General features: G+C 64.2%; 53 protein-coding genes and 4 pseudogenes (1 of these 57 running past the window's edge). 28 read left to right on the top strand and 29 right to left on the bottom strand.

Going from position 1 to position 55144, the window contains the following annotated elements:
* Window positions 1-84, top strand: partial view of a GrlR family regulatory protein gene (locus tag RAD10_RS14170; RefSeq protein ID WP_038950525.1) — the 3' portion only. 243 nt of this gene lie to the left of the window's left edge; the window shows 84 of its 327 coding nt (coding positions 244-327); the start codon falls outside the window, past its left edge; the stop codon is at window positions 82-84.
* A gap of 34 nt (window positions 85-118) precedes the next feature.
* Here the strand turns inward: RAD10_RS14170 and RAD10_RS14165 are convergent, their stop codons facing one another.
* Together RAD10_RS14165 and RAD10_RS14160 are read right to left on the bottom strand one after the other, a co-directional pair.
* Window positions 119-496: a hypothetical protein gene (locus RAD10_RS14165; RefSeq protein ID WP_461617977.1), complete on the bottom strand. Its 378-nt coding sequence runs from the start codon at window positions 494-496 to the stop codon at window positions 119-121.
* A 91-nt stretch (window positions 497-587) separates the two neighbouring features.
* Complete coding sequence (locus RAD10_RS14160; RefSeq protein ID WP_461617976.1) at window positions 588-1757, bottom strand: MFS transporter; 1170 nt, start codon at window positions 1755-1757, stop codon at window positions 588-590.
* A gap of 182 nt (window positions 1758-1939) precedes the next feature.
* On the opposite strand from RAD10_RS14160, the gene thrS reads away from it, so the two are divergent.
* The 3 genes from thrS (at window position 1940) to RAD10_RS14145 (ending at window position 5983) form a co-directional block, all read left to right on the top strand.
* Window positions 1940-3994 (top strand): threonine--tRNA ligase, encoded by a 2055-nt coding sequence (gene thrS / locus RAD10_RS14155; RefSeq protein WP_201759664.1) that lies wholly within the window; start codon window positions 1940-1942, stop codon window positions 3992-3994.
* A gap of 93 nt (window positions 3995-4087) precedes the next feature.
* On the top strand, window positions 4088-4651 hold the full coding sequence (locus tag RAD10_RS14150; RefSeq protein WP_461617975.1) for a nitroreductase family protein: 564 nt from the start codon (window positions 4088-4090) through the stop codon (window positions 4649-4651).
* A gap of 63 nt (window positions 4652-4714) precedes the next feature.
* Window positions 4715-5983, top strand: a complete 1269-nt coding sequence (locus RAD10_RS14145; RefSeq protein WP_461617974.1) for a serine hydrolase domain-containing protein — start codon at window positions 4715-4717, stop codon at window positions 5981-5983.
* Here the strand turns inward: RAD10_RS14145 and RAD10_RS14140 are convergent.
* Window positions 5969-8430: pseudogene (locus RAD10_RS14140) on the bottom strand (putative bifunctional diguanylate cyclase/phosphodiesterase). The gene RAD10_RS14145 and the pseudogene RAD10_RS14140 sit on opposite strands and share 15 nt — an antisense overlap.
* Window positions 8431-9680: 1250 nt before the next feature.
* Entirely contained in the window at window positions 9681-10541 is an 861-nt protein-coding gene (locus RAD10_RS14135; RefSeq protein ID WP_461617973.1) for a LysR family transcriptional regulator, read from the bottom strand.
* 102 nt (window positions 10542-10643) lie between these two features.
* On the opposite strand from RAD10_RS14135, the gene RAD10_RS14130 reads away from it, so the two are divergent.
* The gene (locus RAD10_RS14130) at window positions 10644-11636 is read left to right on the top strand and encodes a zinc-dependent alcohol dehydrogenase family protein (protein ID WP_461617972.1); all 993 of its coding nucleotides are present in this window, start codon (window positions 10644-10646) and stop codon (window positions 11634-11636) included.
* Between the two features lie 111 nt (window positions 11637-11747).
* On the opposite strand, the gene RAD10_RS14125 is transcribed toward RAD10_RS14130, so the two are convergent.
* Both RAD10_RS14125 and RAD10_RS14120 read right to left on the bottom strand, forming a co-directional pair.
* Complete coding sequence (locus tag RAD10_RS14125) at window positions 11748-11942, bottom strand: hypothetical protein (protein ID WP_018322145.1); 195 nt, start codon at window positions 11940-11942, stop codon at window positions 11748-11750.
* Between the two features lie 415 nt (window positions 11943-12357).
* Window positions 12358-13431: a hypothetical protein gene (locus RAD10_RS14120; protein ID WP_461617971.1), complete on the bottom strand. Its 1074-nt coding sequence runs from the start codon at window positions 13429-13431 to the stop codon at window positions 12358-12360.
* 244 nt (window positions 13432-13675) lie between these two features.
* Here RAD10_RS14120 and RAD10_RS14115 point away from each other — a divergent pair, with 244 nt between their 5' ends.
* Window positions 13676-14710 (top strand): patatin-like phospholipase family protein, encoded by a 1035-nt coding sequence (locus tag RAD10_RS14115; protein ID WP_461617970.1) that lies wholly within the window; start codon window positions 13676-13678, stop codon window positions 14708-14710.
* Here the strand turns inward: RAD10_RS14115 and RAD10_RS14110 are convergent, their stop codons facing one another.
* Window positions 14711-15139: a CBS domain-containing protein gene (locus tag RAD10_RS14110; protein WP_461617969.1), complete on the bottom strand. Its 429-nt coding sequence runs from the start codon at window positions 15137-15139 to the stop codon at window positions 14711-14713.
* Between the two features lie 190 nt (window positions 15140-15329).
* On the bottom strand, window positions 15330-16151 hold the full coding sequence (locus tag RAD10_RS14105) for a rhomboid family intramembrane serine protease (RefSeq protein WP_461617968.1): 822 nt from the start codon (window positions 16149-16151) through the stop codon (window positions 15330-15332).
* A gap of 265 nt (window positions 16152-16416) precedes the next feature.
* Between RAD10_RS14105 and RAD10_RS14100 the strand changes: the two genes are divergently transcribed.
* From RAD10_RS14100 to RAD10_RS14090, 3 genes are all read left to right on the top strand, one after another.
* Window positions 16417-16719, top strand: a complete 303-nt coding sequence (locus tag RAD10_RS14100) for a GIY-YIG nuclease family protein (protein ID WP_461617967.1) — start codon at window positions 16417-16419, stop codon at window positions 16717-16719.
* A 590-nt stretch (window positions 16720-17309) separates the two neighbouring features.
* Window positions 17310-17864 (top strand): PAS domain-containing protein, encoded by a 555-nt coding sequence (locus RAD10_RS14095; RefSeq protein WP_461617966.1) that lies wholly within the window; start codon window positions 17310-17312, stop codon window positions 17862-17864.
* A gap of 108 nt (window positions 17865-17972) precedes the next feature.
* Window positions 17973-19106 (top strand): DJ-1/PfpI family protein, encoded by a 1134-nt coding sequence (locus tag RAD10_RS14090; RefSeq protein ID WP_461617965.1) that lies wholly within the window; start codon window positions 17973-17975, stop codon window positions 19104-19106.
* Between the two features lie 8 nt (window positions 19107-19114).
* Here RAD10_RS14090 and RAD10_RS14085 read toward each other — a convergent pair whose 3' ends face one another.
* Entirely contained in the window at window positions 19115-19501 is a 387-nt protein-coding gene (locus tag RAD10_RS14085; RefSeq protein ID WP_461617964.1) for a COG4315 family predicted lipoprotein, read from the bottom strand.
* Window positions 19502-19647: 146 nt separating this feature from the next.
* Between RAD10_RS14085 and RAD10_RS14080 the strand changes: the two genes are divergently transcribed.
* Both RAD10_RS14080 and RAD10_RS14075 read left to right on the top strand, forming a co-directional pair.
* On the top strand, window positions 19648-20154 hold the full coding sequence (locus RAD10_RS14080) for a GNAT family N-acetyltransferase (RefSeq protein ID WP_461617963.1): 507 nt from the start codon (window positions 19648-19650) through the stop codon (window positions 20152-20154).
* A 126-nt stretch (window positions 20155-20280) separates the two neighbouring features.
* Window positions 20281-20583 carry a hypothetical protein gene (locus RAD10_RS14075; protein ID WP_461617962.1) on the top strand — a complete coding sequence of 101 codons (303 nt, stop codon included), beginning with the start codon at window positions 20281-20283 and terminating at the stop codon, window positions 20581-20583.
* 78 nt (window positions 20584-20661) lie between these two features.
* Here the strand turns inward: RAD10_RS14075 and RAD10_RS14070 are convergent, their stop codons facing one another.
* On the bottom strand, window positions 20662-22632 hold the full coding sequence (locus tag RAD10_RS14070; protein ID WP_461617961.1) for a DEAD/DEAH box helicase: 1971 nt from the start codon (window positions 22630-22632) through the stop codon (window positions 20662-20664).
* Window positions 22633-22914: 282 nt separating this feature from the next.
* Here RAD10_RS14070 and RAD10_RS14065 point away from each other — a divergent pair, with 282 nt between their 5' ends.
* Window positions 22915-23268, top strand: coding sequence for a cupin domain-containing protein (locus RAD10_RS14065; RefSeq protein WP_461617960.1), 354 nt, complete (start codon window positions 22915-22917; stop codon window positions 23266-23268).
* A gap of 20 nt (window positions 23269-23288) precedes the next feature.
* Here the strand turns inward: RAD10_RS14065 and RAD10_RS14060 are convergent, their stop codons facing one another.
* The 5 genes and pseudogenes from RAD10_RS14060 to RAD10_RS14040 all read right to left on the bottom strand — a co-directional run bounded on the left by RAD10_RS14060 (window position 23289) and on the right by RAD10_RS14040 (window position 26911).
* On the bottom strand, window positions 23289-23801 hold the full coding sequence (locus tag RAD10_RS14060) for a hypothetical protein (protein ID WP_461617959.1): 513 nt from the start codon (window positions 23799-23801) through the stop codon (window positions 23289-23291).
* 139 nt (window positions 23802-23940) lie between these two features.
* Window positions 23941-24051 (bottom strand): annotated as a pseudogene (locus tag RAD10_RS14055) (efflux RND transporter periplasmic adaptor subunit); the annotation flags it as partial.
* A gap of 27 nt (window positions 24052-24078) precedes the next feature.
* Window positions 24079-24954 carry a class I SAM-dependent methyltransferase gene (locus RAD10_RS14050; RefSeq protein WP_461617958.1) on the bottom strand — a complete coding sequence of 292 codons (876 nt, stop codon included), beginning with the start codon at window positions 24952-24954 and terminating at the stop codon, window positions 24079-24081.
* A 201-nt stretch (window positions 24955-25155) separates the two neighbouring features.
* Window positions 25156-25956, bottom strand: coding sequence for an SDR family NAD(P)-dependent oxidoreductase (locus tag RAD10_RS14045; RefSeq protein ID WP_461617957.1), 801 nt, complete (start codon window positions 25954-25956; stop codon window positions 25156-25158).
* A 61-nt stretch (window positions 25957-26017) separates the two neighbouring features.
* Complete coding sequence (locus RAD10_RS14040) at window positions 26018-26911, bottom strand: NAD(P)/FAD-dependent oxidoreductase (RefSeq protein ID WP_461618236.1); 894 nt, start codon at window positions 26909-26911, stop codon at window positions 26018-26020.
* Between the two features lie 211 nt (window positions 26912-27122).
* Here RAD10_RS14040 and RAD10_RS14035 point away from each other — a divergent pair, with 211 nt between their 5' ends.
* On the top strand, window positions 27123-27806 hold the full coding sequence (locus RAD10_RS14035) for a TetR/AcrR family transcriptional regulator (protein WP_461617956.1): 684 nt from the start codon (window positions 27123-27125) through the stop codon (window positions 27804-27806).
* Window positions 27807-27818: 12 nt separating this feature from the next.
* On the opposite strand, the pseudogene RAD10_RS14030 reads toward RAD10_RS14035, so the two are convergent.
* The 3 genes and pseudogenes from RAD10_RS14030 to RAD10_RS14020 form a co-directional block, all read right to left on the bottom strand.
* A pseudogene (locus RAD10_RS14030) lies at window positions 27819-28215 on the bottom strand (IS5 family transposase).
* Complete coding sequence (locus RAD10_RS14025; protein WP_461617955.1) at window positions 28199-28585, bottom strand: IS5 family transposase; 387 nt, start codon at window positions 28583-28585, stop codon at window positions 28199-28201. Before RAD10_RS14025 ends, RAD10_RS14030 begins: the two are co-directional and overlap by 17 nt.
* A 220-nt stretch (window positions 28586-28805) precedes the next feature.
* Entirely contained in the window at window positions 28806-29675 is an 870-nt protein-coding gene (locus RAD10_RS14020; protein WP_461617954.1) for a LysR family transcriptional regulator, read from the bottom strand.
* Between the two features lie 96 nt (window positions 29676-29771).
* Between RAD10_RS14020 and RAD10_RS14015 the strand changes: the two genes are divergently transcribed.
* The 4 genes and pseudogenes from RAD10_RS14015 (at window position 29772) to RAD10_RS14000 (ending at window position 33973) form a co-directional block, all read left to right on the top strand.
* Window positions 29772-30833: an alkene reductase gene (locus RAD10_RS14015; RefSeq protein WP_461617953.1), complete on the top strand. Its 1062-nt coding sequence runs from the start codon at window positions 29772-29774 to the stop codon at window positions 30831-30833.
* A 13-nt stretch (window positions 30834-30846) separates the two neighbouring features.
* Window positions 30847-31815, top strand: a complete 969-nt coding sequence (locus tag RAD10_RS14010) for an SDR family oxidoreductase (protein ID WP_461617952.1) — start codon at window positions 30847-30849, stop codon at window positions 31813-31815.
* 111 nt (window positions 31816-31926) lie between these two features.
* Window positions 31927-32904: an NADP-dependent oxidoreductase gene (locus RAD10_RS14005; protein WP_461617951.1), complete on the top strand. Its 978-nt coding sequence runs from the start codon at window positions 31927-31929 to the stop codon at window positions 32902-32904.
* 312 nt (window positions 32905-33216) lie between these two features.
* Window positions 33217-33973, top strand: a pseudogene (locus RAD10_RS14000) (IS5 family transposase).
* Here RAD10_RS14000 and RAD10_RS13995 read toward each other — a convergent pair.
* The 3 genes from RAD10_RS13995 to RAD10_RS13985 form a co-directional block, all read right to left on the bottom strand.
* A complete protein-coding gene (locus RAD10_RS13995) occupies window positions 33970-34398 on the bottom strand; it encodes a VOC family protein (RefSeq protein ID WP_461617950.1) in 429 nt (142 codons plus the stop codon). The pseudogene RAD10_RS14000 and the gene RAD10_RS13995 sit on opposite strands and share 4 nt — an antisense overlap.
* 110 nt (window positions 34399-34508) lie before the next feature.
* A complete protein-coding gene (locus tag RAD10_RS13990) occupies window positions 34509-34991 on the bottom strand; it encodes a DUF5680 domain-containing protein (protein ID WP_461617949.1) in 483 nt (160 codons plus the stop codon).
* Between the two features lie 3 nt (window positions 34992-34994).
* A complete protein-coding gene (locus tag RAD10_RS13985; protein ID WP_461617948.1) occupies window positions 34995-36146 on the bottom strand; it encodes a zinc-binding dehydrogenase in 1152 nt (383 codons plus the stop codon).
* 297 nt (window positions 36147-36443) lie between these two features.
* Here RAD10_RS13985 and RAD10_RS13980 point away from each other — a divergent pair, with 297 nt between their 5' ends.
* The 3 genes from RAD10_RS13980 (at window position 36444) to RAD10_RS13970 (ending at window position 39386) form a co-directional block, all read left to right on the top strand.
* Window positions 36444-37685 carry an MFS transporter gene (locus tag RAD10_RS13980; protein WP_461617947.1) on the top strand — a complete coding sequence of 414 codons (1242 nt, stop codon included), beginning with the start codon at window positions 36444-36446 and terminating at the stop codon, window positions 37683-37685.
* A 134-nt stretch (window positions 37686-37819) separates the two neighbouring features.
* On the top strand, window positions 37820-38431 hold the full coding sequence (locus tag RAD10_RS13975) for a PilZ domain-containing protein (protein ID WP_026202686.1): 612 nt from the start codon (window positions 37820-37822) through the stop codon (window positions 38429-38431).
* Window positions 38432-38762: 331 nt separating this feature from the next.
* A complete protein-coding gene (locus RAD10_RS13970; protein ID WP_461617946.1) occupies window positions 38763-39386 on the top strand; it encodes a transglutaminase-like cysteine peptidase in 624 nt (207 codons plus the stop codon).
* Window positions 39387-39503: 117 nt separating this feature from the next.
* On the opposite strand, the gene RAD10_RS13965 is transcribed toward RAD10_RS13970, so the two are convergent.
* The 4 genes from RAD10_RS13965 to RAD10_RS13950 form a co-directional block, all read right to left on the bottom strand.
* The gene (locus RAD10_RS13965) at window positions 39504-41261 is read right to left on the bottom strand and encodes a CYTH and CHAD domain-containing protein (protein ID WP_461617945.1); all 1758 of its coding nucleotides are present in this window, start codon (window positions 41259-41261) and stop codon (window positions 39504-39506) included.
* Window positions 41262-41734: 473 nt separating this feature from the next.
* Entirely contained in the window at window positions 41735-43093 is a 1359-nt protein-coding gene (locus RAD10_RS13960; protein WP_461617944.1) for a metal-dependent hydrolase family protein, read from the bottom strand.
* Between the two features lie 231 nt (window positions 43094-43324).
* On the bottom strand, window positions 43325-44872 hold the full coding sequence (locus tag RAD10_RS13955) for an FAD-dependent oxidoreductase (RefSeq protein ID WP_461617943.1): 1548 nt from the start codon (window positions 44870-44872) through the stop codon (window positions 43325-43327).
* 408 nt (window positions 44873-45280) lie between these two features.
* On the bottom strand, window positions 45281-45988 hold the full coding sequence (locus RAD10_RS13950; RefSeq protein WP_461617942.1) for a GntR family transcriptional regulator: 708 nt from the start codon (window positions 45986-45988) through the stop codon (window positions 45281-45283).
* Between the two features lie 270 nt (window positions 45989-46258).
* Between RAD10_RS13950 and RAD10_RS13945 the strand changes: the two genes are divergently transcribed.
* The 6 genes from RAD10_RS13945 (at window position 46259) to RAD10_RS13920 (ending at window position 51832) form a co-directional block, all read left to right on the top strand.
* Window positions 46259-47245 (top strand): ABC transporter ATP-binding protein, encoded by a 987-nt coding sequence (locus tag RAD10_RS13945; RefSeq protein WP_461617941.1) that lies wholly within the window; start codon window positions 46259-46261, stop codon window positions 47243-47245.
* 42 nt (window positions 47246-47287) lie between these two features.
* Window positions 47288-48577, top strand: coding sequence for an ABC transporter substrate-binding protein (locus RAD10_RS13940; protein WP_461617940.1), 1290 nt, complete (start codon window positions 47288-47290; stop codon window positions 48575-48577).
* Window positions 48578-48581: 4 nt separating this feature from the next.
* Complete coding sequence (locus RAD10_RS13935; RefSeq protein ID WP_461617939.1) at window positions 48582-49541, top strand: ABC transporter permease; 960 nt, start codon at window positions 48582-48584, stop codon at window positions 49539-49541.
* 3 nt (window positions 49542-49544) lie between these two features.
* A complete protein-coding gene (locus tag RAD10_RS13930; protein WP_183234702.1) occupies window positions 49545-50423 on the top strand; it encodes an ABC transporter permease in 879 nt (292 codons plus the stop codon).
* A gap of 4 nt (window positions 50424-50427) precedes the next feature.
* Window positions 50428-51159 carry an aspartate/glutamate racemase family protein gene (locus RAD10_RS13925; RefSeq protein WP_461617938.1) on the top strand — a complete coding sequence of 244 codons (732 nt, stop codon included), beginning with the start codon at window positions 50428-50430 and terminating at the stop codon, window positions 51157-51159.
* A gap of 178 nt (window positions 51160-51337) precedes the next feature.
* On the top strand, window positions 51338-51832 hold the full coding sequence (locus RAD10_RS13920; protein ID WP_461617937.1) for a hypothetical protein: 495 nt from the start codon (window positions 51338-51340) through the stop codon (window positions 51830-51832).
* A 174-nt stretch (window positions 51833-52006) separates the two neighbouring features.
* Here RAD10_RS13920 and RAD10_RS13915 read toward each other — a convergent pair whose 3' ends face one another.
* Both RAD10_RS13915 and RAD10_RS13910 read right to left on the bottom strand, forming a co-directional pair.
* A complete protein-coding gene (locus RAD10_RS13915) occupies window positions 52007-52384 on the bottom strand; it encodes a hypothetical protein (protein ID WP_461618235.1) in 378 nt (125 codons plus the stop codon).
* 103 nt (window positions 52385-52487) lie between these two features.
* Window positions 52488-52826, bottom strand: a complete 339-nt coding sequence (locus RAD10_RS13910) for a hypothetical protein (protein ID WP_091966286.1) — start codon at window positions 52824-52826, stop codon at window positions 52488-52490.
* 94 nt (window positions 52827-52920) lie between these two features.
* On the opposite strand from RAD10_RS13910, the gene RAD10_RS13905 reads away from it, so the two are divergent.
* On the top strand, window positions 52921-53085 hold the full coding sequence (locus RAD10_RS13905; protein ID WP_461617936.1) for a hypothetical protein: 165 nt from the start codon (window positions 52921-52923) through the stop codon (window positions 53083-53085).
* A gap of 3 nt (window positions 53086-53088) precedes the next feature.
* Here the strand turns inward: RAD10_RS13905 and RAD10_RS13900 are convergent, their stop codons facing one another.
* Together RAD10_RS13900 and RAD10_RS13895 are read right to left on the bottom strand one after the other, a co-directional pair.
* Window positions 53089-53619 carry a gamma carbonic anhydrase family protein gene (locus RAD10_RS13900; protein ID WP_461617935.1) on the bottom strand — a complete coding sequence of 177 codons (531 nt, stop codon included), beginning with the start codon at window positions 53617-53619 and terminating at the stop codon, window positions 53089-53091.
* An 89-nt stretch (window positions 53620-53708) separates the two neighbouring features.
* Complete coding sequence (locus tag RAD10_RS13895; protein WP_018322105.1) at window positions 53709-54038, bottom strand: DUF6949 family protein; 330 nt, start codon at window positions 54036-54038, stop codon at window positions 53709-53711.
* 223 nt (window positions 54039-54261) lie between these two features.
* On the opposite strand from RAD10_RS13895, the gene RAD10_RS13890 reads away from it, so the two are divergent.
* Entirely contained in the window at window positions 54262-54969 is a 708-nt protein-coding gene (locus RAD10_RS13890; RefSeq protein ID WP_461617934.1) for a hypothetical protein, read from the top strand.
* Window positions 54970-55144: the final 175 nt, after the last annotated feature.

Genomic DNA, 55144 nt, shown 5'->3' with positions numbered 1-55144 from the left:
GGCGACAACGCGGAATTCGAAGGCAACGCGCTGCAGGCGCCGGGCGTTGCCTTCCGGGCCGTGCTGAGCCGGATCAGCGACTGAGCATCAGCTCATCCGGTGTTAGCTCTTGTAAGTATTAGCTCTTGGGCAGCTTCGGAATGCTCTCGGCAAAGCCGTTGAAGCAGGCCAGCCGCTCGTCCTCTTCCTTGATGAAGCGGCAATCGGCGTAGCCCTTGGCCTTCGCCGGCTTCGGCTTCGGCGCCGGCGCGATCACCGCGTCGTAGCAGTTGAGGCGGTCCTTGGTGCCGTCGTCGAGCTCGAGGCAGGCCTGGAGCCGGGCCGCGATCGACTGCGGCTTGCCCTTCGGCGCTGCGGCCGGCTTGGCCGCCGCCTCTTTGGTCCCTTTGGGCTTGACCTGCACCAAGGGCTTGTCCCCCACCATCGGTGGCTTGTCGGCTTGCGCAAACGCGGAGGCTGAATAGAGCACCGCGGCAACCGCCAGAATCATCCTCATTTCAGTCAACTCTCTTTGGTCCCCATGACCGGCGTTCTAGCGCTCCCGCGCGCGGTTTGCCAAGCACATTGCGTAAACGAAGCCGCGGGATTCAGGCCGTTGCGGCAGCAGGCCGGGGCCGGGTCAGGACCACCAGGATCAGCGCCAGCACGACGAAACCGACCGCGACGAAGCCGAGCGGATGCAGGAGCTCGCGGGCGAACAGCAGCCCGCCGACGGCGGAGCCGACCGCCTGGCCGATGTAGAGGACGGACGTATTGAGTGCGACGGTCGCCGATGCCAGCGGCGGCGCGGCCGCGACCAGCCGCACCTGCTGCATCGAATTGGTCGAGGCAAAGCCGAGGCCCCAGACCGCGACTCCAACCGTCATGAAAGCAAGCGTGCCGGCGCCGAGCGCCCAGCCCGTGATGCCCGCAAGCAGCAGGCAGGTGAACAGCAGCGAGGTCCGATACGGTCCCGAGGTGTCGACGATGCGGGTGGCGATGACGACGCCGAGGAAGCCGCAGACGCCGTAAAGCGCGAACACCATGCCGATCGCATCGGGACCGGCGCCAGTGAGCTTCTTGAGCAGCGGGCCCATGAAGGTGAACACCACGAACTGCCCCGACATCTGCAGCATGGTGATCGCCAGCAGCAGCAGAATCGTGCTGTTGCGGGCGACCTCGCGCCAGGTCTTCAGATCCACCGGCGCGCCCTTCAGGCCTGCCGGCAACCGCAGCATCAACAAGAGGAAACTGATGCAACCGAGCACGCCGATCTCGCCATAGGCCGCGCGCCAGCCGTAGCGGCTGGCAATGAAGGTGATCAGCGGAAGGCCGACGGCGGCAGCCAGCGACCAGCCGAGGAAGATATAGGCGATGGTGCTGCCCCGCCGCTCCACCGGCACGATCAACGCCGCCGTGCCGGCGGCCTGCGGCGTGTAGAGCGCACCGACCGCGAGCATCACGAGACGGATGGCGAGGAGGCTGGTGTAATCGGGTGCAAAGGCGGAGGCGAGATTGCCGAAGGCGAGCACCGCCAGCGTCGTCGTGAGCAGCGTCCGCCGTTCGATGCGGCTCGTCAGCCAGGCCGTCAGCGGAGAGCCGATGCACAGCGTGATCGCGCCGAAGGTGATGAGGAGCCCGGCCGCGTGAATGCTGACGTCGAGCCCCGTCGCCAACTCCGGCAGCATGCCCGCCGGGGCCAGCACCGAGCAGCCGGTGACGAGATTGCCGAGCATCAAGGCGGTTGGCGCGAAACGCGGGGCGCGTGCATTTTCCATGCAACTGCATGTAGACCGGCCGCCGGGCCAGTTAAAGGGCCGGTGCGAAATAGTTCGTGCGCGACCGTTTTATGCGCCGATTTTCTTGGAATTGCCGGATTGCGCAGGCCGAATCGCCTGATATATCGCTCGTTCCCGCTTACCTGCGCTCGTTCGCAGGAGTGAGCCTCAGGAGAAAAGCAATGACCGACCAGTCCAAGGACCAGCCGAAGTCCGAATCCGGCTTCCAATATTCCCTCAGCAATCTGAAGCCCGTGACCCCCGCCGCCAAAGTTACCCTCACCTTCCCGGACGGCGCCCAGCGCCAATACGACCAGAGCATCACCGGCCTCGATATCGCCAAGGGCATCTCGCCGTCGCTGGCCAAGCGCACGGTCGCGATGGCGCTCGACGGCGTGGTCGCCGACCTCAACGATCCCATCGAGGCCGACGCCAAGCTCGAGCTGATCAGCCGCGACGATCCGCGCGCGCTCGAATTGATCCGCCACGACTGCGCCCACGTGCTGGCTGAGGCCGTGCAGACGCTGTGGCCGGGCACGCAGGTCACCATCGGTCCCGTGATCGAGAACGGCTTCTATTACGACTTCTTCCGCAACGAGCCGTTCACGCCGGAAGACTTTGCCGCGATCGAGAAGAAGATGCGCGAGATCATCGCGCGCGACAAACCTTTCACCAAGGAAGTCTGGGACCGCGAGAAGACCAAGCAGGTGTTCCGCGACAAGGGCGAGGCCTTCAAGGTCGAGCTGGTCGACGCCATTCCCGGCACCGAGCCGATCAAGATCTACTATCAGGGCGACTGGTTCGATCTGTGCCGCGGCCCGCACATGACCTCGACCGGCAAGGTCGGCAACGCCTTCAAGCTGATGAAGGTGGCCGGCGCCTATTGGCGCGGCGACAGCAACAACCCGATGCTGACCCGCATCTACGGCACCGCCTTCGCCAAGCAGGAGGACCTCGACGCCTACCTGAAGCAGATCGAGGAAGCCGAAAAGCGCGACCATCGCAAGCTCGGACGCGAGCTCGACCTCTTCCATTTCCAGGAGGAAGGTCCGGGCGTCGTGTTCTGGCACGCGAAGGGCTGGACCGTCTTCCAGCAGCTGATCGCCTATATGCGCCGCCGCCTGACCGGCGACTACAGCGAGGTCAACGCGCCGCAGATCCTCGACAAGTCGCTGTGGGAGACCTCGGGCCATTGGGGCTGGTACCGCGAGAACATGTTCGCGGCGCAGTCGGCCGGCGACGAGGCCGAGGACAAGCGCTGGTTTGCGCTCAAGCCGATGAACTGCCCTGGTCACGTGCAGATCTTCAAGCACGGCCTGAAGAGCTACCGCGACCTGCCCTTGCGCCTCGCCGAGTTCGGCGTGGTGCATCGCTATGAGCCGTCCGGCGCCATGCACGGCCTGATGCGCGTGCGCGGTTTCACCCAGGACGACGCGCACATCTTCTGCACCGAGGACCAGCTCGCCGAAGAGTGCCTGAAGATCAACGAGCTCATCCTGTCGACCTATGCCGATTTCGGCTTCACCGGCGATCTCACGGTGAAGCTGTCGACGCGGCCGGACAAGCGCGTCGGCACCGACGAGATGTGGGATCACGCCGAGCGCGTGATGGCGACGGTTTTGCGCGAGATCCAGTCGCAGAACAATCACATCAAGACCGAGATCAACCCGGGCGAAGGCGCCTTCTACGGGCCGAAGTTCGAATATGTCCTGCGCGATGCCATCGGCCGCGACTGGCAGTGCGGCACCACGCAGGTCGACTTCAACCTGCCGGAGCGGTTCGGCGCGTTCTACATCGACCATGACGGCGGCAAGAAACCGCCGGTCATGGTGCACCGTGCGATCTGCGGCTCGATGGAGCGCTATATCGGCATCCTGATCGAGCACTATGCCGGCAACTTCCCGCTCTGGCTCTCGCCGGTGCAGGCGGTGGTCACGACCATCACCTCGGAAGGCGACGAGTACGCCAAGGTGGTGATGGAGCAGGCACGCCGCGCCGGGCTTCGGGTCGAGATCGACCTGCGCAACGAAAAAATCAACTACAAGGTCCGCGAGCACTCGCTGGCCAAGATCCCGGCACTGCTCGTGGTCGGCAAGAAGGAGGCCGAAACGCATTCGGTCTCGGTCCGCCGGCTTGGCAGCGACGGCCAGAAGGTGATGACGACCGAGGAGGCGATCGCCGCCCTGGTCGACGAGGCGACCCCGCCTGACGTCAAGCGGGTGCGGGGCGCGGTCTGATCCCTGAAATCGATCTAAACTCGCTTCCGGTTGCGGGCGTGCATGCTTATCTCCGCATGGCACGCTCGACGACCAGTTGAAGAGGATCTCCCAGTGCCCGACGCCATCGAACTCCTGAAGACCCGCCGCTCGGTCAAGCCGCGCGAGATGACCGGGCCTGGCCCCTCCGCGGCCGAGCTCGAGACCATCCTTACCATCGGCGCGCGCGTGCCCGACCATGGCAAGCTCGCGCCCTGGCGCTTCATTATCTTCGAGGGCGATGCCCGCCAGCGCGCCGGCGAGGTGATCGCGAAGGTGTTTGCCCGGAAGAATCCCGGCGCGCCCGCCGCCGACGTCGAGATTGAGCGCAAGCGCCTCACCGACGCCCCGCTGGTGATCGGCATCGTCAGCTTCACCAAGCCGCATCCGAAGGTGCCGGCGTTCGAGCAGGAATTGTCGGCGGGCGCCAGCGCCATGAACATCGTCACGGCCGCGACCGCGCTCGGCTACGGCGCCTGCTGGCTGACCGGCTGGTTCTCGTTCGATCGCGACGTGCTCGACGGTCTCGGCCTCAAGCCGGATGAGAAACTCGCCGGCTTCATCCATATCGGCACCCCGACCAAGCCGAGCGAAGACCGTCCGCGACCGTTCCTTTCGGAAATCGTGACGCGTTTTTAATCGAAGGCTTGTTGACGCCTCTGGCGTCTTGCGGCTTTGATCCCGGCAAGGGAGGAAGCCGGTATGAGACGCCGTGAATTTCTGGTCGGGGCCGCGCTGCTGGCCGGCACGATGGCGCGAAGCCGGGCCGCCGACATCCCCGCCCCGTCGCCCGACGGGCTCGACCGCATTACGGCGTATTTCAACAACGAGGTGGGAAGCGGCCGGCTGCCGGGCGCCGTGATCCTGGTGCAGCAGCACGGCAAGCCGGTCTATCTGAAGACGTTTGGCGTGCGCGACGTCAGGACCAGTCTTGCGATGACGCCGGACACGATCTTCGCGATCCACTCGATGACCAAGCCGATCACCTGCCTTGGCGCGATGATGCTGATCGACGAGGGCAAGCTCGCCCTCACCGACCCCGTCTCGAAATACGTTCCCCTGTTTGCCGACACCAAGGTCGGCCTCGAGGTCACCCTGCCCGACGGCAAGCTGGAGCTCGATCTCGTGCCGCCGGTCCGCCCCGTCAACATCGAGGATTTGCTGCGGCACACCTCGGGCATCAGCTACGACTATATCGGCGGCAAATGGGTCGAGCAGGCCTACAAGGCCGCCAACATCTTCGAAGGTGCCTTCAACAACCGCGAGTTCGCCGACCGCATCGCAAAACTGCCGCTGGCGCGGCAGCCGGGAACGCTGTGGCGCTACGGCCATTCCACCGACGTGCTCGGCAGCGTCATCGAGATCATCTCGGGCCAGACGCTGTATCAGTTCCTGAAACAGCGCATCTTCGATCCGCTCGGCATGAGCAGCACCAAATTCACGCTGGCGACCGAGGACGAGCTGGCGCGGATGGCGCGGCCGCTGCCGAATGATTTCATCCTGCTCGCCGCCGAGCGTGACCGCCTCGATCATCCCGAATGGCAGTCCGGCGGCGGCGGCCTGCTCTCGACCATCACCGACTATCAGCGCTTCTCGCAGATGCTGCTGAACGGCGGCGAATTCGAGGGCAAGCGTTACCTGAGCCCTGCCGCGTTCAAGGCCATGACGACCGATCACATCGGACCCGGCTCCGGCGTCGGACGCGATTATTTCTATTTCCCGGGCGACGGCTTCGGCTATGGCTATGGCCTTGCGGTGCGGACCGATCCCGGCAACGCCAAACCGCCGCCGCCGGGCTCGCTCGGCGAGCTGAAATGGGACTCGGGCAGCGGCACCTATTTCGGCGTCGATCCCAAGCTCGACATGGTCTACCTCATGATGCAGCAGACCCAGAACGAGCGCAGCCGCATCACGCCCGCCTTCAAGGCGCTGGTCTACGACTGCTACCCCGAGGGGCTACGCCGCCCGTGAGGCGCGCTGACCGAAATCGGCGAGCAGCTTTGCGATCTCGGCCGCCGGCCGTGCCGCGCTGAACAGAAAGCCCTGCACCTCGTTGCAGCCCTCGGCGCGTAGCCAGTCGAGCTGATCCTCCGTCTCGACACCCTCCGCAGTCGTGGTGATGTTGAGGCTGCGGCCGAGCCCGGAGATCGCGCGCACGATCGCGCTGCAATCGGGCCGCTGCGCCAGATCCTTGACGAAGGAGCGGTCGATCTTGATCTTGTCGAACGGAAAGCTGCGCAAGTAGCTGAGGCTGGAATAGCCGGTGCCGAAATCATCCATGGAGATGCTGACGCCGAGCTCGCGGAGCTGGTGCAGGATGGCGAGATTGGCATCAGTCTCCGCCAGAAAGATCGACTCCGTGATTTCGAGCTCGAGCCGCCGCGGCGACAGGCCGGATTGCGCCAGCGCCGAGATCACGATTTGAACCAGGTTGCGGCTGCGGAATTGCGCCGGGGACAGATTGACCGCGACCTTGACGTCGGCAGGCCATTTGACGGCCTCGGCGCAGGCTTCGCGCAGGACCCATTCCCCTAGCTGCGTGATGAGGCCGATATCCTCGGCAACCGGAATGAACTCCGCCGGCGAGATCATGCCCTTGTCCGGATGACGCCAGCGCAGCAGCGACTCGAAGCCGGAGATGCGGTCGGAGGCGATCGACACCAGCGGCTGGTAGTGCAGCTCGAACTCGCCATTGGCGAACGCACGGCGCAGATCGACTCCATGTCGCGGCGCTTCTGCGCCTGCAGGTCCATCTCGCGCTCGAAGAAGTGGTGCACGCCGCCGCCGTCGGACTTCGCCCGGTACAGCGCCATGTCGGCATTGCGCATCAGCTCTTCCGGCGTCGTGCCGTCGCCCGGCGACAGCGCGATGCCGATGCTGGCACCGATCACCATCTCCTGGCCGTCGAGATCGTAGGGAGCCTTCAGCATGTCGATCAGCAGGCCAGCGCAGGCGCTGGCCTCGTTCGGCGAGACGTCGGCGGCAAGGATCACCGCGAATTCGTCGCCGCCGAGCCGGGCCGCCAGATTGCCGCCGCGGACAGCAAGGGTCAGGCGTTCGGCGACGTCCTTGAGCAGGCGGTCGCCGACGGGATGACCGAAGGAATCGTTGATGTTCTTGAACAGGTCGAGATCGATGTAGAGCACGCCGACCCGTTTTCCCGCCGCCTGCTCGAGCGCCTGCTTCAGGCGCTCCTGGAAATATTCGCGGTTCGGCAGGTCGGTGAGGCCGTCATGGTGGGCCATGTGCGCGATGCGCGCCTCCGCCTTGCGCCGTTCGGTGATGTCGACCACCGCGACGAGATAGCCGTCGCGATCGTCGAAGGCGACGCGGCGGCCGAAGGTGAGCACCTCGATCTCGCTGCCGTCGGCGCGCAGGTGCCGCCAATTGCGCGAGGAGTGGTAGGCCTCCCCCACGCGCTCCAGCGCCTCGGCGTGGCTGTCCCACTCGTCCTCCGGCCAGATCTCGTGCAGCTTCATGCGCAGGAAGGTGGCGCGGCTGTAGCCGTAGTGCTGGACCGCGGCGTCGTTGACGCCAAGGAACTCCTTGGTCTGCGCGTCGAACACCCACATCGGCATCGGGTTGCTGTCGAACAGCAGGCGGAACGAGGCGTCGCGCCGCTTCAACGCCGTGACATCGGAGATCGTCAGCGATACCACGTCGGCGAAGGCCGTTGCGCTGAGCCGGAGGTGACGTCCGTCGCTTTCGATCTCGAGCTGCTCGCCGCGGCCGCCCGCGACGGCCTTGAGCAGAAAGTCCATGATCTCGGGCGAGGCCAGCAGCGTGTTGCCCTCGCCGATCCGCCGCCACAACAGGTTCCCGGTCGCGACATTCAGCAGCGCGCTTGCGCTGTTGTTGTGGTGCACGACCTGGAGATCGGACGGCTTGCCGCCGGCATCGCGCAGCGTGGCCAGCGAGATCACCGCATCGTCGGTCGAGGCGAAGATCGCATCCAGCAGATTGTACTGGGTGCCGCGCTCGTTGATATAGGCGCCGACCAGCGTGGCGCCCCAGCGCGAGGCCGTCGGCAGCGCCAGCACATCGTAGGTCCGGACCATGCCGTCGCGCACGCAATGCGCGCTGGCCTGATACGGTCGTCCGTTGGCAAGCGCGCTCGTCGCCGCTTCCGACAGCGCGGTGGCGCAATCCGGCGACAATTCGGCGACGGGGATATCCCAGCGCTCCTCGCCGAGCCATTTCTGCACGTAGCGTCCGCTGCGCGACAGTTCGAGCGTGCCGTCGTTCCTCAATAGCGCGATGTGATCGGCGAGCCGTCCGAGACTGCCGAGCATCACGTCCTCATAGCGCGGCAGCCGATCGCCCGGCTTCAGTGCGGCACGCCATTTGCGCTGAAGCACCGGGATGTCGTCAAACATTTCGGCGGCCGGTTTTCCCGACACTTTCTTCGCGGCATTCATGGCAGTCCCCAACGCACTTTCCCGGCGCATCCAATGCAGCTGCGCTTAACGACATGTAAAAGGGCCGCAGGCGCGGGTTCCATTCGGCGATTATGACAGTTTTAAGTCAGGTGGTGGTTAGTGGGCGTTAGAGACTATGACGGTCGTGCGAAGCTCTCGTGTCCCCGACGCGCTGCAGCGTTCTTGAGCTGCTGCGCAGAGCCGGGGCACGAGAGCGCAGGTGCGCAACTGTTTCATCGTCATTGCGAGCGCAGCGAAGCAATCCAGAGTCTGCCCGCGGAGGGATTCTGGATTGCTTCGTCGCAAGAGCTCCTCGCAATGACGGCGTGTGTAGCGGCGCCGGGCGCCTCTCTCGTGTCCCGGACGCGCTGCAGCGTTCTTACGCTGCTGCGCAGAGCCGGGACCCAGAAGGCCACGCACGCGCTGATGCATGGGCCCCGGCTCTGCAGCGCACCGCCGAACCGGACGATGCTTCGCATCGCCGGGAGAGCGCTGCGCTGCGTCCGGGGCACGAGACCGTTGGCGAATGACTGACATGGGATCGCATCCTCGCGGCGCATTTCGCCCGAGCTTTGCTTCGATGCCTCACCCTCAATTGAAAGAGGGCGCAGGGAAGACCGGGTGCCGGCTGGCACCCGCGGTCCACTGTGCGAAACCTGCGTGACAAGAAGTTGCACAGCGGCATACAGGTGTAGCCAGGACATCCGGCCTTCCCTGCGCAGTGGCTTTACGGCTTATGTCGTGCTCTCCCCGGGGAGCGTTGCACTATTGCCCCCGTCGCCTTGCGGATGGCTGACGGATACGTCCGGTTGGACGACATCCATCACCGCAAGACTTGACGCACAGACCCCGGGCGTCAGGACCACACGATTTTGCCGTACGCCAATCACACCGGTCGTATGCGCGACACCCTCGCTCACGGTTGCCCGCCCTGCGAAGCCCTTCGCGCCGATGCCATCAGCGTCCACCGCCGCCCGGCCCGCGTTCGTGACGATCGCGATACGCCCCTCTTCCTTGGGCCGGGTTGCCGCGACACATACGCCGTTTCCGAATTTCGGCAAAGTGGAATATTTTTGGCACGCGTGATTGACCGGTATTTTGGGTGTTTTGCCCGACGGGCAACGCAAGGGCTTGTGGCCCCGTAATTCGTAGGGTGGGCAAAGGCGCACGGCGCCGTGCCCACCACCTCTCTCCAATCGGGTTCATCGTGGGCACGCTTCGCTTTGCCCACCCTACGGCACCGTGGCGGCCTACGGACCCGGGCCCGCCAGCCTCTCGATCACGATATCGAGCAGCGCGCGCAGACGGGCGAGGCGCCTGAGATCGCGGTGATAACCGACATAGGTGTCGCGGCCGGGCGGCGCCGTTCCGATGTCGAGCGCGACCAGACGGCGGTCGCGGTCGCCGAGCGGACGCGGCAGCACGGCAAAGCCGTCACCGCTGGCGCAAAGCTCGGCCTGCACCTGCCTGTTGTTGCTGCGCGAGGCGATTGCCGCATTCGGCAACGCGCGCTTCAGCCAGACGGCGTCCGGCATGTCGGCGAACTCGGCATTCATCGTCACGACGCGGACAGCGCTGCCGTCGCCGGCGCGCGGCGGCTTGCTGCCCTTCTTGCCGTAGAGCGCGTAGGGAATGTGCAGCAGCTTTCTGGAGATCACCTCGGGCTCGCTGAACGGCTTGATGCGGAAGACGAGATCGGCTTCACGCCGCGGCAGGCTGTAGAGCCGCGCATCGGTCAGGAGCTCCACCGTCACCTTGGGGTGACGCTTGCCGAACGCGGCGATCACCGGCGACAGCATCACCGTCCCGAACCAGTCCGACGACGACAGGCGCAACAGGCCGTCGAGCTCCGTCTCCGCGCCGGATACGTGACGCTCCAGTGCGAGTGCCTCCTCCTCGATCCGCTCGGCATGGCGGAGCACGGCGGCGCCCTCGTCGGTCAGCACCAGGCCATCCGCCGTGCGCTGGAACAGGGTCTGGCCCAACGACGTCTCGAGCGCGCGAAGCCGCCGGCCCATCGTCGGCTGGGTCTGGCCGATTTTTCGTGCGGCAGCGCCGAGCGTGCCTTCGCGCGCAATTGCCAGGAAGATGCGCAGATCGCTCCAGTCCATCAGGATTCCCGCCATACAAAAATGTATGACGAGCGTACAGCCTTGTTCCTTCTCATGCAAAATTTCATGGGCATATTGCGCCGATCACGGAGCAAGACGATCATGACGAGACAATCGACAATGCGCGCCGGAGTCCTGGAGACCCACAACGCTCCCTTGCGCCTCTCAACCATCTCCACGCCCGAGATCGGCCCGCACGACGTGCTGGTGCGGGTGCGCGCGAGCGGGGTCAATCCGCTCGACACCAAGATCCAGGCGGGCGCCGCGGCGCATGCGCGCCATCCGCTGCCGGCGATTCCAGGGATCGATCTCGCCGGCGTCGTCGAACTGGCCGGGCGCGAGGTGACGCGGTTCAAGCCGGGCGACGAGGTCTACGGCATGACCGGTGGTGTCGGCGGGGTACAGGGATCGCTGGCCGAATTCGCCGCGGTCGACGCCGATCTCCTCGCGTTGAAGCCGGCCAATCTCAGCATGCGGGAGGCTGCCGCCCTGCCGCTGATCGTCATCACGGCCTGGGAAGGCCTGATCGACCGGGCAGCGTTGAAGACGGGCCAGAAGGTATTGATTCATGGCGGTGCGGGCGGCGTCGGTCATGTCGCGATCCAGATCGCGCGCGCCTTCGGAGCGGAGGTGTTCGCAACCGGCTCGCCGTCGCAGCGCGCCACCATCGAAGGTTTCGGCGCCGTATTCATCGACCGCGGCAGCTCGGTCGAAACCTACGTGACGCAGCATACCGGCGGCCGCGGCTTCGACATCGTCTACGACACCGTAGGCGGCAAGGTGCTCGACGCTTCCTTCGAAGCAGTGCGCCGCTTCGGCCATGTGGTGAGCGCGCTCGGCTGGGGCACGCATGCGCTTGCGCCGCTGTCATTCCGGGCGGCCACCTATTCAGGCGTGTTCACGCTGCTGCCGCTGCTGACAGGCGAAGGCCGCGCGCATCATGGAGAGATCATGGCGCAAGCCACGCGCCTCGCCGAGACCGGCAAGCTCGTGCCGCTGCTCGACGCCAGGCGTTTTACGCTGGAAAGCGTCGACGAGGCCTATGCGCTGATCAGGGATCACGCCGCCAAGGGCAAGCTGGTCGTCGATGTCTGAGGTGCAGCTTGTGGCCCGGATGGAGCGCAGCGCAATCCGGGGTTCTCGCTAAGAGCACGAAGGCCCCGGATTACGCTGCGCTCCATCCGGGCTACGGAGCTGTGCTCGCCGCTAGTCCTCGCTGGACGCGGCGGAGCGATTGCGCAAGTAGGCCTGCGACAACAGGAAGAACAACGCGCGCTCGCCATGATATTTGGCGGACGGCCGGGTGCGCTCGAAACCGTCGGCAAAGATCTTGCCGGACTGGTCGCACACCTGCCATCGCCAGCCAAACCGCTTGCGCCTGGTGAGGATCACTTCGAACATGCCGACGAGCTTGGTCCCCTGCTCCTTGCCGGTCTCGCAAAGGCATCAAGCCCCTGCTCCGGCCTCCCCCATTAGACGGATGCCCGACATATAACCCAGCGGAGTGGAAAGAGAATAAAATTGATGATCGGAAATACGTCTCTTGCACCGTTGTGATGAAGACGCGAGGTGCGGGAATAAGCTTTCGCCTGCGGTGTTTTCTTCGGCCCCAGGAGAGCAATCAGCTGGCGCTTGCAGTATTCAAAGCAGAACACAGGGTGCGATGGGGATGAGCACTTACTCACCAGCCCCCATGACCGACGCGGCGGTAACAGGAGATGCATGCTCGTGCGCTCGATGAGAATTTCTGTGCAGGCGTCAGGTCGGTGTCAGGTTGCGGGCGGCACCGCCGCCAGGACCTTAGCGCGCAAGGGCCTTAGCGCGCGACGACTTCGACCTCGCCGTCGACGCCGTTGACGACATTGAATCCGCGCTCGTAGACCTTGCCCTCGTTCTTGGCGATGGCGCGGTATTCTCCTTCGGAGAGCACCACGCGCGGGAAGGCGCCGATCGATTCCTTGATGACGTCGCCGCCCGGGGTCAGCACCGACCAGGCGGTGTTGGCAAGCGCCTCGCCGCCCCTGTCGCTGACCAGCTTGAGGGTGATCACGGCAGCACGGTGGGTGATGGTGACGTCGGTGAGCTTGCTGGCCTGGACGCGGATGTCGGAGCGCACCACCGAATTGGCGTCGCCATAGTTGGAGATGATGTAGTAGGTGCCCTCCGGCAGCAGCACGACGTCGCCGGCGGCGACGTTCGGCACCAAGGAGGCGCGCTCGCCGGATTCGAACTGGCTGCCCTTGTAGATCGCGAACGAGATCTGGTTCTGGGGAATGCGGCTGGTCCCGACCCGGCCCTCGATCCGCAGGCCCCCGGCCGGCAGCACGAAGGACTCGCGGTCGGTCTCGGCCTTCAGGCTGACGGTGCGCACCGCGCTGACGAGGCCGAAGGCGACGTGCACGACGTAATTGCCCGGCGGCAGCACGATGTTGGGCGTGGCGCTGCGGTCCTCGCGGATCAGCTTGAAGGTGCCGTTCTCGTCGGGACGGTCGGCAAACACGCGCCAGACCAGGCCGCTGGTGATCGCCGGAGAATCCTTGCCGTATTTCGCGGTCAGCGACAGCACGCCCTGTCCGGGCACGGCCGCATTGAGCGGGGCGGCCGGCGGCACGGTCGTGACCGCGGGCGGCGGCATGCTCGGGGTGGTCGGCTGCATCAGGGTCGGCGGCAGGCTCGGGGGGCCGGCGCCCGGCCCGGAGGGCGGCGCCAGGCTGACGGCGCCACCGGGGTCTGGTACCGAAGCCGGTGGGACCGGCGGCGGACGATCCGAGAAAAGCTGAGCCCGCGCAGCGTTTTGGCCTGAGGTAACGAGGCACGCGGCAAGGATCAGCGCCGGCAGCAGCCTGCCGCTGCGCCGCCATCCGATGATGCCGTCACCCCCGCGTGTCATGCCCCCTGCTTTTCACCGAAAACGCGGCAAATTCAAGCCTCTGAAACCCCAGGAAATACGGGCCCGTGCAGATCGATGGAACCCGATTACGCCTGCGTGATTACACCAGAGGCAACCGTCCCTCGCCATACTCCTGCCCCGTGCCCTTTCCAAAGCGGCATAAACCATGCTTCGCGCCTGATATGGCGAAGCGCAAATGCGGTGCCTAGTCTGACGGTGCAGGCCCCGGCGTAGGAGAGTTTCGGTGCTAGACATCTTGAAGGGGCGTGGCGCGAACGGCTCGAACGGTGAGAAGATTGGCCTTGGCCCCACCCGCCGGCCGGTCATCGGCCTCGCCCTCGGCGGCGGCGCGGCGCGCGGCTTTGCCCATCTCGGAATCCTCAGGACCCTGATCGCCAACGGCATCGTGCCCGACGTCGTGGTCGGCACCTCCATCGGCGCCGTGGTCGGCGGCCTGCATGCGGCCGGCCGGCTCGAGACGTTCGAAGAGTGGGGGCGCAGCCTGCAAGGGATGCGCAACATCCTCGGCTATCTCGACATCCGCCTCAACGGCTCCGGCCTGCTCGGCGGTGAGAAGCTGGCGACCCGCCTCGTGAACGCGGTCGGACAGACCCTGATCGAGGACCTGCCCATCAAGTTCGCAAGCGTCGCGACCGAGGTCCGCACCGGCCACGAGATCTGGCTGACACGCGGCCGCGTCGTCGACGCGATGCGCGCATCCTACGCCCTGCCCGGCATCTTCTCGCCCGTCCTGATCGGCGACCGCTGGCTGGTCGACGGCGCGCTGGTGAACCCGGTGCCGGTCTCGGCCGCCCGCGCGCTCGGCGCCGAAATCGTCATCGCCGCAAATCTTTCCAGCGACATCTTCACCCATTCCACGACGATCTATTCGCACGGCGCACTGCCCACGCCGGTCGCTCCGGGGGCCGAGGAGCCGACGGCCAAGCGGCGCTTCCCGCGCCTGTTCTCGCCCGAGAGGACGATGAAGCGCGAGTTCTTTGGAGGTAATGGCCGGCCCGGCATCTCCTCGGTGATGGTGGATGCCTTCAACATCATGCAGGACCGCATCACCCGCGCCCGCCTTGCCGGCGATCCGCCGGATCTGTTGATCACGCCGCGGGTCGGCCAGTTCGGCTGGTTCGACTTCCACCGCTCCGAAGACCTGATCGCTCATGGCACCCGCGCTGCTGAGCGCGCGCTGGAGTCGATCCAGGAGGCGATCCATGTGCTGGCGCCGGCGCCCGAAGGCACCGCGCCGAAAGCGGGCGAGCAGACCTGATCAGGCCGTCTTGATGTAGTCGCGCAGGGCTTCCTGCTCGGACTCGTATTCCTGGACCCGGCGCTTGACGATGTCGCCGATCGAGATCAGGCCGACCACCTTGCCGTTGTCGATCACGGGCAGATGGCGGAACTTGCCTGACGTCATCATCTCCATGAGCTCGGCGACCGTGTCGGTCTCCTTGCAGGTCACCACCTTGCGGGTCATGACCTGAGCGACCGGCTCCTCCAGCGCGCCGGCGCCGCGCTCGCCGATCACGCGCACGATGTCGCGCTCCGACAGGATGCCTTCCAGCCGGCTCTGGTTCATCACCAGCACTGCGCCGATCTTCTTCTCACCGAGCAGTTTGACCGCGGCGACCAGCTTCGCGTCGGGCTCGACGCTCACGATCTGGTGGCCCTTGGTGTTGAGAATGGAACGTACCGTCATTGTTGCCTCCCTGAATCGGACCCGTCCGCCTCTTGGCGGTCCGGACTTGTTCTTCGAGTCTTCAACTAACAGTTTAGGCGCCGGTTGCAGGCTCAGGCGCTTTGCGAAGCATCGCCGCTAGCGGCTTGCAGCTTCGGAACATTCTTCCCGCAAATGATGGATGAATTCGGGCCGCGCCGCAAGCGCCGCTTCAAATACGGTCTGAAACGTCCTGTGATGACGCATCCGCAGCATCGTTTCGCACGCGCGGCACGGGATCGAACAGCGCGAACAGCAGCAGGCCGGCGAAGAAGCCGCCGATATGCGCCTGCCAGGCCACGCTCGTGGTTTCGGAATCGATGCCGATCGCACCAACGCCGAAGATGATGTTGACGCCGAACCACACGGCGAGGAAGCCGACCACCCGCCCGTCGCGCAACGCGCGCGACAGTGGCAGCGCCGGAACCCTTGCGGCGGTATCGGCGTCCGACCGGTTGAATGACAGGAAGCTGCCGCGGACGAACGCGAAGCGGATCGCGGCAGCCATCGCGCCCGACACCGAGGCCGAGGCGCCGATCATCGGCGCCACCGCGTGCTCATGGGTGACGAGATGGGCGAGCGCGCCGGCCGCCGCCGTCACCGCCAGAAACAGGAAGAACCTGACCGCGCCGAAGCGCCGCGCCAGCGCGCTGCCGAACGGCAGCAGCCACAGCACGTTGAAGCCGAGATGGGTCAGATTGGCGTGCAGCAGCGAATAGGTGACGAAGGTCCAGACCTTGGCACCCGCCCCGCCGGGGATCTGCAGGTTCAGCAGCGAGGAATCGTAGCGCTTGGGGATGAAGCCGAAGACGTCGATGGTCCAATTCTCGAGCTCCGGCGGCAGCAGCACCCGCAGATGGATCACCGCCAGCAGGACGATATAGGCGGTCAGCGCCACAGGCAGCGTCAGGACCGGCTCGCGTGGAGCGTCCTCATGGGCGGCCGGCAGGCCGGGCTGAGAATCCTGCGGCGGAGAATCGTGCGGGGAATCCAAGGCAGCTTCGCTTTCAGGCGCGATCGGAACGATCCGTTTGGAGATAGTCGCCTTTGCCGGCCTTGCGCAAGTGCACAAAAGGAAATCCTGAAACGGACGTCTCATTTCGATGCCGGAGGCTCTGCTGAGCCGGGATACGAAGCCAGCCCAGCCCGTGTCCCGGACAAGGTGCGGCACGAAGTGACGCGCCGCAGAGCCGGGACCCAGATTGGCGGCAAGCTCGAATCGTGCAACTTTAGGTAGTCACCATGTTCGGGCTTAGCCTATGCGAACCGCCTTCTTCGTCTACATCCTCGCGAGCAAACGAAACGGCACGTTGTATGTCGGCGTCACCAACGACCTCGCCCGCCGGATGACCGCCCACAAGGCCAAGCTCGTGCCCGGGTTTACGAAGCAGTATGAGGTGACCCTGCTCGTCTGGTTCGAAACCTACGAATCCATCCTTGAAGCACGAGCCCGCGAGCATTCGCTGAAACGATGGCGGCGCGCCTGGAAGCTCAAACTGATCGAAGACCTCAATCCGGACTGGCGCGATCTGTCGGACGAACTGAATTCGCTGGCGAACTGACTGGGTCCCGGCTCTGCGCCGCAGCGCTATGCGCTGCAACGCGTCCGGGACACGGAACGCTCGTGTCCCGGACAAGGCGCGGCACGAAGTGACGCGACGCAGAGCCGGGACCCAGAAATGCCAAGCACTCGCTGCTGCGTGGGCCCCGGCTCTGCAGCGCATCACTGAAGAAGTGCTGCGCTGCGTCCGGGGCACGAAGCCTGATCGCTGAAAAAGGAAAAGGCAGGGCCCTGGGAAGCCCTGCCTGTCCGTGTCGGCCTTCCGGTGCCGGAGGAATGAAGGTGTATCCCCACCCCTCCCCGCGGCCCGTGACCAAACTGTTTGACGCCCTGTGTACAGGCCCCGCCGAGAACCTGGATGAAAGCGGCGAGGCTTGCGACTGCGATCACCATAGCAGCGCCGCGCGAAGGGCAAAGGCCATAGTTAATTTAACGTTAACAACGCAAAGACCGCCTTAACGAGGGCGAAAACGCCCTCCCGGCATGGACGCTGCAAATCCCCTCCTGCACAACATCACAAGGGATCGCGGGTGCACTGAAGCGGGACAGCTTTGTCCCTTCGAGGTTGCACCCCGGGATAAGCGTTCAGTCATGAAACATCCGTCGAGCCGCGCGTTCTTCGCGTATTGGGACAAGAAGCGCGGCGCCGCACGGGCTCCCGACAGGGCCGACATCGATCCGGCCGCGGTCCGCGGCCTGCTCGGCGACATTTTTGTCCTCTCCTGCGAGCCCAATCTCGGCTTTCCCTTCCGCGTCGCGGGCACGCGCGTCTGTGCTCTCGCGGGGTGTGACCTCAAGGACCAGAGCTTTGCGGCGCTGTTCACGGCTGCGAGCCGCAGCGAGATCGAGGAGATCACCACCATCGTCGCCGACGAGGCGTTAGGTGCGATCGCCGGCGTCACGGCCGCGCGCGAGGACGGCAGCAAGGCCTATCTCGAGCTGTTGCTGCTGCCCTTCAACGCCCGCCCGCACACGCCGGTGAGCGTCACAGGCGTGCTCGCGCCGTTCGACGACGAATGCCGCGCGCTTTCAACCTTCACCCTCACCTCCTGGCGCTATCTGCACCAGCCGGAGAAGCTGCTGCCGCGCGCGATCCGCAAATTGCAGATCGCACGCGGGCTGATGGTGTATGAGGGGCTGAGATAGTCTCGCGCACGCGGATGGCCGTTTTTGCCGGATCTGCGTCATTCCTGATGTCGTCGCCAAGGGTTAGCTTCCGCCTCGCATGAAGCACGAGGTTCGGGTGACATCATCATGACATGGCGCGTTCTGGCGTTGAGCGGCCTCGGCTGCGTGGCGCTGCTGGCGGCAATCGGCGGAACCTGGCTGTTCCTGCTGCCTGGCGCGCCGGCTCAGGGAACCGCGCCTGCGATTTCCAAGGACGAGACCGAGGCGACGCTTGCGGCGCTGAAGCCGCCGAAGCGCAAACGCCCGCTGATCGCGATCGTCGGCATCAACGACATGAGCGAGACGACCGACTATCTGATGCCATACGGCATCCTCGCGCGCGCCGATGTCGCCGACGTCCTCACATTGGCGACGCAGCCCGGACCCGTCACGCTCTATCCCGCGCTGAAAGTGCACCCGCATGCGACCATCGCCGAGTTCGACGCGGCGCATCCCGATGGCGCCGACTACGTGATCGTGCCCGCGATGAGCCGCGAAGACGATGCCGTGGCGCTGCAATGGATCAGAAGCCAGGCCGGCAAGGGCGCGATCATCGTCGGCGTCTGCGTCGGCGCCAAGGTCGTTGCCAACACCGGACTGCTCGACGGCCGGCAGGCCACCACGCACTGGTATTCGGTGCGCGATCTGCAAAAGCATGCCGCAATCCGCTACGTCGCGGACCGCAGGCTGGTGGTCGATCGCGGCGTCGCGACGACGACCGGCATCACCGCGTCCATGCCGATGGCCCTGACCCTGGTCGAGGCCATCGCCGGCCGCGCCAGGGCCGAGGCGGTCGCCCGCGACATCGGTCTTGCGGAGTGGAATGCGCGCCATCACAGCGCGGCGTTCCAGTTCACACGCCCGTTCGCGCTGACGGCAATCGGCAACACGCTCGCATTCTGGAACCGCGAGCAACTCGGACTCGCGCTGACGCCAGGCATCGACGAGGTCACGCTTGCGCTTGTCGCCGATGCGTGGTCGCGCACCTATCGCTCGCGTGCCCTCACCTTCGCAGCCACGGCAGAGCCGCAGACGAGCCGCGGCGGTCTCCGCATCCTGCCGGACAAGGTCGCTGCCGATTGGCCGGCATCGCTAACGCCGCCTGATACCGTCGACTTGCCGCCGGCGCGAGCGCTGGACCAGACGCTATCCGCCATCGATGCGCGCTACGGCGCGCGCACGGCCGACTTCGTCGCGATGCAGCTCGAATATCCGAGATAGATGCGCCGTTACGGCGTCGCCAGGTGCCAGGCGCCGTTCAAGAAGCCGTCGCCGGTGACGTCGCCGGGCTTCTGGTCCTTGGCGAAGGTGTAGAGCAGCTTGCCCTTGTAGGCCCACTGTTTCGAGCCGTCGTCGCGGGTGATGATGGTGTAGCCGTCGCCCGCTGCATCGCTCGCCTCGGCCTTCAGCACCGGCCAGTTCGTCGCGCATGGACCGTTGCAGGCGGACTTGCCGTCCGCGTCCTTGTCGAAGGTGTAGAGCGTCATGCCCTTGGCATCGGTGAGCACGTTGCCCTTGTCGGACTTGCCGGTCTTGGTCGGCGGTGCGGCCAAGGCGGCGGGAACGATCGCGAGCGAGAGTGCCAGCGTCAGCGCGAGGCGGATCGAGGACGTCATGATATCTCCTGTCATGCAATTGGCTTGCATGGGTAGGACGCCGCGGGAGGCGTCGTATTCCCGAGATGGCGGCAAAGATATTTTTCGCTGCGCGCGCCGATGCGGCGGAATAAACTGGATCAACCGAGACGGAACGACGGAAAGACATGAGCAAGCCGCATTGGCGTCCCGCGCACGCATCCGACCTGCCCGCGATCAGCGCGATCGCGGCGCAGATTCATCCTGATCTCCCTGAGAGCCCCGAGGTGCTCGCGGAGAAGATGCGGCTCTATCCCGAGGGATGCCGCGTGCTGGTCGCCGGCGATGAGATCGCCGGCTACGGTCTCGCGCATCCCTGGAAGCGGCACCGGATTCCGCCGCTCGACGGCTTGCTCGCACGACTGCCTGACGATGCGGATTGCCTCTACGTCCACGACGTCGCGGTCCTGCCCGATTTTCGCGGCGGCGTTGTGCGCCCCTATGTTGCTGATGTCGAACAGCTGGCGCGTGCGTCAGGCATCGCAACGCTCGCGCTGGTCTCGGTCTATGCCACGCGGCCGCTGTGGCAACGTCTCGGCTTTCGGCCCGTCACGGCGGACGCGGCACTGCGCGCAAAGCTGGCATCCTATGGCGAAGGCGCGACGTACATGCTGCGCGACCTTACCGCGGCGTAATGTCCCTCGCCGGCCAGCCGGCTCACGCGGGCGTGAAGCCGCACGCTCGAACCGGGTCGGATCAGGCTCCGTCGAAGGGATGTGCGAGCCGTTCCGGTCTCGCCGAACCGAGGCTGGAGAATATCCATGAAGCTCACATTGTCGAAGATTGCTTTGATTACATGCGTTGCGGCGAGCGCGTTCGCCGCGACCAGCGCCAACGCGGCGCCACACCGAACCGATGGTTGCCAGTTCGGCTTCTTCGAAAGCTGTGGCATCGTGTTCGAGCAGCCGAACCCCGGCCGCTCCCGCAGCAGCGTCATTCCCGTCCGCGATACCTCGCCGACCTACATGAAGCAGACCGACCCGCGCTACAGCTCGTCGATGCGCGATGCCGGCGGCGGTGGTGGTGGCGGCGGAGGCGGTGGTGGCGGCGGCGGTGGCCGCTGAGCTCACACCCGACTTTTCAGATGATGTCGCCGGTGCAACCCGGCGGCATCATTGTCGTCTGCGCTGAACGGTGCCGGTTCAGCCGCGATTCTTTTTCTTCTTCGGCTTTTTTCCAGGCGCGCCCTTCGCGGGCCACGGCGTAACCGACGGCTCTGCGTGACCCGGCTTGTTCTTGTGCTTCTTCTTGCCGAAAGACGGAGCATCGTCGAATTTCGGCCCGCGCTCGCCTTGAGGCTTGCTGCGCGGCTTGAACTCACTTTTGTCGCGCGGACGATCGTCGCGACGCTCACGATGATCGCTGTCGCGGCTCTCGCGCCGGGGCGGGTGTGACCGCTCTTCCGCAGGCGCCTGTTGCTGCGGCGCGCCCGCCATCGGCTCAAGGCGGATATTGTCTTCCTTGTCCGGACGCTTGATCTTGACCGCAAAGGACTCCGCGACCCGCTCCGAAATCTCGAACTCGGTCGTGGTGTCCATGATCTTGATGGCGCCGATATCGCCCTTGTCGATGCCGCCGCGACGGCAGATCATCGGCAGCAGCCAGCGCGCTTCCGCATTCTTGCGTCGTCCGATGTTGGCGCGGAACCAGACGCTGGCCTCTCCCATGCCGTGACGCGGCGAGGATTTGCCTGATTTCGATCGCGGCCCCGCAGGGCGATCATCGCCGCGTGAGGTGCGGCCATCGTCGCGCGGCGTGCGAACATTGTCCCGACCGCGATCATCGCGCGGCCGGCCGCTGCGCTCGCCGGGATCGAGGATGTCTTCGGGCGACGGCAGCCGCGCGCGATAAAGCCGCGCCAGCGCCGCGGCGATGTCCTCGGCCGGCCGCTCGGCCAGCAGGGCCTGGGCCAGTACCAGATCGTCCGCCGTCGTCTCCTCGGTGAACAACACGTCCTTCATGCGCTCATGATCGAGCTTGCGGATTTCGTCCGCCTGCGGCGCCGTGCCCCAGTCCGCGTCGACACCTGCGAGATTGAGCAGCAGCTCCGCGCGACGCCGCCGGGCGGGCGGCACCAGCAGGACGCTGGTCCCCTTGCGTCCGGCGCGCCCGGTTCGGCCCGAGCGGTGCTGCATCACCTCGGCATCATTGGGCAGGTCGGCATGAATGACGAGGTCGAGGCTCGGCAGGTCGATGCCGCGGGCGGCAACGTCGGTCGCGACGCAAACGCGCGCGCGGCCGTCACGCAGCGACTGCAACGCCATGGTCCGTTCGTTCTGCGTCAATTCACCCGACAGAGCGACCACGGAAAATCCGCGCTCCAGGAGCGCCGCCTGCAAATGCCTGACGTGATCGCGCGTGCTGCAAAACACCAGCGCGCTCGGCGCCTCGTAGAAGCGCAGCACGTTGACGACCGCATGCTCGGCGTCGGCGGGCGCGATCCGGATGGCGCGGTACTCGATATCGGCATGACCGCCTTCGTCGCCGGCGACTTCGATCCGGAACGCCTGCTGCTGATATTGCTTGGCCAACGCGACGATGCCGCGCGGAAAGGTCGCCGAGAACAGCAGGGTGCGGCGCGTCTCCGGCGTGGTCTCGAGGATGAACTCCATGTCCTCGCGAAAGCCGAGATTGAGCATCTCGTCCGCCTCGTCGAGCACGACCGCTTTCAATTCCGAGATGTCGAGACGGCCGCGGCGCAAGTGGTCGCACAACCGGCCGGGCGTACCGACGACGATGTGAGCGCCCGCGGCAAGCTCGCGCTGCTCGCGGCGCGGATCCATGCCGCCGACGCAGGAGACGACGCGCGTCTCCGCATGCTGGTAGATCCAGGCGAGCTCACGCTGAACCTGCATCGCGAGCTCGCGGGTCGGCGCCACGATCAAGGCGAGCGGAGCGGCCGCCCGCTCGAACCGCTCGGCATCGCCAAGCAGATCCTTGGCCATCGCGAGGCCATAAGCGAGGGTCTTGCCGGAGCCGGTCTGGGCCGAAACCAGGAGGTCACGGCCGGCGGCTTCGTCCGCGAGCACGGCGAGCTGAACGGGGGTCGGCGAATCGTAGTTCCGCTCGGCCAAAGCGCGGGCGAGCGGCGGGGTCAGGGCCGGAAAAGACACGGGATGGAGAACCTTGGTTAATTCAGGCGCGCAAACGGTGAGCCGAGGGGCCTGAGCTGCATGCGCGGCAAACGGCCCGGCCGCACGCTGATTTGATCTGTGCGCTCTTTACGCCAAGTGTCCGGAAATCACCATGCCTATGATGCATGGCTTCGCGCAGAGAACCCCGCTTAGAGGTTGCAGAGGATTTTTACCGCCACCTCGATCGGTCGATGGATACGGTCTTGCCGCACCGGCCATCCGATACCAAATCGTTTCTCACCAGAGAACAATGGGGGAAACATGGCTGACAGCATATCGCTCGCCGACAAGCTCGCGACCTTTGAGGACCTCTGGTCGCCGCGCACCATCACGACCTTCAATGATTGCGACGTGATGGTGGTGAAGGTGAAGGGCGAGTTTACCTGGCACAAGCACGACGACACCGACGATTTCTTTCTGGTCCTGAAGGGCCGTCTGGATATCGAATTGCGGGACCGCACCGTGACGCTCGGTCCGGGTGAGCTCTATGTCGTGCCCAAAGGTGTCGAGCATCGCCCGGTGGCGCGCGAGGAGGTTCATCTCCTGCTCATCGAGCCGACCGGCACACCGAACACCGGCGACAAGGCAACCGCCGCATCGCGCAAGCTCGCATAGAGGCAATTCCCCCGGCGGGTCTAATCCCTGGAGGTCGCCAGCTTGCTGAAACTGCCGACCAGCCTGGCCCTCGCCCGGGCCACCGCGTCCTTCGCCGCGCCGCTCAAGGTGCGGATGGCGCGCCAGGCTTCGGTCGCCTGCAGCCACGCCTTCGCCGCGGCGTATTTTCCGTAGGCCCAGGCAAAGGCGGGAATCCGCATCAGCTTGTCGCGCGTGAGATGAAACAGGCGCTCGACCAGCACCAGCTTGAGCAATTCGCCGACAATGAACGTCACGGCGCCGCTCACGACTTGACCGGTTGCGGCAAGGTAGGCCGCCACCGGCTTGACCGGCTCCAGAATGATCACAGGTACGGAAAACAGGGCGAGCGACGGATAAGGCGGGAGCCTCCTGATCCAGACGCGCAATCGCCTGAATTCGAAATGCCGTCCGATCCAGCGCGCTATTGGCCGCGCCACGGCCATGAAGACCGCGTCCACCACGAAGTAGATGGCAGCCAGCACGTAAGTGACGGGTTTCAGGATTCGCTTCACGATCGCTCTCCTGGGAACTGAAAGCCGCAACCTCGACCTAAGTTTCACCGCGGCGTGAATAACTCGAGGATTTCCGGTGGAACTTTTGAGGCGACGGGCACCGTGACTGGACTAGGCTGTGTACTCATTAAGCAGCTGTGCTGCGCTCCGGGGTCTCGGCGTCAAAATGCGCGGTCGCAACCACAACCGGCCGCGGCGGTTCGGCTTTTTGCGCCACGGTATCCTTGCACCCGGCCAGCGCAGCGGCCATCAAGGCCAGCGAGGGGCGTCTCCCCTGCTAATCGCTATCAGCTTGCGCGGGATTGCGCGCCGTGACGATCCACGTCGCGCCGTCGATCATCACCGACCGCTCGCCGGGGCAGTCCGCGAAGGCGGCACGAACCACGGCCGAGGCGCGGGCGCGGATGTCGTCGGGCTGATCAAGAAGCGCGCGCGACAGCGGGCCGACCTCGAACGTCATCTTCACCGCGTCGTCGATCGCCGCGTCCCGCGTCGCGCCCTCGCCAAACGGGACGGAAGCATCGAAGGGCGCGATAGCGATATCGTTGAAGCCGGCCCCCGTCAGGATGCGCGCCACCCGCCCCCGGTCGCCGAACGAGAACGGGCCGGGCGTTTCGGGATCGGGCGGCGCGGTCGCCGGGACGATGCCCTTAATCGCGCCCATCGGCAGGCGCATCCAATCGTTCTCGGCCGCGCCACGCCAGCAGACGAAAGCGAGCCGCCCGCCCGGCCTGAGCGCGCGGCGCATATGGGCGAACGCGCCTGTCGGATCGTCGAAGAACATCACCCCGAAACGCGAGAACAGGATGTCGAACGCCCCCTCGGGCAGCTCCGCGCTGCTGGCGTCGGCGACGCGGAACAGGGTTGGCGTATCCTGTGGCGCGAGCGCGCGCGCTCGGGCGATCAGCGGTTCGGATATGTCCACGCCCAGCACTTGGCCCCCCGCGCCGACGCGGGCGGCCAGAGCCAGACTCGACGCGCCCGCGCCGCAGCCGACGTCCAGCACGCGCTCGCCCTTCGCGGGCGCGGCGGCTTCGATCGCGGCCTGACCGAACACGGCCGCTATGGCGTCGAGCCGGGCCTGGTGGGCGACCCAGCGCTCCCCGCTTTGGTCATTCCAGCCGGCGGCTCGATCGGCATTGTGCTGTGCCATGACATATCCTTGTTCTCTAAACTGTCCGATGCCAAAGCGCGCATCGTCTCCAGCGAGCAGCGAGGGCGAACGGGATGAAGCGATCCATTCTCCGCTGATCCTTGAGAGGAACGACCAGATCCGGATCGAAGCTCCGCGTACATCGTCAGCCTTCAGAGCCCCCGCTTGTTCGATGAGCTCCGCACGCCAGCGCTCCTGCAGTTAACCGTCCACTATTCTTTTCAAAGTGGCCCTTTGCATTGATCGCGGCGTCAGACGATTTGAAAAGGCTGCCATCTTGTTCGCGAGGCCCGGGATCACCATGGCCTTTCCTTCCATAAGCGCCCGAACGCCGCTCGCGGCGACCGGACGCGGCTTCATGGTGAGGAGGCGCAGCAAGGCCGTTGTGGCTGCGCCGGCTGCCGCATCGAAGCCCGTCGCGGTGTGCCCCGGGCAGAGAGTGGTAACAACCACACCATGCAAGCGGAGTTCGTCGTGCAGGGCCTCGCCAAGGGCGAGTACATATGCCTTGGTCGCCGCATAGGCCGCGTAGCTGGGAACGGCTTGGAAGGCCATGAGACTGGCGACGAGAAGGATATGTCCAGAGCGCCGCGCGGCCATGTCACGGCCGAACAGGTAGGTCAGCTCTGTGAGCGTCGTGATGTTGAGCTGGATCATGTCTGTCGTGCGCTCGATCGGCGTGTCCAACAAAGCGCCGTGCAAGCCGTATCCGGCATTGTTCAGCAAGATGTCGATCGTCACCGACCTCGCATCGAGACTGCTTTTCAAGTGGCTGGCGGCGCCCGGCGCGGCAAGATCGATCGCCTCGACCAGCACGTCCACCCCGTATTTGCGGCGGAGATCGGCGGCAAGCTTTTCCATCGACTCCCGCCTTCGGGCCGCCAATACGAGATTGACTTTCTGCGCAGCCAGGAGATCTGCGAAGTCGAGGCCGAGGCCACTCGACGCCCCGGTGATCAGAGCCCATTTTCCGGCGAAGCTGTTCATTGGTTCTTTCGACATCGTTCTCTTCCTCAACTCCAATTCGATGGCACGCGGCAATCGGAGAAGGGAATCTGCGCTCTCAAACCACCATCGACTGCTGGGCGAAGATACCCGCCATCGCGCCCTGCGATGATGCCTGGGTGACCGAGGGCAAGAAGGGCGTGGTGAGGTCGCCGGCGGCGTAGATGCCAGGCGTGCTGGTTTGACGGCGTTCGTCGACCTTGAGGACGATGCCGGCGGGCGTAGCCACGGTGGCAAGGCCCAGTGCTTCATGCAGGCTTGCGGACGGCTTGTTGCGCGGATTGGCGAACAGGATGTCGACCGCGACATTGCGGCCGGTATCGAGATTGACGGTGGCGATATGGCCCTGGTGATGGGCGATCTCGACGATCCGGCCATCGACGAGAGGTATGTTGCGGCGCGCCAGATCGGCCTGGATATCGGGCGGAATGTCGTGACCATCGGCGAAGAGCGTCAACTTGTCAGTCCAATCGTGGAACAGCCTGACCTGATTGTGCGACTGCGGGCTGGACCAGACGAGGCCCCAATGCTGGCCGGCGACTTCAAAGCCGTCGCAATAGGGGCATGGCACGATGGACGTGCCCCAGCTTTCGGCGTAGCCGGGAACATCAGGCATCTGGTCGGCGACGCCATAGCTCAGGATCAGACGACGCGCCGCAAGGCTTTCACCATCGCCAGTAAGGACAGAGAAATTGTCGATGGCGCCGGAGACGCTGTCGGCCCGGGCACTGACAAGCTTGATCGCGGGATAACGCGCCAACTGCCGCCGCGCCTCCGCCAGGATGTCCAGCGGCGGCTTGTGATCGTGGCCGAGCAGTCCATGCGAGTGGCCGGCGAAGCGGTTGCGTGGCAGACCGGTATCGAGAACGGTGACCTTGCGGCGGGCGCGGCCGAGCTGCAAGGCGCCGGCGAGACCAGCAAAGCTGCCGCCGATGATGATGACGTCATCCATGGTGATGGGCTCCGTGTTGTGGATGGAGGGAGACGAGTTGGGCTTGGCGGTGGCCTGAGCGCGGGCGAGGCCGATGGCGGAAAGCGCGGCCAACTTCAGCAGGGCTCGTCGTTGCATCGAAGGAGTCACCCTACCCCCTGGCTTGCACATTTCAGATACTTCATGGTATCGTAATTCAAGAATTAGGATACTGTCAAGTACTGGAATTGCCGTGACCGAAAACAGCCAGGGCCGGCGCGGCCGGCCCGCGAACGAGGCGCTTGGCCAAACCATCATCGACGCCGCGCGCGAGCTCTTTGTGGAGTTGGGTTTTCAAGCGACGACAATGGACAAGGTCGCCCAGCGAGCGAAGATATCCAAGCTCAGCATCTACAGGCACTTCGAGAACAAGGAGGCGCTGTTCGGCGCGGCCATGGCGGCCGGCTGCCATCAGTTGTTTGCACCACAGGCCCTTCTTGAAGGCGTCGACGGTTCGGTCGAAGATCAGCTCGTGGCGGTGGGATCATCACTGCTTCGCACGCTGTTGAGATCAGACGTCCGCAGCCTCGAAGCCATGGTCATGGCCGACAAGACGAGTCAAAACGCGTTAAGCAAGCTCCATTTCGAAGCCGGCCCCGCCCATGTCATCGCCGAAATCGAGGCCCTGTTGCGTCAGTTGCACGCGAAGGCGGTTCTGAACGTGCCCGATCCTCTCCGGTCCGCCCGCTTGTTCGCCGCGCTTTTCAAAGGATCCGATCTCCTGATGATCGCACGCTTCGATCAGGCGAAAGCAGAGGACGACAACGAAATCGAATCCTATTGCCGATCGGCCGTCGCCATGTTCATCGCCGCGCACCGTGACAACGACCAAGTGGGCGGAGATCTGCCTGCCTCAAGGTCAAAAAACAAAATTTGAATCGTGCGTGACCTAGGCTGTAGACTCGTAAGCGCGAAGCCAAAGCCGCATTGAGGCGAGCTGAACCATAGCGAGGAAGTTGGCGGCAAGCTTGTCGTATCGTGTGGCGACGCGACGGAAGTGCTTCAGTTTGGAGAAGAAGCGTTCGACCTGGTTGCGCTCGCGGTAGAGGCGTTTGCTGAAGCGAGGCTTTCTAGCGTCGGTTACTCTTCGGCGGAATGTTGGGTGTGGCACCTTGCTGCTTGATCAGTTCACGGATGCGGTCGGCATCATAGGCTTTGTCAGCCAGCACGATGGTACGCGGTCCAAGATGGTCTAGCAACCGGTCGGCGATCTGCCCGTCATGTGTCTGGCCAGCGGTTAGACAGAGCCGGATCGGGAGTCCTTGTGCGTCAACGACGACGTGTATCTTTGTCGTGAGCCCGCCGCGCGATCGACCGAGGTAATGATCTGCCCCCTTTTTTTGCCGTCGCAGCCTGTTGGTGGGCGCGAACGGAGGTGCCGTCGATCATCTGAATCTCACCGTCGTGCGCAGCCGAGATACTCTCCATCAGCCGGCCACACACGCCGGCCTTCCGCCAGCGCACGAAGCGGTTGTAACAGGTGGTTCGCGGGCCATAGCGCTCGGGAAGGTCGCGCCAAGGCGCACCAGATCGCAGCATCCAGAAGATGCCGTTCAGCACGCGTCGATCATCGACACGGGGCACACCTCTTGGCTTGTTGGGTAGCAGCGGCTCGATCACGCGGCATTCAATGTCTGTCAGGTCATATCGGCTCATGGTGGGCCCTGAATCAGAATCATATGCGATGTGAAGGCAGCCAGTCGGTAAATGACCCCCTTCTTTGCCATTAGAGGCACTCGGACACGTTTTCGAAAGCTGCCGGTCAATTCATCGCGCTAGAACGACTATCTTGGTGTTAGGAAGGCGATGTGCGGCAATCGAGCTAATGGCATTACGGCTCACCTACTGCGGCTGCTCTCCATGATAGCGATCGAGGTCACATAAGTTTCGTAGACAGGAATTCTATGAAGCGCTGGGTCTTGGCCGGAATAAGTCGCGTTTCGGTGACGGCATAGATGCTGACCGCCGACCCCTGCCAGTCGGATAGGATGCGTCGGAGGCGGCCTGAGGCCAAGTCTTCGGCGACGATCTTCTCGGGAAGCAGGCCGATGCCCTGGTGGTTGACCGCGAGCGCGCTGATCATCCCGACGCTGTTGAGCGTGAAGCGGCCATTTACGGCGACATCGACAGTCTCGGTGCCCCGGTGCAGGGTCCAGCTCACGCTTCGCGGCATGCAGATGCATTCATGCTCCGCGAGGTCCGCCGGTGTGGCGGGCTCGCCTGACGCTTCGATATAGCTAGGGGACGCATAGAGGTAGCGCGAATGCCTCCCGATCAGGCGAGCGATCAGACCGGAATCTTCCAGTTTGCCGATGCGGATCGCCACATCGAACGGCTCCGCCACCAGATCGACGCGGCGCGGGGTCAGGTCGAACTCGAACGTGATGCCCGGATAGTGCCGCGCGAAATCGGCGATGATCGGCGTGAGGTAAAGAGTGGCGAGATCGACCGGCAGCGAAACGCGGAGGACGCCGCTCGGCTGCTCCAGCATCGCGCCGAGTTGCTCGTGCGCCAGCCGGGCTTCATCAACGATCCGCTTGCTTCGTGCATAGTATAGCTGGCCCGCCTCCGTGAGCTCGATTTTGCGCGTCGTGCGATGCAGGAGCCTCAGACCGATCGCCTTCTCCAACTCACTGATCCGGCGTGACAGCGTGGAGTTGGGAATGCCCGCAGCCTCCGCAGCCTTACGGAAACTCTTGGCTCTCGCGACCTCCACGAAGAGCGCCATGTCATTCAGATGGCTCATACGATTGTCCCATTAATGGAATACTGATTTCAAATATACCTAATTTATCCCGAAATCAGAATAGTGGATAGTGGTTCAAACGAATGGAGAACCCAAATGAACCCACTATTCACCCCGGTCCATGTCGGCCGCTACACGCTTTCCAGCCGTCTCGTCATGGCGCCGATGACCCGCAGCCGTGCCACATTCGATGGTACGCCCGGCGAACTGGCCATCGAATATTATGAACAGCGCGCCAGCCTTGGCTTGATCGTCACCGAAGGGACCCAGCCCTCCGATGACGGCCAGGGCTACCTGATGACGCCGGGCATCTACACGGCCGCGCACATCGCCGGCTGGCGGAAGATCACGTCCGCCGTCCACGATAAAGGCGGCAAAATCTTCATCCAGCTTATGCATGCCGGCCGCATGAACCACCCTGACAACACGCCGCATCATCGCCAGGGCGTCGCACCGTCGGCGATCGCGCCGGGGACGGGCATGTTCACAATGACGGGGATGAAGGACATCCCCACGCCGCGCGCGTTAACGACCGATGAGGTGCGGCAGACCATCAGCGATTTCCGCAATGCGGCGCGCTCTGCGATCGAGGCGGGTGCTGACGGCATCGAGATCCACGGTGCGAACGCATATCTCGTCCAGCAGTTTTTCGCCCCGAGCGCCAACACGCGCACGGACGAGTATGGCGGTTCCATCGAGAACCGCGCTCGCTTTGCCATCGAAGTGGCTTCAGCGATTGCTAAGGAAATCGGTGCGGATCGCACCGCGATCCGTCTGTCTCCCGGTACGAAGATATGGGGCATCGATGAAGGCGCGGAAGCGCCGGATCTCTATCGCTACCTCGTTGCCGAACTCGACAAGCTCGGGCTTGCGTATCTGCACATCATGCACCAGGGCAATGAGACGCTGCTCGCTGACATCCGCCAGCTCTGGCACCAATCATTGATCCTCAACCGTCCAGGTCGTCAGCGTGACCAGATCGGCGCCGACGTCGCGTCAGGGCTGGCCGATCTGGAAGCCTATGGTCAGTTGGTGCTGGCGAATCCTGACTTGGTCGCGCGATTGAAGACCAGTGCTGCGATGAACAAGGCAGACCCCAAAACCTACTATGGTGGCGGAGCAGAGGGCTATACCAACTACCCTGTCCTGAACCTGTGACAGGAGATTAGATATGGCTCAATCACAGCAACCACCAACCTCAGCAGTTAATATAGCTTCTGGAGAGGCCGCGAAATCAGACAGTCCGGCGAGAAAGAAAGTCTTGGTCGTCGGCGCGACAGGATTCCTAGGTGCAAAGATCCTGCGCAACCTGGCGCTCGACGAGAGCGCGGCCGTCGTCGCTATGTCGCGTAAAGCTGCCTCCCCAGCCGGAGACGCTGGCGTCGAATGGGTACGCGGCGACATGATGGACCCTGCGTCGCTCGACCGTGCCTTGCAAGGCGTCGACGTCGTCGTCAGCTCGGCAAACAGCTACATGAAGGGCAGCCTCGACACCGACTTCCAGGGCAACAAGAACCTCATCGAGGCAGCAGCACGGGCAAAGGTGAGCAGATTTGTCTTTCTCAGCATCGTGAGCTGTGAGGCTGCCTCGGCAGTTCCTCACTTCCACGCCAAGAAGGTGGCTGAGGATTTGATCAAGAAGTCCGGTGTCCCCTATGTTTTTATCCGCGCACCCTCATTTCTCGACCAAAGCACGGACTATATCGCAAAGGCCGTAAAAGCTGGCAAATTCCAGGGCATCGGCGACAAGACCACCAGGTGGTCCTATGTGCTGACGGATGACCTTGCCTCCTATCTTGCGAAGGCGGCAACGTATCAAGGTACCGAAATCGTCAACCAGACGATCGATGTCGCCTGGAGTGACGGTCCGAAGAACCTGCAGGAGCTGGCCGACATTATCTCCGATGTCATCAAGAAGCGTCTGAAGATCCAGATCATTCCCTGGTGGATCGTTCGGGCAGCGGCGCGGCCGGTCAAACTGTTTTCCGAGCTCGAGTACGATCTGATCCAGATGTTCCTGTTCTTCAGGACGGGGCTTTACATCTCGAACATCTCCAAGCACGAGCGTTTCTTCGGACCCGCTCCGACATCCCACGACGTGATCACGCGGTGGGCACGAAATCAGCAGCTCATTCCGTAAGACCTAGGGATGGCATTTCAACAATGGCGAGACGATGCGCCAGTATACGAGAAAAATGGCACGCGGTAGCGGGGTCGCCCCACGCCGCCGTCTCTCTAAAAGGAGATTGGCATGATCCATTCTGCAACGCCCGAGAGGGACAATAGTACTGAGCCGCTGTTCAAAGGTCGGGCTCTGCGTCTGCACGCCTATGGCGGCACTGACAGCTTGAAAGTCGATATGGTTCATGCCCTCGAGCCGGGGCCGGATCAGGTCTTGGTCCAGGTCAAAGCCGCTGGCATCAACGGAATCGATTGGAAAGTCCGTGAAGGCTATCTGCGCGAAAGGTTCAATTTGGTGTTGCCCGACACCCTTGGCATCGAAATGTCGGGCGTCGTGCTTAAAGTGGGATCGAATGTCAAAGACGTGAGCGCGGGAGAAAGGGTCATGGCTGCGCTCGGTGGTCTCGGCGCCTATGCCGACCATTTGGTGATAAACGCTGAAAAGCTCGTCGAGACACCTGCAAACTTATCAGACATTGATGCGGCAGCGCTTCCAGTGGCGGCGATGACGGCATGGCAAGTCCTCCAGGTCGCCGAATTCGACCTTCGGGGGAAACGGGTGCTCATCCACGGCGCGGCTGGTGGCGTAGGCAGCTTCGCTGTTCAATTCGCCAAGGCAGCAGGCGCGACCGTTTATGCCACAGCCTCGACAAAGAGCGTGGCCCATGTTCATGCCCTCGGTGCTGACGAGGTGATCGATTACCAAAAGCAGACGTTTGAGCTTGTTGCGAGTAACATCGACCTCGTTGTCGATCTCGTCGGCGGTCCGGTCGTGGACAAGTCGTGGGCTACCCTGTCGCACAATGGTATCTTGGTGAGCATCGCTGCAACCGACGTGGCTGCCCGGGCACCGGAAGGCCGCCGGGGCGTTTGGTTCTCGGTCAAGCCTGACACGGCTCGGTTGGCCACCATCGCCCAACAAGTCGCCGATGGCTCCCTACGATCAGTGATCGCTGAAGTCGTTGCCTTCGAGGATCTGGCCAAGGCCATCGAGCGCAACCGTACCGGCCATGCGCCCGGAAAGACCGTTGCAGACTTCACCCGCTGATTTTTTGGCACACCGGTATTTCCTGCGGCGAGGCAGGCATCCTGGCCGCCGTGTTACCGTTCCTACATCTCGGCCTCCCGGGTTTATGGGTTCACAGCCTAGTCGGCCAGCAGGTCAAGGCAGGCAGCCGATCATGAAAATTGACGAGTCGGCCGCACGGTCCGACTAACGTCCGCTTTGGGTCATTTTCGACGGACTCAACGAGGGCTGTCGGTTAGCTGAAGCTTTGCCCAGAGAGCGCCGAGCCAGGCCAGAAGCGTTGCGCTTGGACCGCCCCCCATGATTCAAACTCCCAAACTGGGGGGACGAATCATGCGCTACGAACTCGCCGACTATGAATGGCTTGCCATCAAGCCGATGCTGCCAAACAAGCCTCGTGGCGTTCCTCGGGTAAACGACCGACGTGTTTTAAACGGCATCTTCTGGGTCCTGCGATCCGGGGCACCTTGGCGCGATCTGCCGGATCATTTTGGCCTTACACGACCTGCTATAACCGTTTCGTCCGTTGGCGGCGGGCTGGTGTCTGGGGCCGCATCATAGACGCACTTGCCACTGCTCATGATGCCGCTGTCCAGATGATCGACACATCTATTGTCCGCGTGCACCAGCATGGAGCCTGCGTTACGAGAAACCAGCGCCAATCGATGGGACGGTCACGCGGCGGCTTGACGAGCAAAATTCATGCGGTGGTCGATAGCAATGGTCTGCCGGTACGGCTGGCGCTGAGCCCCGGTGAGGCGCACGACGTTCGACTAGCCGGAAAACTGCTGTCTCGTCTGAAATCCGGGGCAATGTTACTCGCCGACCGTGGCTATGACGCCGACTGGATCAGAGGACTTGCGATGAAGAAGGGCGCGTGGGCCAACATCCCGCCAAAGAGCAATCGCAGCGATCCGATCTGCTTCAGCCCGTATCTCTATCGCGCTCGCAACCAGGTCGAGCGGTCAACAGGATCAAACAGTGCCGTCGCGTGGCAACTCGCTATGACAAGCTGGCAGCGAACTATCTTGCTTTCGTTCAGCTCGCCTCGATCAGGCTATGGCTTCGCGTTAATGAGTCCACGTCCTAGATCTCGGCATAGATCTCCAAGAGATTGCCGTCGGGATCGCGGAAGAACAGCGTGCGATGCCCGAACGACTGGTTGGTCGGCGGCGATACCAGCGCAACGCCCTGCCGAACGAGTTCGTCGGCGCATGCATCGACCTCGGCCGCAGAAACCTTGAACGCCAGTTGCAGCGAGGCACTGCCCGGCGGCGTCGGCGCATCGGCGGCGGTCCGGCTCGGCCGCGCCAGCGCCAGCGTGTTGCCGCCCAGGCCGTACTCGATCCAATTCAGCGACAGCTCGCGCCGAAGCGGAAAGGCAAGGACATCCTCATAGAAGCGGCGCATCGCCGCCATGTCGCGCACGAAGATGACGGTGTAGTCGATCCCGCGGATGGCGTTGAAGGGGGAGCGTGGGTGTTGGCGTGGGTCGGGTGTTTGCTCGTTTGTCATCGTGGCCTTTATTCCAAATTCCGGCTCGTAGCCCGCATGAAGCAAAGCGAAATGCGGGGCCAGTGTCCCCGGATTGCGCTGCGCTCCATCCGGGCTACAAGCTCGCAAAACTATCGCAGCAAACCGCCACAGTAGCGCAGCTCATACAACTGCGTGCCATCCTGCCGCGCAATTGTCTCGACGCCATGGAAACGATCGAGCGCGCCTTCGACCTCGTTGCGGTAGACCATCCCCGCTTGTTCGAACCGGCGCGGTCCGCGGTATGGCTGCTCGACGCTCACACCCAGCAGCGCGTGACGCAGGAATTTGTAGATCGCGAGGAAAGTCTCCCGATCCCTGATCTCCGCACCGGCGCCACCACCGTAGCTCATCGACCAGATGACGCGGTCGTCCTTCGACACCGTCTCCTGCCCGACGAAGAATCCCATCCCGAAATAGATATCGCGATAGGCAAAAGGCGGCGCGCGATGCTCGAGCTGTTTCGAGCCGGCGAGCAGCGGCGCGGCCACCGTCGCGTCGTCGTCGAGGCCGGCATAGGTGCGCCGTTTGGCCTCGACCAGGAACGCCGCGAGATCGTGCGGGATCGATGGCATCTTCTAGTCCACCAGTTCCGGCCACGGAACGATGGTCGACTTCACCGTCTTCATCGCCATGGCGTCCTTCACCGCCTGCGCGACGCCTTCTTCCGTAAATGGATAGATCGTCTGCATCTTCAGCCAGGGATATTTGCCCGCCGTGCGATAAAGCATGTCGACGCCGAGCGGCAGGTCGTTGCCGGTGAAGCCCCAGGATCCCAGCACGTTGAGGTCCTTGGTGCAGATGCGGTGCCAGGAGGTCTCGATCGAGCCGGCATCGGTGAACTGGCCCATCTCGACATAGGTGCCGCCGTCGCGCAGCATCTCGATGCCTTCGGGGCCGGCGGTCGGATGGCCCGAACAGTCCATCACCAGATCGGCGCCGAAGCCGCCGACGATCTCGCGCACACGGGCGATGCGCTCCTGCGGCGATTTGATCTCCTCGATGTTCACAGTCGCCTCCGCGCCGAACTCGCGCGCCAGCTTGAGCCGCGGCTCCTCCGGCGCACCGACGCAGATGACGCGCCCTGCCCCCATCTCCTTTGCAGCCGCGACCGCCAGAATGCCGATCGGGCCCGATCCCTGGATCACCACCGTGTCGCCCCAAGAAAAACCACCGGCGCGGCTGGCGCGGTTGAAGGCGCGGATGCAGGAGGTCAGCGGCTCGGACAGCGCCCCTAACCGCAGCGACATGTCGTCGGGCAGCTTGTAGATCTTGGTGCCCGGCAGCATCTCGAGATCGACATAGACATATTCGGCCCAGCCGCCCCACATGTGCGGCGCCTTGTCGAAGCCGAGATAGCGGCCGTAATAAACCGGCGTCAGGCATTTGTTTGCGGTTTGCGGATAATGGATGCAGTAATAGCAGCGGCCGCAGGGCATCAGTGGCGGGATCATCACCTTTGATCCGACCTTGAGCGGCTTGCTCATGAAGTCCTCGGTGAACTCCTCGCCGCACTCGACGATGATTCCACCGAGCTCGTGCCCGAGCGTGAACGGCCAGGGCAGCGGCTTCGGCCAATGCCCCTTGAGGATATGCAGATCGGTGCCGCAGACCCCGCATGCGCCCACCTTGATCAGCGCGGCCTTGCGGCCGACCTTCGGCCACGGCACGGTGCGGATGACTGGCTCTAAGCCCGGCCCTGCATGGGTGCAGACGCGAATGGATTCCATGGATATTTCCTCGATGCCCGTCTGTTATGATTGATGGGCGCGGGCTGAGATGAAGCGTATGTGAGATGTGCGCGCGTGCCAAGATGCAGGAATTCGTAGCCCTCATGAGCGAAGTGACATGCGGGATCAGCGGCCCCGGATATCGCTGCGCTCATCCGGGCTACGGGGCTGCTACCAGCTCAGCTTTCATCCTGAGAGCTTGTGGTGGCAGTGCATGGCTGACCTAAGCACATCCAATTGTCTTGAGCCCTCACCCTCGACCGTGTAAGGCCGCAAGCATCCCACCCAGGTGCCCCCTTGAACCCCCTCCCCCAAAATCCCGTGGCTGCGTCCGGCTCGTTCGCGGCGATGAAGTCGGTGCCGTATCGGCTGCAGTTCATTGCCTACGTGCTGGCGATGATGGCTGACAACATCGAGCATGTGATCAGCTATTGGGTGGTGTTCCAGAAATTCCATTCGCCGGCGCTAGCGGGCTTTGCCGTGCTGTCACACTGGCTGCCGTTCCTGCTGTTCTCGGTCGCCGTCGGCGGGCTTGCCGACCGGTTCGATCCGCGCCGCATCATCCAGTGCGGCATGCTGCTGTTCATCGTGGCATCGAGCGGATGGGGCTTCTTCTTCATCACCGACACGATCCAGATGTGGTACGCGATGCTGCTGCTGGTGATCCATGGCTGCGCCGGCGTGCTGTGGCAGACGCCGAACCAGCTGCTGCTCTACGACCTCGTCGGCCCCGCCGACCTGCCGAGCGCGGTGCGGCTGAACGCGATGGCGCGCTATCTCGGCATCCTGGTCGGGCCTGCCGTCGGCGGAATCATCATGCTGACGCTCGGCACCTCGCACGGCATCATCTTCAACACGCTGTTCTATCTGCCGATGCTACTCTGGCTCTTCTGGGCGCCGGTACGCGACAACAGCGTGGCGGTGCGGCGCTTTGCCGTGCGCGGCCTTGCCGACATCGTGCTGACCATCCGCGCCATCGGCACCCAGCCGACCCTGACGGCGATGACCTGGCTTGCCGGCCTCACCTCCTTCATGATCGGCAATGCCTACCACGCCCAGATGCCGGGCTTTGCCGGCGATCTCGGCCATGGCGATCCCGGCGTCTCCTACAGCGTGCTGCTCGCGGCCGATGCGGCCGGCGCGGTGCTCGCCGCTATCGCGCTGGAATCCTGGGGACGGCTCAAGGGCACGCCGCGCACCGCGATCATGCTCGCGATGCTCTGGAGCGTGGCGCTGCTCGGCTTCGCCACCGTGCGGATCTATCCGGTTGCGATCGTGCTGCTGTTCTGCGCCGGCTTCTTCGAGCTGTCGTTCAACACCATGGCGCAGGCCCTGGTGCAGGTGAATGCCCCCCACGACATTCGCGGCCGCGTCGTCGGTCTTTATAATATGGCGGGGCTCGGGATGCGGGCGTTCAGCGGCATCACCGTCGGGCTGTTTGGCGCGGCCATCGGTATTCACTGGTCGCTCGGGCTGTCCGCCGCGGTGCTGCTGGCGCTGCTGCTCCTGCTGCAGCGGCGGGCGACGAGGCCGGGTTGAGCCCCCTCCCGGTGTGGCTTTTCGAACGCATTGTGTCTGTCCGTTACCGCCGCGCCCGATCCTAACGCGGCATTAACCCTATGCACCTTAGGGTCGTCCCGGACTCCGCCCGGGCGGGGGGTCGGGTGTTGAAAATGGCGTTGGCGAACAAAAAATTTCTTCCTGCCGCCGAAGAGCGTCGGCGTTTTCAGCGGGTGAAGGTGCACCTGCTCGGCCGCTACATGCTGCCGGACCGCCGCGAATTCCCCTGCCAGGTGATCAACATGTCGCCGGGCGGCCTCGCGCTGCTCGCCCCCGGTATCGGCAATGTCGGCGACCGCGTCGTCGCCTATCTCGACCATATCGGCCGCGTCGAGGGCAAGATCACCCGCATCATCGACAATGGCTTCGCCATGACGATCGGGGCGACGCCCCGGAAGCGCGACAAGCTCGCGGCGCAGCTGACCTGGCTCGCCAACCGCGACATCCTCAATCTGCCGGAGGACCGCCGCCACGACCGTATCGTGCCGCGCAACCCGATCGCGGTGCTGACGCTCGAGGACGGCACCAAGATGACCTGCCGCATCATCGACCTCTCCTTGTCCGGTGCGGCTATTGCCGCGGAGAACCGGCCGCCGCTGAAATCGACGGTCATGCTCGGCCGGGTGCAGGGCCGCGTGGTCCGAAACCTCGAAGACGGCTTCGCGCTGGAGTTCGTCCACGCGCAGCCGATCGAGACACTCGAAGAGAGCGTTACCGCGCGGTAAAGCGCAAGGACGCCAAAACCCCTGTATTTCCAGCCCTGAAGGCGGCCTCCGCAATGCGGACGCCGCCTTTTTCGCGCGTGATCATGGGCCTCGCGCCGGTTAACGGGCGGCCCGTTTGCACGTTGAAATGGCGGTTCCGCCAGCGTTCCCACGTTAATCGATAAAACTTGAATCAATTGCAGTTGTTTCAAATTTTATGAGAATTCGATTCAAGTATAGATCGAATTCGCCGCGCCTTTTACTTGTATTCGTCTCGACTTGACTTGGTTGACTTAGCGGCAACTCAAAAGCTCCATGCGAAATGTGGTCCCAACAAGAAACGGGGGCCGCAATGTTTGACTTCAAGGGACAGGGGAAAGGGCTGGCGCTGGCTGCCATGCTCTTCGGGATCAGCGCGGCAGCGCAGGCCGGCGAGAGCCGTCTGCTCTACGCAAGCCTCGGTGACACCACGCGTGCGCCGATCGGCTGGGTCGAGTTCTGCGCGGACAATACCGCTCAGTGCCAGGGCGCGCCGGCACAGCCGCGCGACATCGTGATGTCGCAGGCTGCATGGCGCGACCTCGTCAAGGTCAATCGCTGGGTCAACGAGACCGTCAAGCCTTTGACCGACCAGGAGCACTGGGGCGTGATCGAGAAATGGTCGCTGCCGACCGACGGTTACGGCGACTGCGAAGACTACGTGTTGTTGAAGCGCAAGATGCTGATCGATGCCGGCTGGCCGCGCCAGGCCCTGCTGATCACCGTCGTGCGCGACAAGAAGGGCGAAGGACACGCGGTGCTGACGGTGAAGACCGACAAGGGCGAGTTCGTTCTCGACAATCAGAACGAGAACGTCGTTGCCTGGACGGAAACCGGCTACCGCTTCGTCAAGCGCCAGTCGCAGAGCGATCCCAACGTCTGGGTCTCGCTGGGCGATACCAAGCCGGCGGTCTCCACCGCCAGCGCCAGAGATTAAGAACGAGACAAGGAGTTACGCGACCCGGTCACATCCCCACCCCTCCCCGTCCCAGACCGGTTCGCGCGCGGCCAGCCATCCCCCAATGGCTGGCCGCAACTTTTTGGCGATGCGTGATCAGTCCTGTGAGGACCAAGGCACGCGCGCGGCGGTGAAATCGCGCCACGTGCCTTGCAAGGCGGGCTTGACGCCGATCGATGCACGCGCCTGCCAGCCGGCGATCGCGGCGGCGGCGATGGCGCTGTCGGGCTCGGCTCCGAGCCCGTCGAGCAGCGAAGCCGTGACCGCCATGTCGTTGTAGGCGCCGAGCTCCTCCTGCAAACCGGCGAGCCTGCGGGCAAATTTCCTCGCGGGCCTGCGATCGGCAAATAGCGGCAGCAGGAACTCGCTGAGGTAGCGCAGCCGCTTGGTCGCGAGCCGCACCCGGTGCAGCTCCTCCATCGTGAGCGACCTGAAGCGGCGGCCGCGCTTGAGCACCTTGGCGTACTGTTCCGACAGAATGCGCTGGGCGAAATTGACGGCGGGCTCGGCGAGCCGGCCGAGATCTTCGGCGGCGACGTCGTTGCGCCAGCCTCGTGTCTCGATCCAGTTGCCGAGGCCGATCAGGAACATGGCACAGCGGCGATCGTCGAGCGCCTGATGGGCCTTGCGGTAGGCGTCGGACTGGCGCCCGGCCGCAGCCCGGCCGAGCGCATCGAAGCCGGCGATTGAAGGGCAAGCCTTCGCGATCGTCGGCAGGGTCTCGCGCTGAAACACATCCCAGTCGCGCGCGGCGGACAGGTCTTGCGCCAGCCAGCGCGCCTCCGAGCGCAGTGCGTCGAGATTGCTGAGCGCGCCGACCGAGCGCATCAGGTCGAGTGCCGATCGAATCCGGCGCAGCGAGACGCGCAGCTGATGCACGCCTTCCGGATTGCGCCCGTCCTCGGCCGCCGGCAGCGACTGAAGCAGATGGAGGAAGCACGAGCGCAGGATCGTCGCGAAGGCTTCGTCGAGCGTCACCGAAGGATCGAGGCGAAGTTTTCGCGGGCGTCGTGCCGAGGGCGCCGCGCCCGCGGCAAGATCGAAGCCACGCGCCGACTTGCTGCGGATGGACGGCTTCACCGCGCCGTGCTCGGCAAGCCGCAACGCGACCTCGTAGATCGTGCTCGCGCTGCCGCTCTTGAGCTCCAGCTCGATCTCGCTCACCGGCAGCGATCGATCATTTGCCGTCAGCACGCCATGGTCGAAGGCGATCTCGACGGTGCCGGACGGCAGGTCGATCATCCGCGCGTGACGATGGACGTCGGCAGTGAAGACGGCTTCGAGCGGCTGCGCTCCGAGATGGCTGCGAAGCTTCTCCGGAATGAACGGCATCGCCAGAGCGAGATCGGGCGCAAGCGAGGCCACGCCCGCCTCCCACTCGCCGCGGCGCAGCGGATCGTCCGCCAATTCGGTCTTCACGGTCTGCACGAAGCGCGCGCCGCTCTGGCGAACGCGCAGGCTGAGGCCGTTGCGCCGAAGCATTCGCTCGGGCGTGTCATAATAGACGGATTTGAGGTGTTTTCGCGAGCCCTTGTTGCGCGCATTCGCCGCGATGACCGGCGCGGCGTTGAAATCCGCCATGCGATCGGCATCGACCAGCAGCTTGAGCTCGATTTCGCCGGGGTGCGCAGCAACGCTCGACTGAGCTGGTTCCGGAGCGGGCGGGGCATCTTGCGATGGCGTCTGATCACTCACGGCGCCCTCGACGATCGCAGGTTCCGCGCCGGGCTCGGCCGATTCAATCTGCCTGAGGAAACCGGCGACGACTTGCGTTCTCTTGTTGTCCTTCGGGACAGGATTCCCGTCCGGCGCACTCGGGGTTTTGCGAGCCGGTGTTGCGTCTGATTTCAGCATTTACGGTGACATGACAGTTCAATGACAGAGCGACAGCATATAGCCCGCCAGGCCGGCGAGGAATAGTCACGTTACGTCGCGCTGCGTGATTATCGACACGACGTGGCGACATAGAAATCCGGCAAGGCTTGTCACAATCCGGCGTGCCATTACGAACTAAATTGCCCCCGAGCGCAGCAAGTGATCGATTTGACGAGCGAAATTCGCTGTTCTCGAAACCGAAACGAACGCATCAGCGAGTTTGACTCATGCTAGCCGAAAAGTTCTTCCTGGTTCTGGAGACGCTGAGAAGCCATGCCTCCGATGACAGGCCGGGAATTATGACAAGCCCTGGGGGGCCTGCCGCGGTTGCGGAGATCGCGGCCGGTTCGCGGCGCAACAGGCCGATCGCAGAGGATCGCCCCTAGGAGCGATCCAGTCCCGCCACCTCATGCCTTGGCAAACGCGCAAGACGTGATCGACGCACGCGCTCGTCAGCGTGCGAGGATGTTCTTGTAGACCTTGCCGCCCTTCATGATCACCACAAAATTCTTCGCGGGATCTTCGACGAGCTTGATGTTGTCGAGCGGATTGCCGTCGACCAGCAGGAGATCGGCGAACGCGCCCTCCTCGACCACGCCGAGTTTGCCCGGATAGGGATTTCGCAGACCCGACAGGCTCAGCAAGTCGGCATTGGCCGACGTCGCCATGGCCAACGCTTCGGCCGATGTGTACCAACGCGTGAGCGCGGCCAGCATGGCGCCCTGTCGATCCGCCAGCGCCTGCGAGAACAGGACGTCGGTGCCGAACGCGGTCTTGATGCCGTACTTCTTCGCGAGCGCATAGACGCGGTCGGTTCCAGCGACCACCTGCCTCATCTTGTCCTGCTCCGCAGGTCCGAGCGCGGCTGCACCGGAGATATCCAGGAACGGTTGCGTGCTCAACCAGATCCCCTTCTCGGCGATCAGCTTGGCGCTCGCCTCGTCCATGAGATGACCATGCTCGATGCATCTGACGCCGGCTGCGACCGAGCGCTGGACCGCGACCGATGTATAGGCGTGCGTAGCAACATAGGTGCCCCAATTTTCGGCGGCTTCGACCGCCGCGCGCAGCTCGGGCTCGGTGAAGGTAGAGACGTCGAGCGGGCTGAAGGGCGATGCAACGCCGCCGCCTGCGGTGAGCTTGACCTGCGAGGCCCCTTGCATGAGCTGCTCGCGCGCGCGCACGCGGACCTCGTCCGGGCTGTCGGCCACCATGCTGCCGCCGATCCGCTCCATGCGGCTGAGCATGCCGCCGATGGTTCGCGGCAGATCGGAGAGCTGACGGAAGTCGCCGTGACCGCTGGTGACGGTGATTATGGCGCCGGAGGGATAGATGCGGGGACCTGCGACGAGGTCCTCGTCGATGGCCTGCTTGAGGCCGAAGCTCGGCCCGCCCATGTCGCGCACGGTGGTGAAGCCGCGCATCAGCGTGGCCGTCGCCTCGCTGGCGGCGAGCAGGTTGTTATAGCCGATATCGCCCGCAAGCGTGGCCATCGGCGTCGGGCGTACCAGCATCGCGTGCCAATGCGCATCGATCAGTCCCGGCATCAGCACGCGGCCGCCGCCGTCGATCACCTCGCCGGCGGCCGCGATGTCCGCGGTCGAAATCTTCTCGATCTTCCGGTTTTTGACCAGGACGTTGGACGCGGCTGAGAGCGCGGCGCTCTTGCCGTCGAATATCCGGACGTTGCGAAACAGGACGGCGGAGTCCTGCTGGGCCGGCGCCGAGGAGGCGCTGCCGAGGATCATTGCAACGGCCGCAAGCAGCGTAGCTATTCCGGACACTCTGGCCGGCATCCTCAAACCCAACATGGCCGGCCTCCGCTGAGGTGCAGGGCTACGCGAGGGGTGATGGCAGGCAGGCAACTTCTAGGTGCCATTTGACGCCGACGTCTGGCCGCCGTCAACTGGCCACCACGGCGGCAAATATGCAGTCCTGCCATCTGCATTGGCGGGAGGTCGCCAGCTCCAATTTGAATCAAAGAGATATCGCGCGTGCGAAATCAGGGAACGCGCCCGGCACGTCCGCGAGGCCCGCACGCCTCACTCTGCGGCTTCAAGATTGGCCGGTTTCTCGATGTCGCCGAGAGGAGACACCGCAGGGCCGTTGAGCGCGGTGCCATCAGGGGCGAATTGCGAACCGTGACACGGGCAATCCCAACATTGCTCGAGCGCATTCCAGTGCACGACGCAGCCCAGATGGGTGCAGCTTGCCGAATGCAGATGCAAATGTCCGTTCCGGTCCCGGCACGCCGCGATCTTCTTCAGGCCGCTGCGGACGAGGCGCCCCTCCCCGGGGCGCAAATGTTCGACGCCCGCGATCTCGCTCGCCGTCAGATACTCCGCGAAATTCTTCAGCGGCGTGATGTTCTCGCTGATGAATTCGCCGATGTTCTTCTGAATCTTGCGTGCCGGGGCGTAGACCTCCTCCCACGGGCTCGCCCCGATCATGACCAGATCCGCAATCAGCATGCCCGCCACCAGCCCGTTCGTGATGCCCTGTCCGGAGTCACCGCTGACGATGAAGAGATGCTCCTCACCGGGGCTGCGCCCAATGAAGCCGACGAAATCGCTCGGCTCCAGCACCTGACCTGACCATCGATGAGTGACCTCGCGCAGCGCCGGCAATCGCTCGCGCGCCCAGCGTTCGAGCGCGGCAAGGCGTTGTGCGCCGTCGTCCGCTTCACCGGACTTGTGATCTTCGCCGCCAATGATGACGAGATCCTCGTCCGCGGAGAGCGGTTGAAGCCTGACATAGTGATAGGGATCGAGCGTGTCCCAGTACAGCGCATCCTCCAGCGCGCCGGCCGGGATTTTGGCGGCGAGAGCATAAGTGCGGTAAGGCGCCTGCTTGGTATGGATGGCCACTTGCACATTGACCGGCGAGTTCGTCGCGACGACCACGTCGGCGGCGTGGACCTCGTAGCCCGAGGCGGTCGTCACGATCATGTCGCCACGCTCTTGCCGGATGCTTTCGACGCAGGTGTCGGCACAGAGCTGCGCCCCGCGGTGTTGAAGGGCGCCGGCTAGGCCAGCAAGATATCGGGTCGGGTGCAGGCGCGCCTGGCGGGCAAAGCGCAACGAGCGCACCAGACCTCCAGAATGGAATACGGTCGGCTCGGCGCAATCTTCGACGGGGATCCCGAGCTTGCGACAGCAATCCAATTCCTCATCCAGCTCGGATGCGGGCGTTTCGGGCGCCTGCACCCAGTAACCGTCGACACGCCGAAAATCGCAATCGATGTGCTCATCGCGCTGAATGGCCTCGGCGCGGTCGATTGCGGCTTCGACGCTCTGATAATAGTGCCGCGCACAATCAGGGCCGCGGACCCTGACCAATTCGCCGTAGCCATCGTCGAGCGCCGTCGCCAGATGCGCCGTGGTGCGCGCCGTCATCCCGCTGCCGATGCCGCCTCGGTCGAGCACGGCGACCGAACGTCCATGGCAGGCCAGTTCATAAGCCACCGACAGCCCAGCTATTCCGGAGCCGATGACAACGACGTCGACGCCTACGGTGCGCGATAGCGCGGAGACCTCCGCGACCGAAACATCCATCCAGAGCGATCGCGTGTACTCGTCCCGTACGTTCATGATGCTGCTCCTTCGAAAAGAACAAACGATGCGGCAGAACGCGAGTTCCTACCCGCCCGGCGGAGCGCAAACGCCATCGAAAGTCACGGCGTTGATTAGGAACCTTCGTCGCGCTCGCGCTTGAACCGACATGAAAGATCCATCACCCGGGATGCGCAGGGCATTACGTCACGCCCAACTGTACGGCCACTTGCTCGTCCGAAATGACAGGCTGTATTACCCAGGAGGTAACCATCCCATCTGCTCGGTGCAGCTTGCACGGGAGATGGTCAGGTCGGGATGGATGACGAAGCGAGGCGGCGAGTACGAGATCACCCCGGACGGGCAGCTCGCCGCAGAACGCGAACTCAGCCACTGACGCGGGATCGCGGCTCCGGCGCGGATTCCCGGCGCTAGCGATCGAGCGGATCAGACGCCCAGCACGTCCGCGAGCCGCAGCTCGTCGGCGGCGGGATCCTTCAGGAACAGCTCGTCCTCGATTTCGGTCAGATGCGACAGCATCTGCGCGCGCGCGGCCTGCTTGTCGCGCTTGCGGATCGCGGCGACGATGCCGGCGTGATGATCGGTGCCGCAAGCGGGCGTGTCGTGGCGGCGGTACAGCAGGATGATGAGCGAGGAGCGCGCGATCAGCTCCTTGAGGAAGCCGAGATAGATGCTGTGGCCGCTCATCTCGGCGACGAGCTTGTGAAACTCACCGGAAAGCCGAACCGAGGCGCGCGCGTCGCCGCGCAGCTCGGCCTCGCGCTCCTCGGTGAGATGTTGCTGGAGGCGATCGAGCCAGGCCGGCGACATGGCTTCGATGGCGTGATCGACGATGGTGGGCTCGATCAGGCGCCGCGCCTCGAACACCTCGCGAGCATCGGCGGGCGTGGGGCGCGCGACGAATGCGCCGCGGTTCTTCTCGATGTTGACGATGCCCTCATGCGCAAGTTGCTGCAGCGCGGTGCGGACCAGGGTGCGGCTCGCGCCGTAGATCTCCCCGATCTCATCCTCGCCGAGCTTCGTGCCCGGCAGCAGGCGATGCTCGAGGATCGCGGCGGTTACGCCCTCCCGGATGCGGCTGACCCGATCGCTCGCGTCTGGCGCGTCGGATTTGGGGCGAGACTTGGCGGCCATTGGTTCGAGAGTTGGGCTTGAGGACTCGGTCGACGACGTTCGCTTTCGAATGTTAGTCGACCACCTGTATCCAATCACAGGCGAAACTTTATACAATCTTCGCCTATTTTGTGTGCAAACGACTGCGCAGGCGGCGGGCAGCCCGGATGCACCGGATTCGATCTAACGATCTGACTCCGCTGCACAGTTTTGAGAAATCGGCGGACCGAAGCTGGTTGGCACGGACCTTGCGGAGAGAGGCTGGAAGCACCGCCCCTCCTCGGACACGCCATGGCCACTCCCGCCGCTCTCGAACTGGTCGCCGTCACCAAGCGCTACGACACGACGCTGGCGGTCGACACCGTCAATTTGAAGATCCCGGCCGGCACCTATTGCTGCCTGCTCGGCCCGTCCGGCTGCGGCAAGACCTCGACCCTGCGGATGATCGCGGGCCACGAGGCGGTCAGTGAGGGCGACATCATCCTCGGCGCGCAGAACGTCACCGACCTGCCGCCGGCCGAACGCGGCACCGCGATGATGTTCCAGTCCTACGCGCTGTTTCCGCATCTCAGCGTGATCGACAACGTCGCCTTCGCCCTGAAGATGCGCGGCATTGACAAGCCGACGCGGCACAAGCGCGCCGGCGAACTGCTCGAGCTGGTCGCCATGAGCCAATATGCGGGCCGTCTCCCGGCCCAGCTCTCCGGCGGCCAGCAGCAGCGCGTTGCGCTCGCCCGCGCGCTGATCACCGAGCCGCAGATACTCCTGCTCGACGAGCCGCTCTCCGCGCTCGATCCGTTCCTGCGGGTGAAGATGCGCGGTGAATTGAAGCGGCTGCAGCGCGAGCTCGGCATCAGCTTCATCCAGGTCACCCATGGCCAGGAAGAGGCGATGGCGCTCGCCGACCATATCGTGGTGATGAACCACGGCCGGATCGAGCAGCAGGGCACCGCGCGCGACATCTTCCACCATCCCCGCACCGAATTCGTAGCGCGCTTCATCGGCGGCCACAATGTGCTCATCGACGCCGGCAACCTGATCGCCGTGCGCGCCGATCAGCTCGGCATCGCGCCGTTCACCGACGGTGCGTTCGGCGCGCCCGCGCGGCTGATCCAGACCGAGTACCAGGGCTCCTACATCGCCGTCTCGCTCACGCTCGACGACGGCACCGCCCTGTTCTCCCACGTTCCCGAAGCCACTTTCGACGTCCACCCGTTCCGTCCGGGCGATCGCGTGCTGGCCACCTGGGATCCCGCCAAGGCGCAACGCCTGCAATAGCGCCGATCGATCACTGGAATGCGCAACAGAGGAGTGACTGACATGAGCGAGACCATCAGGACAAAGGGCGTCAGCCGCCGCACGCTGCTCAAGGGCACCGCCAGTCTGGCCGGCCTTGCCGCCGGCTCCGGCGCCATCACCGGCTTTCCCTATGTGAAGTCGGCCGAGACCAAGGTGCTGCGCTATCTCGGCACCGCCGTGAACGAGGGCGACGACATCTCCAGGCAGTGCCTGAAGGACACCGGCATCAAGATCGAATACATCACCGCGACCACCGACGACGTCACGAAGCGCGTGATGACCCAGCCGAACTCCTTCGACGTGCTGGACACCGAATATTTCTCGCTGAAGAAGATCGTGCCGTCGGGCAACATCCTTGCGCTCGACGCCAGGAAGATCAAACAGTTCGACAACATCACGCCTGTCTTCACCAAGGGCGAGACGCCCGGCGGCAAGAAGATCGGCGGCCAGGGCACCGCGCCCTGGAAGGTGCTCTATCTCGAAGGCAAGGACTCCAAGAAGTTCGCGACCTCGGCGACTGAATTCGTCACGCTGATCCCGACGGTCTACAACGCCGACACGCTCGGCATCCGCCCCGACCTGATCAAGCGCCCGATCGGCTCCTGGTCCGAGCTGCTCAACCCCGAATTCAAGGGCAAGGCCTCGATCCTCAACATCCCCTCGATCGGCATCATGGACGCCGCAATGGTCGTGGAAGCCACCGGCAAATACAAATATGCCGACAAGGGCAACATGACCAAGGAAGAGATCGATCTCACCATGAAGGTGATGACCGAGGCCAAGAAGGCCGGCCAGTTCCGCGCGTTCTGGAAAGACTTCAACGAGAGCGTCAACCTGATGGCATCAGGGGAAACCGTGATCCAGTCGATGTGGTCGCCGGCGGTGACCAAGGTCCGCTCGATGGGCATTGCCTGCACGTTCCAGCCGCTGAAGGAAGGCTATCGCTCCTGGGCCTCGGGCTTCTGCGTCTCCAAGGGCGTGTCGGGTGCGAAGCTCGAATGGGCCTATGAGTTCGTGAACTGGTTCCTGTCCGGTTACGCCGGTGCTTATCTCAATCGCCAGGGCTACTACTCCGCCGTGCTCTCCACCGCGAAGGCGCATATGGAGCCCTACGAATGGGCCTATTGGATGGAAGGCAAGCCGGCCGAGAAGGACATCAAGGCGCCCGACGGCTCGCTGCTCGAGAAGGCCGGCGCCGTGCGTGACGGCGGCTCCTATGAGGACCGTATGGGCGGCGTCGCCTGCTGGAACGCGGTGATGGACGAGAACGACTACATGGTCCGCAAGTGGAACGAGTTCATCGCAGCGTAATTTGATGGACACGTCAGAGGACATCCTGCAACAGGCATCCCCGGATCTCGTCCGGGGACCCGACATCGCGCGCGCCGCAGAGGCGGCGCGGCTGTCGCCGTCCTTCATCTCCTGGCTCCAGGCCGGGCCGATGATGCTGGTGTTTCTCGCCTTCTTTCTCATTCCACTGGTGTTCGTCGTCATCGTCTCGTTCTGGGACTACAACGAATACCAGTTGCTGCCGGCCTTCTCCGGCCGCGGTTACACCGACACGTTCGAGGGCTGCATCGCGCAGCTGCCCGACCTCTGCACGATCGGGCGAACCTATGTCATGACGCTGAAGCTCTGCTTCCTGGTCTGGGCGATCACGCTGTTCATCGGCTTCTGGGTCGCCTATTTCCTCGCCTTCCATGTCAAGTCCAAGACCTGGCAGATGGGATTGTCGCTGCTCTGCACGATCCCGTTCTGGACCTCCAACGTGATCCGCATGATCGCCTGGATCCCGCTGCTCGGGCGCAACGGCCTCGTCAATTCCGGCCTCGTCAAGACCGGCCTGATCAACCACCCGCTGGAATGGCTGCTGTTCTCCGAATTCTCGGTGGTGCTGGCGCTGGTGCACCTCTTCACCTTCTTCATGGTGGTGCCGATCTTCAACTCGATGATCCGCATCGACAAGTCGCTGATCGAGGCCGCCTATGACGCCGGCGCGACCGGCTTTCAGACGCTGGTCAACGTCATCATCCCGCTGGCAAAGCCCGGCATCGTGATCGGCTCGATCTTCGTCATCACCATCGTGATGGGCGACTTCATCACCATCGGCGTGATGGGCGGCCAGCAGATCGCAGCTGCCGGCAAGATCATCGAGACGCGGGTCAACGCGCTGCAATTCCCGGCCGCCGCGGCCAACGCCGTGATCCTGCTCGCGATCACCTTCCTGATCATCACCATGATGTCGCGCATCGTCGACATCAAGAAGGAGCTCTAGAGCATGACGGAAGGACGCCCGCGCTCTTTCTACGTGCTCGCGATCTTCTTCGCGGCCTATGTGCTGTTTCTCTATGGACCGATGATCGCGATCTACGTGCTGTCGTTCCAGGGGCCGCAGGGCGGCCTCACCTTCCCGATGAACGGCGTGTCGACCTTCTGGATCGCAAAACTGTTCCAGGGCACCGGCATCGTCGATCTCGGCGCGGCCTTCCGCCGCTCGCTGCTGCTCGGCGTGATCGTGATGATCGTCACCGTCGTGCTGTCGGTCGCCGCCGGCATGGCCTTCCGCAGGAAGTTCAGGGCGCAGAGCATTCTGTTCTATTCGGCGATCGCGAGCCTGATCGTGCCTTCGATCATCACCTCGCTCGGCATCTCACTTGAGTTTCGCATCATCGACGATCTGATCAAGGCGCATTGGAACGAGAATTTCGAGACCTCGATGGGCCTGCTCACATCGGGTCTCGGCGCACACCTGACCTGGACGCTGCCGTTCGGCCTTCTGATCATGTTCGCGATCTTCAACCGCTTCGATCCGCGCCTCGAGGAAGCTGCGCGCGATCTTGGGGCGACGCCGTGGCAGACGTTCCGCCATGTCGTGCTGCCGATCATCCTGCCTTCCGTGATTGGCATCGGCCTGTTCGGCTTCACGCTGTCCTGGGACGAGCTCGCCCGCTCCAGCCAGGCGATCGGGGCGGTGAATACGCTGCCGCTCGATCTGCAGGGCCTGACCACCACGGTGACGAATCCCGACATCTATGCGCTCGGCACAGTGATCTCGGCTGTCTCGTTCACGGTGATCACGCTTGCGCTCGGCACTATCCACATGCTCAACAAGCGGCAGGCGGCCAAGGGTTCGGACGCCGGTAAAGGGCTCGTCTGATCCGATGCGGCTGCACGTCGTCAATCCCAACACCACGGCGTCCATGACGGCGAAGATCGCCGCTGCAGCGCGCAGCGTCGCCCTGCCCGGCACGGTGATCGACGCACGGCAGCCGACGATGGGCCCGGTCTCGATCGAGGGATTTTACGACGAAGCCTTCGCCGTGCCCGGCATGCTCGGCTGCATCCGAGAGGCCGACCGCGATGGTGCGGAGGCCCACATCATCGCCTGCTTCGACGACACCGGCTTGGATGCCGCGCGCGCCGTCGCGAAGGCACCGGTGATCGGCATTGGAGAGGCTGGGTTCCACATGGCGAGCCTGGTCGCCGCGCGCTTTGCCGTGGTGACGACGCTCGGTGTCTCCATCGTGCCGATCGAACATAATCTGCGGAAATACGGCCTCGCTGATCGCTGCGCCCGCGTGCGCGCCGCCGAGGTCCCGGTGCTCGCGCTCGAGGAGCGCAACACGGACGCGCTCGCAAAGATCTCCACGGAGATCACGGCCGCGATCCGCGACGACCGGGCGGAAGCCATCGTGCTCGGCTGCGCCGGCATGGCCGATCTCGCCGCTGAGCTCGCCACTGCCCACGGCCTGCCCGTGATCGACGGCGTCGCTGCAGCCGTGACGCTGGCGGAATCACTGGTGCGGCTGGGCCTGAAGACCTCCCGGCTCGGACCCTATGCGGCCCCGCGATCCAAGATCTATTCCGGGCCGTTTGCGCCGTTTCAACCTTGATTCTCACAGCAGGGCGGAACCGTGGAGGCCGCAAGGCCCGCTGATTCCTGGTTTTTTGGCCCTTAGCCTCTTTTTGGTCCCATTCCTTGCGGAAACGTAACACTTTCGGGACGCCCCCGGCGACCTCTGGTTGCCGGTCTTCGCCACTCACCAAGTTTCAATTTGGGTTTTGTCAGCGATGATCGATCTCGCCCAGGACACACCGTCGAACCCCCTGCTTCGCCTTGGCGCCCAGCCCATCGCGCTGACCGCCGCTGCGCTCCTGCTCCTGATCGCGGGGGTGACCTCGATCACGATCTGGCGGGCCTATACCGGCGCCGCTCCTGAAGCCGACCGGGTGGTGGCATCGCGGCAGCTCCAGGCCCGCACGGCCCAGGCCTCCGAGCAGCTCGTCGAGAAGACCAAGGGACTGGAGGCGACCCAGCAGGAATCGATCGACCAGCTCCAGGTCGTGCAGGACCAGCTCCAGACGATGAAGCGGCTGATGGCAGCGCAGCAGGCCGACACCAAGCGCCTGTCCGAACAGGTCGCATCGCTGAACGAGTCCATCGACGGCTTGCGGCAGTCCTTCGCCAGCGCACGAGCGACCGAGATTGATACGCCCTCGGTTACCCGCAGGAAACCGGCGCGGCACCGTGTCCACGCCAGTGCGCGCAAGCGCTCGCGCGGCTAGCTCCCACCGCGCGGTGGAACTTTATTTTCGCCACTTGTGAACTGGATCACATTCCGCCGTATGATTCCGCGCGATGGTCGCCCTTACCGGATGGCGTGAGCCGATTTCAATGTCCGGGGCTGGCAAGGTCGTTGACGGTATACTGCGTCAACGGCCTTGTTTTTTTGCGGGGCGCTATTCGCAGACGTCCACGCGGCGGATGCGCCAGCCCGCTGGCGTCATGACGCGCTTGCGCGCGACGTAGCAGCCGCCATAGCCACCGTTATAGTCGTCGTAGCCGGTACTATAATAGGTGGGACCGCCGTAATAGGGGTAGCCGTAGCCGTAATAGCCGCCGTAGTAGCCGGCGCCGGCGATGCCCGCCCCGATCGCGACACCTGGCCAGAAGCCGCCGCCATGCCAATGGCCGCCATGGCCCCAGCCGCCCCCGCCGTGCCCCCAACCGCCATGTCCTCCGCCGCCATGCCCGAATCCGCCTGCGTGGGCCACCTGCGGCGCCGACAGTCCGACTGCCGCGACGGCGAGCGCCGCCATCATCATCCTACGTAACATCACTCGATCCTCCGCGTGGACACGCTCCACGCTTCAAAGCAGGGTCAAGCTAACGTCACTTGGGCATTCGGGACAGCCACGCTGTCTCACTTCCGCGCGAGCATCAGCAGCCGCGGCAGATGCTCTTGAGCTTCTTGTCGAGCATCCGATTCTCGGCATTGACGGTGGCATCAGCGCCGCCGCCTGTGCCGCTGCCGGTCGTGACTCCGGAGCCCGGGCCGGATGACTGAGCCGTACCCAGGCTGTTGGTGCCGGGCGGTGGAGCCGGCGAGTTGGCGACGCCTCCGCTCGATCCGACGGAGCCTCCAGCCGATCCCGCAGCGCCTCCGGTCGATCCGGCAGAACCGCCGCTCGCCTGCGCGAACGCGACGGCCGGCATCGCCGCAAGGGCGAAGATCACCATCATGGTCTTGATTGAGACGGTTGCAGGCGATGCGGCCATGAGACTTCTCCTTTACCGGTCAACCACCGCGGCGAAGGCCGGTTCCGGAACAAATGCCGTCACATCAGCTTGAAAGCGAGGAGGCTCAATCACGATGACCGATCGCGATCCTTTTGCAGAAGGCGAACGCGCCGCGCGCGACAACATCCCGGCTGAGGCCAATCCTTACCTCGACGGCAGCGACGAGCATGCGCTCTGGGCCGCCGGCCACGAGAAGGTTGCAGGCGCGATCGAAGCGCGCGAATCCGAGGGAAGCTGAGCCTCAACCGATCCGCTTCAGGCCCTTCTTGAAGCGCGGACCATTGGCGACATAGAACCTGGCCGCGCTCCCCATTCGCTGCACCTGGGCGTCGTCGAGCGTGCGGATCACGCGCGCCGGGGAGCCGATGATCAGGGAACGTTCGGGAAATTCCTTGCCCTCGGTGATGACGGAACCGGCTCCGACGATGCTGTTGCGGCCGATCTTCGCCCCGTTCATCACGATCGAGCCCATGCCGATCAGCGCGCCCTCCTCGATGGTGCAGCCATGAAGGATGACATTGTGGCCGACCGTGCAGTTCCGGCCGATGTGAAGCGGAAAGCCGAGATCGGTGTGGCAGGTCGAGCCGTCCTGCACATTGGCGCCCTCGCCGATCTCGATCCACTCATTGTCGCCGCGCAGCACCGCGCCGAACCAGACGCTCGCACCCGGCTTCAGGCGCACGCGGCCGATCACGGTGGCGGTCTCGGCGATGAAATAATTGCCGTCGGCGGGAAGGTCGGGCGCCTGCCCGTCGAGCTCGTAGATCGCCATGGAGGTCTCCTGTCGCGTTGACGACTGGCATAGCCAAACGGCAGCCGCGACGCAAAGGCCCCGCGCCGGCAACGCTCAAAGCGCGGGCGTCAGCCCAGAACGCCGGCCGCGCGTAGCGTCATCAGGAAGAAGGTGCCGCTCATCATGCTCCAGAAGCCGGCGATGAGGGTCGCCATCATCACGAACTCGGCGCGGCGGCTTTCCACCCGCATGCCGCGCAGCGTGTTGCGCATGATGATGAAGGGCGCGGCGAACACCAGGAACGGCACCGCAGCGAAGGTCTTCGGCGCCACGCCGTCCTGCAACAGGCCGAAGCCGGCGGGCCGCTGCGCCAGCGCCTGGTATCCGTTCACGAGCGCGCCCGCGAGCGCGAAGCCAATGCAGATCGAGAAGAAGGTGTTGAAAGCTTCAGGTGTCATCGGAACGGTCCGCCCTTACGCAACGCCGAGCATTCCTGTGACAAATGGAGCCGGTTAACGCTACATTATCCTTAAGGGAAGGTTAACGCCGCCGTCCCGTCCACGCAGGGCCGTCCCCGCCCCCCCGCGGCCGGGAACACTGCGCGAAATCGCCGCCGCATGGCATATTCGCCGCTGATTCGTCGGCCACCGGCCGACTTCCGGCTCGACCTCGCGCAAGCTCATGACGGTGTTTTCGGCAGTTCCCCATAGGTCCCCCCGCACGCGCACCTGGGCGCATGCCGTCCCGATCGTGCTCGGCGGCATTGCTGCGGTCTGCGCGGTCGCGCTCGTCGCCTATCTATTGTGGCCGACCTGGGGCACCCGCGGCGCGAACGCCCCGGACAAGCTGCCCGTGAGCGTCGGCGGCACGCTGTTCAACCTGCCGGTGACGGCGATCCGCATGAAGATCCAGCGGCACTCCGGGCCGCAGGAGCGCATCGATCTCGACTTCCTCTATCCCTCTCTCGAGCCGCCCGGCGCGCCGAAGCACGTCACCGCCGACACGGTGGAAGCGGCGGTGCAATCGATCGACCGCATCTTCCTGTCGATCGCAGCCCATCACGATGCGCTCTCGCCCGAGCAGCGAACGGCCACGATCTATCCCCGCTATCTCGACCAGGCCGCAGCGACGCCCGCGGACGGCCTGACGATGCGGATGTTCCGGACTGAGACCCCTTACGGCAGCGAAGACTTCTATTCGGCTGCAAGCCCCGCGCTGACCGCGCGCTGCACCCGCGATGCGGCCACCCCGGGCATGTGCCTGTCCGAGCGCCGCGTCGGCGGCGCCGACCTCACCTTCCGCTTTCCGCGCAGCTGGCTGTCCCAGTGGCGCGATGCGGCGGACGCAATGGACAGGCTGACGGCGCAGCTGCGCGGGCCGAAGGGGTAGCGCGGCCGCGAGATCGGCTTGCAGGCCGGGCTCAACCCCTGACCGAACAAAATCTCGAAAAACAACCCCATGCACAGTAGCCAAGTCACGGCCGCACTTCGTATTTTTAGATATTCGTTCTTTCCGAATTAAAGCTTGACCCATCGGGCAAAACCCGTGGGGATTTCAAGGCCAC

Source organism: Bradyrhizobium sp. 23AC, from assembly GCF_054863025.1.
The sequence above is the reverse complement of the archived record's forward strand: the minus strand, read 5'-3'. Positions and strand labels throughout refer to the sequence as shown.

What these genes read in the sequence shown, in the direction of transcription:
- RAD10_RS14165 (WP_461617977.1), bottom strand. Translation starts at nt 496, where the DNA reads ATGAGGATGATTCTGGCGGTTGCCGCGGTGCTCTATTCAGCCTCCGCG.
- RAD10_RS14160 (WP_461617976.1), bottom strand. Translation starts at nt 1,757, where the DNA reads ATGGAAAATGCACGCGCCCCGCGTTTCGCGCCAACCGCCTTGATGCTC.
- thrS (WP_201759664.1), top strand. Translation starts at nt 1,940, where the DNA reads ATGACCGACCAGTCCAAGGACCAGCCGAAGTCCGAATCCGGCTTCCAA.
- RAD10_RS14145 (WP_461617974.1), top strand. Translation starts at nt 4,715, where the DNA reads ATGAGACGCCGTGAATTTCTGGTCGGGGCCGCGCTGCTGGCCGGCACG.
- RAD10_RS14135 (WP_461617973.1), bottom strand. Translation starts at nt 10,541, where the DNA reads ATGGACTGGAGCGATCTGCGCATCTTCCTGGCAATTGCGCGCGAAGGC.
- RAD10_RS14130 (WP_461617972.1), top strand. Translation starts at nt 10,644, where the DNA reads ATGACGAGACAATCGACAATGCGCGCCGGAGTCCTGGAGACCCACAAC.
- RAD10_RS14125 (WP_018322145.1), bottom strand. Translation starts at nt 11,942, where the DNA reads ATGTTCGAAGTGATCCTCACCAGGCGCAAGCGGTTTGGCTGGCGATGG.
- RAD10_RS14120 (WP_461617971.1), bottom strand. Translation starts at nt 13,431, where the DNA reads ATGACACGCGGGGGTGACGGCATCATCGGATGGCGGCGCAGCGGCAGG.
- RAD10_RS14110 (WP_461617969.1), bottom strand. Translation starts at nt 15,139, where the DNA reads ATGACGGTACGTTCCATTCTCAACACCAAGGGCCACCAGATCGTGAGC.
- RAD10_RS14100 (WP_461617967.1), top strand. Translation starts at nt 16,417, where the DNA reads ATGCGAACCGCCTTCTTCGTCTACATCCTCGCGAGCAAACGAAACGGC.
- RAD10_RS14095 (WP_461617966.1), top strand. Translation starts at nt 17,310, where the DNA reads ATGAAACATCCGTCGAGCCGCGCGTTCTTCGCGTATTGGGACAAGAAG.
- RAD10_RS14090 (WP_461617965.1), top strand. Translation starts at nt 17,973, where the DNA reads ATGACATGGCGCGTTCTGGCGTTGAGCGGCCTCGGCTGCGTGGCGCTG.
- RAD10_RS14085 (WP_461617964.1), bottom strand. Translation starts at nt 19,501, where the DNA reads ATGACGTCCTCGATCCGCCTCGCGCTGACGCTGGCACTCTCGCTCGCG.
- RAD10_RS14080 (WP_461617963.1), top strand. Translation starts at nt 19,648, where the DNA reads ATGAGCAAGCCGCATTGGCGTCCCGCGCACGCATCCGACCTGCCCGCG.
- RAD10_RS14075 (WP_461617962.1), top strand. Translation starts at nt 20,281, where the DNA reads ATGAAGCTCACATTGTCGAAGATTGCTTTGATTACATGCGTTGCGGCG.
- RAD10_RS14065 (WP_461617960.1), top strand. Translation starts at nt 22,915, where the DNA reads ATGGCTGACAGCATATCGCTCGCCGACAAGCTCGCGACCTTTGAGGAC.
- RAD10_RS14050 (WP_461617958.1), bottom strand. Translation starts at nt 24,954, where the DNA reads ATGGCACAGCACAATGCCGATCGAGCCGCCGGCTGGAATGACCAAAGC.
- RAD10_RS14045 (WP_461617957.1), bottom strand. Translation starts at nt 25,956, where the DNA reads ATGTCGAAAGAACCAATGAACAGCTTCGCCGGAAAATGGGCTCTGATC.
- RAD10_RS14040 (WP_461618236.1), bottom strand. Translation starts at nt 26,911, where the DNA reads ATGGATGACGTCATCATCATCGGCGGCAGCTTTGCTGGTCTCGCCGGC.
- RAD10_RS14025 (WP_461617955.1), bottom strand. Translation starts at nt 28,585, where the DNA reads ATGAGCCGATATGACCTGACAGACATTGAATGCCGCGTGATCGAGCCG.
- RAD10_RS14020 (WP_461617954.1), bottom strand. Translation starts at nt 29,675, where the DNA reads ATGAGCCATCTGAATGACATGGCGCTCTTCGTGGAGGTCGCGAGAGCC.
- RAD10_RS14015 (WP_461617953.1), top strand. Translation starts at nt 29,772, where the DNA reads ATGAACCCACTATTCACCCCGGTCCATGTCGGCCGCTACACGCTTTCC.
- RAD10_RS14010 (WP_461617952.1), top strand. Translation starts at nt 30,847, where the DNA reads ATGGCTCAATCACAGCAACCACCAACCTCAGCAGTTAATATAGCTTCT.
- RAD10_RS14005 (WP_461617951.1), top strand. Translation starts at nt 31,927, where the DNA reads ATGATCCATTCTGCAACGCCCGAGAGGGACAATAGTACTGAGCCGCTG.
- RAD10_RS13995 (WP_461617950.1), bottom strand. Translation starts at nt 34,398, where the DNA reads ATGACAAACGAGCAAACACCCGACCCACGCCAACACCCACGCTCCCCC.
- RAD10_RS13990 (WP_461617949.1), bottom strand. Translation starts at nt 34,991, where the DNA reads ATGCCATCGATCCCGCACGATCTCGCGGCGTTCCTGGTCGAGGCCAAA.
- RAD10_RS13985 (WP_461617948.1), bottom strand. Translation starts at nt 36,146, where the DNA reads ATGGAATCCATTCGCGTCTGCACCCATGCAGGGCCGGGCTTAGAGCCA.
- RAD10_RS13975 (WP_026202686.1), top strand. Translation starts at nt 37,820, where the DNA reads ATGGCGTTGGCGAACAAAAAATTTCTTCCTGCCGCCGAAGAGCGTCGG.
- RAD10_RS13970 (WP_461617946.1), top strand. Translation starts at nt 38,763, where the DNA reads ATGTTTGACTTCAAGGGACAGGGGAAAGGGCTGGCGCTGGCTGCCATG.
- RAD10_RS13965 (WP_461617945.1), bottom strand. Translation starts at nt 41,261, where the DNA reads ATGCTGAAATCAGACGCAACACCGGCTCGCAAAACCCCGAGTGCGCCG.
- RAD10_RS13960 (WP_461617944.1), bottom strand. Translation starts at nt 43,093, where the DNA reads ATGTTGGGTTTGAGGATGCCGGCCAGAGTGTCCGGAATAGCTACGCTG.
- RAD10_RS13955 (WP_461617943.1), bottom strand. Translation starts at nt 44,872, where the DNA reads ATGAACGTACGGGACGAGTACACGCGATCGCTCTGGATGGATGTTTCG.
- RAD10_RS13950 (WP_461617942.1), bottom strand. Translation starts at nt 45,988, where the DNA reads ATGGCCGCCAAGTCTCGCCCCAAATCCGACGCGCCAGACGCGAGCGAT.
- RAD10_RS13945 (WP_461617941.1), top strand. Translation starts at nt 46,259, where the DNA reads ATGGCCACTCCCGCCGCTCTCGAACTGGTCGCCGTCACCAAGCGCTAC.
- RAD10_RS13940 (WP_461617940.1), top strand. Translation starts at nt 47,288, where the DNA reads ATGAGCGAGACCATCAGGACAAAGGGCGTCAGCCGCCGCACGCTGCTC.
- RAD10_RS13935 (WP_461617939.1), top strand. Translation starts at nt 48,582, where the DNA reads ATGGACACGTCAGAGGACATCCTGCAACAGGCATCCCCGGATCTCGTC.
- RAD10_RS13930 (WP_183234702.1), top strand. Translation starts at nt 49,545, where the DNA reads ATGACGGAAGGACGCCCGCGCTCTTTCTACGTGCTCGCGATCTTCTTC.
- RAD10_RS13925 (WP_461617938.1), top strand. Translation starts at nt 50,428, where the DNA reads ATGCGGCTGCACGTCGTCAATCCCAACACCACGGCGTCCATGACGGCG.
- RAD10_RS13920 (WP_461617937.1), top strand. Translation starts at nt 51,338, where the DNA reads ATGATCGATCTCGCCCAGGACACACCGTCGAACCCCCTGCTTCGCCTT.
- RAD10_RS13915 (WP_461618235.1), bottom strand. Translation starts at nt 52,384, where the DNA reads ATGTTACGTAGGATGATGATGGCGGCGCTCGCCGTCGCGGCAGTCGGA.
- RAD10_RS13910 (WP_091966286.1), bottom strand. Translation starts at nt 52,826, where the DNA reads ATGGCCGCATCGCCTGCAACCGTCTCAATCAAGACCATGATGGTGATC.
- RAD10_RS13905 (WP_461617936.1), top strand. Translation starts at nt 52,921, where the DNA reads ATGACCGATCGCGATCCTTTTGCAGAAGGCGAACGCGCCGCGCGCGAC.
- RAD10_RS13900 (WP_461617935.1), bottom strand. Translation starts at nt 53,619, where the DNA reads ATGGCGATCTACGAGCTCGACGGGCAGGCGCCCGACCTTCCCGCCGAC.
- RAD10_RS13895 (WP_018322105.1), bottom strand. Translation starts at nt 54,038, where the DNA reads ATGACACCTGAAGCTTTCAACACCTTCTTCTCGATCTGCATTGGCTTC.
- RAD10_RS13890 (WP_461617934.1), top strand. Translation starts at nt 54,262, where the DNA reads ATGACGGTGTTTTCGGCAGTTCCCCATAGGTCCCCCCGCACGCGCACC.